The organism is Devosia sp., from assembly GCF_028290625.1.
Taxonomy (GTDB): Bacteria; Pseudomonadota; Alphaproteobacteria; order Rhizobiales; family Devosiaceae; genus Devosia.
Genome location: NZ_JAQGJM010000031.1, coordinates 1 through 55670 on the forward strand (window position 1 = coordinate 1; position 55670 = coordinate 55670).

Annotated in this window: 55 protein-coding genes, 2 tRNA genes and 2 pseudogenes (1 of these 59 running past the window's edge); 24 read left to right on the top strand and 35 right to left on the bottom strand. The window is 63.4% G+C overall.

Going from position 1 to position 55670, the window contains the following annotated elements:
- Nucleotides 1-235, top strand: a pseudogene (locus JWR51_RS16955) (hypothetical protein); the annotation flags it as partial.
- A gap of 167 nt (nt 236-402) precedes the next feature.
- On the opposite strand, the gene JWR51_RS16960 reads toward JWR51_RS16955, so the two are convergent.
- Nucleotides 403-903, bottom strand: coding sequence for a thermonuclease family protein (locus JWR51_RS16960; RefSeq protein ID WP_299750112.1), 501 nt, complete (start codon nt 901-903; stop codon nt 403-405).
- A gap of 80 nt (nt 904-983) precedes the next feature.
- Between JWR51_RS16960 and JWR51_RS16965 the strand changes: the two genes are divergently transcribed.
- Complete coding sequence (locus JWR51_RS16965) at nt 984-1742, top strand: pentapeptide repeat-containing protein (protein ID WP_299750115.1); 759 nt, start codon at nt 984-986, stop codon at nt 1740-1742.
- Nucleotide 1743: 1 nt separating this feature from the next.
- Here the strand turns inward: JWR51_RS16965 and JWR51_RS16970 are convergent, their stop codons facing one another.
- The 5 genes from JWR51_RS16970 to JWR51_RS16990 form a co-directional block, all read right to left on the bottom strand.
- A complete protein-coding gene (locus JWR51_RS16970; protein WP_299750118.1) occupies nt 1744-2499 on the bottom strand; it encodes a hypothetical protein in 756 nt (251 codons plus the stop codon).
- A gap of 5 nt (nt 2500-2504) precedes the next feature.
- Nucleotides 2505-3131 carry a c-type cytochrome gene (locus JWR51_RS16975; RefSeq protein ID WP_299750121.1) on the bottom strand — a complete coding sequence of 209 codons (627 nt, stop codon included), beginning with the start codon at nt 3129-3131 and terminating at the stop codon, nt 2505-2507.
- A 73-nt stretch (nt 3132-3204) separates the two neighbouring features.
- A complete protein-coding gene (locus JWR51_RS16980; protein ID WP_299750124.1) occupies nt 3205-4959 on the bottom strand; it encodes a PQQ-binding-like beta-propeller repeat protein in 1755 nt (584 codons plus the stop codon).
- A gap of 107 nt (nt 4960-5066) precedes the next feature.
- Nucleotides 5067-6047, bottom strand: a complete 981-nt coding sequence (locus JWR51_RS16985; protein ID WP_299750127.1) for a LysR family transcriptional regulator — start codon at nt 6045-6047, stop codon at nt 5067-5069.
- Nucleotides 6048-6195: 148 nt separating this feature from the next.
- A complete protein-coding gene (locus JWR51_RS16990; protein WP_299750350.1) occupies nt 6196-6591 on the bottom strand; it encodes a cytochrome c family protein in 396 nt (131 codons plus the stop codon).
- Nucleotides 6592-6822: 231 nt separating this feature from the next.
- On the opposite strand from JWR51_RS16990, the gene JWR51_RS16995 reads away from it, so the two are divergent.
- The 3 genes from JWR51_RS16995 to JWR51_RS17005 are packed head-to-tail and all read left to right on the top strand — an operon-like array spanning nt 6823 to nt 8835.
- A complete protein-coding gene (locus JWR51_RS16995; protein WP_299750129.1) occupies nt 6823-7602 on the top strand; it encodes a MotA/TolQ/ExbB proton channel family protein in 780 nt (259 codons plus the stop codon).
- Entirely contained in the window at nt 7595-8215 is a 621-nt protein-coding gene (locus JWR51_RS17000; protein WP_299750132.1) for a hypothetical protein, read from the top strand. Before JWR51_RS16995 ends, JWR51_RS17000 begins: the two co-directional genes overlap by 8 nt.
- Nucleotides 8212-8835, top strand: a complete 624-nt coding sequence (locus JWR51_RS17005) for a hypothetical protein (protein ID WP_299750135.1) — start codon at nt 8212-8214, stop codon at nt 8833-8835. Before JWR51_RS17000 ends, JWR51_RS17005 begins: the two co-directional genes overlap by 4 nt.
- A 16-nt stretch (nt 8836-8851) precedes the next feature.
- Here JWR51_RS17005 and JWR51_RS17010 read toward each other — a convergent pair whose 3' ends face one another.
- Nucleotides 8852-9739 (bottom strand): NAD(P)H-binding protein, encoded by an 888-nt coding sequence (locus JWR51_RS17010; RefSeq protein WP_299750138.1) that lies wholly within the window; start codon nt 9737-9739, stop codon nt 8852-8854.
- Nucleotides 9740-9921: 182 nt separating this feature from the next.
- Nucleotides 9922-11418 (bottom strand): glycerol kinase GlpK, encoded by a 1497-nt coding sequence (gene glpK, locus JWR51_RS17015; RefSeq protein ID WP_299750140.1) that lies wholly within the window; start codon nt 11416-11418, stop codon nt 9922-9924.
- Nucleotides 11419-11609: 191 nt separating this feature from the next.
- On the opposite strand from glpK, the gene JWR51_RS17020 reads away from it, so the two are divergent.
- On the top strand, nt 11610-12632 hold the full coding sequence (locus JWR51_RS17020; protein ID WP_299750143.1) for an LLM class flavin-dependent oxidoreductase: 1023 nt from the start codon (nt 11610-11612) through the stop codon (nt 12630-12632).
- Between the two features lie 15 nt (nt 12633-12647).
- Here the strand turns inward: JWR51_RS17020 and tdh are convergent, their stop codons facing one another.
- Entirely contained in the window at nt 12648-13670 is a 1023-nt protein-coding gene (tdh, locus tag JWR51_RS17025; RefSeq protein ID WP_299750145.1) for an L-threonine 3-dehydrogenase, read from the bottom strand.
- Complete coding sequence (locus tag JWR51_RS17030) at nt 13670-14863, bottom strand: glycine C-acetyltransferase (RefSeq protein ID WP_299750147.1); 1194 nt, start codon at nt 14861-14863, stop codon at nt 13670-13672. Before JWR51_RS17030 ends, tdh begins: the two co-directional genes overlap by 1 nt.
- 151 nt (nt 14864-15014) lie before the next feature.
- Between JWR51_RS17030 and JWR51_RS17035 the strand changes: the two genes are divergently transcribed.
- The gene (locus tag JWR51_RS17035; RefSeq protein WP_299750150.1) at nt 15015-15581 is read left to right on the top strand and encodes an XRE family transcriptional regulator; all 567 of its coding nucleotides are present in this window, start codon (nt 15015-15017) and stop codon (nt 15579-15581) included.
- A 3-nt stretch (nt 15582-15584) separates the two neighbouring features.
- Here JWR51_RS17035 and JWR51_RS17040 read toward each other — a convergent pair whose 3' ends face one another.
- The gene (locus JWR51_RS17040) at nt 15585-16190 is read right to left on the bottom strand and encodes a J domain-containing protein (RefSeq protein WP_299750153.1); all 606 of its coding nucleotides are present in this window, start codon (nt 16188-16190) and stop codon (nt 15585-15587) included.
- A 171-nt stretch (nt 16191-16361) separates the two neighbouring features.
- Between JWR51_RS17040 and JWR51_RS17045 the strand changes: the two genes are divergently transcribed.
- Nucleotides 16362-18332, top strand: coding sequence for a TetM/TetW/TetO/TetS family tetracycline resistance ribosomal protection protein (locus JWR51_RS17045; RefSeq protein WP_299750156.1), 1971 nt, complete (start codon nt 16362-16364; stop codon nt 18330-18332).
- Nucleotides 18333-18334: 2 nt separating this feature from the next.
- On the opposite strand, the gene JWR51_RS17050 is transcribed toward JWR51_RS17045, so the two are convergent.
- Nucleotides 18335-18964 carry a glutamine cyclotransferase gene (locus tag JWR51_RS17050; RefSeq protein WP_299750159.1) on the bottom strand — a complete coding sequence of 210 codons (630 nt, stop codon included), beginning with the start codon at nt 18962-18964 and terminating at the stop codon, nt 18335-18337.
- A gap of 42 nt (nt 18965-19006) precedes the next feature.
- On the bottom strand, nt 19007-20224 hold the full coding sequence (locus JWR51_RS17055) for a helix-turn-helix domain-containing protein (RefSeq protein ID WP_299750162.1): 1218 nt from the start codon (nt 20222-20224) through the stop codon (nt 19007-19009).
- Between the two features lie 108 nt (nt 20225-20332).
- On the opposite strand from JWR51_RS17055, the gene JWR51_RS17060 reads away from it, so the two are divergent.
- Nucleotides 20333-20779, top strand: a complete 447-nt coding sequence (locus JWR51_RS17060) for an SRPBCC domain-containing protein (protein ID WP_299750165.1) — start codon at nt 20333-20335, stop codon at nt 20777-20779.
- 212 nt (nt 20780-20991) lie between these two features.
- Here JWR51_RS17060 and JWR51_RS17065 read toward each other — a convergent pair whose 3' ends face one another.
- The gene (locus JWR51_RS17065; protein ID WP_299750167.1) at nt 20992-21747 is read right to left on the bottom strand and encodes a DUF2470 domain-containing protein; all 756 of its coding nucleotides are present in this window, start codon (nt 21745-21747) and stop codon (nt 20992-20994) included.
- An 83-nt stretch (nt 21748-21830) separates the two neighbouring features.
- Complete coding sequence (locus JWR51_RS17070) at nt 21831-22754, bottom strand: MYG1 family protein (protein WP_299750170.1); 924 nt, start codon at nt 22752-22754, stop codon at nt 21831-21833.
- Nucleotides 22755-22929: 175 nt separating this feature from the next.
- On the opposite strand from JWR51_RS17070, the gene nudC reads away from it, so the two are divergent.
- The 8 genes from nudC (at nt 22930) to JWR51_RS17110 (ending at nt 29770) form a co-directional block, all read left to right on the top strand.
- Nucleotides 22930-23889, top strand: coding sequence for an NAD(+) diphosphatase (nudC, locus tag JWR51_RS17075; RefSeq protein WP_299750172.1), 960 nt, complete (start codon nt 22930-22932; stop codon nt 23887-23889).
- A gap of 65 nt (nt 23890-23954) precedes the next feature.
- Nucleotides 23955-24962, top strand: a complete 1008-nt coding sequence (gene fgd / locus JWR51_RS17080) for a glucose-6-phosphate dehydrogenase (coenzyme-F420) (protein WP_299750175.1) — start codon at nt 23955-23957, stop codon at nt 24960-24962.
- 2 nt (nt 24963-24964) lie between these two features.
- On the top strand, nt 24965-25798 hold the full coding sequence (gene cofE / locus JWR51_RS17085; protein ID WP_299750178.1) for a coenzyme F420-0:L-glutamate ligase: 834 nt from the start codon (nt 24965-24967) through the stop codon (nt 25796-25798).
- A 2-nt stretch (nt 25799-25800) separates the two neighbouring features.
- Nucleotides 25801-26742, top strand: coding sequence for a putative F420-0 ABC transporter substrate-binding protein (locus JWR51_RS17090; protein ID WP_299750183.1), 942 nt, complete (start codon nt 25801-25803; stop codon nt 26740-26742).
- Nucleotides 26742-27758 (top strand): iron chelate uptake ABC transporter family permease subunit, encoded by a 1017-nt coding sequence (locus JWR51_RS17095; RefSeq protein ID WP_299750186.1) that lies wholly within the window; start codon nt 26742-26744, stop codon nt 27756-27758. Before JWR51_RS17090 ends, JWR51_RS17095 begins: the two co-directional genes overlap by 1 nt.
- The gene (locus JWR51_RS17100) at nt 27755-28546 is read left to right on the top strand and encodes an ABC transporter ATP-binding protein (RefSeq protein WP_299750189.1); all 792 of its coding nucleotides are present in this window, start codon (nt 27755-27757) and stop codon (nt 28544-28546) included. The genes JWR51_RS17095 and JWR51_RS17100 overlap by 4 nt, the downstream gene beginning before the upstream one ends.
- Before the next feature lie 65 nt (nt 28547-28611).
- The gene (locus JWR51_RS17105) at nt 28612-29613 is read left to right on the top strand and encodes a TIGR03842 family LLM class F420-dependent oxidoreductase (protein WP_299750192.1); all 1002 of its coding nucleotides are present in this window, start codon (nt 28612-28614) and stop codon (nt 29611-29613) included.
- Between the two features lie 28 nt (nt 29614-29641).
- The gene (locus JWR51_RS17110; RefSeq protein ID WP_299750194.1) at nt 29642-29770 is read left to right on the top strand and encodes a hypothetical protein; all 129 of its coding nucleotides are present in this window, start codon (nt 29642-29644) and stop codon (nt 29768-29770) included.
- Here the strand turns inward: JWR51_RS17110 and JWR51_RS17115 are convergent.
- Nucleotides 29767-30504, bottom strand: coding sequence for a tyrosine-protein phosphatase (locus JWR51_RS17115; protein ID WP_299750198.1), 738 nt, complete (start codon nt 30502-30504; stop codon nt 29767-29769). The genes JWR51_RS17110 and JWR51_RS17115 overlap by 4 nt on opposite strands.
- A gap of 307 nt (nt 30505-30811) precedes the next feature.
- Here JWR51_RS17115 and JWR51_RS17120 point away from each other — a divergent pair, with 307 nt between their 5' ends.
- The gene (locus JWR51_RS17120) at nt 30812-31624 is read left to right on the top strand and encodes an inositol monophosphatase family protein (RefSeq protein ID WP_299750201.1); all 813 of its coding nucleotides are present in this window, start codon (nt 30812-30814) and stop codon (nt 31622-31624) included.
- On the opposite strand, the gene JWR51_RS17125 is transcribed toward JWR51_RS17120, so the two are convergent.
- The 6 genes from JWR51_RS17125 to JWR51_RS17150 all read right to left on the bottom strand — a co-directional run bounded on the left by JWR51_RS17125 (nt 31621) and on the right by JWR51_RS17150 (nt 39757).
- Nucleotides 31621-32454 (bottom strand): glycerophosphodiester phosphodiesterase family protein, encoded by an 834-nt coding sequence (locus tag JWR51_RS17125; protein WP_299750204.1) that lies wholly within the window; start codon nt 32452-32454, stop codon nt 31621-31623. The two genes, JWR51_RS17120 and JWR51_RS17125, sit on opposite strands and share 4 nt — an antisense overlap.
- Nucleotides 32447-33496 (bottom strand): ABC transporter ATP-binding protein, encoded by a 1050-nt coding sequence (locus tag JWR51_RS17130; protein ID WP_299750207.1) that lies wholly within the window; start codon nt 33494-33496, stop codon nt 32447-32449. Before JWR51_RS17130 ends, JWR51_RS17125 begins: the two co-directional genes overlap by 8 nt.
- 16 nt (nt 33497-33512) lie before the next feature.
- Nucleotides 33513-34334: a carbohydrate ABC transporter permease gene (locus JWR51_RS17135; RefSeq protein WP_299750210.1), complete on the bottom strand. Its 822-nt coding sequence runs from the start codon at nt 34332-34334 to the stop codon at nt 33513-33515.
- Complete coding sequence (locus tag JWR51_RS17140; RefSeq protein WP_299750213.1) at nt 34334-35209, bottom strand: ABC transporter permease subunit; 876 nt, start codon at nt 35207-35209, stop codon at nt 34334-34336. The genes JWR51_RS17135 and JWR51_RS17140 overlap by 1 nt, the downstream gene beginning before the upstream one ends.
- Nucleotides 35206-36360, bottom strand: coding sequence for an extracellular solute-binding protein (locus JWR51_RS17145; RefSeq protein ID WP_299750216.1), 1155 nt, complete (start codon nt 36358-36360; stop codon nt 35206-35208). Before JWR51_RS17145 ends, JWR51_RS17140 begins: the two co-directional genes overlap by 4 nt.
- Before the next feature lie 280 nt (nt 36361-36640).
- The gene (locus JWR51_RS17150) at nt 36641-39757 is read right to left on the bottom strand and encodes a BTAD domain-containing putative transcriptional regulator (RefSeq protein ID WP_299750218.1); all 3117 of its coding nucleotides are present in this window, start codon (nt 39755-39757) and stop codon (nt 36641-36643) included.
- 296 nt (nt 39758-40053) lie between these two features.
- Here JWR51_RS17150 and JWR51_RS17155 point away from each other — a divergent pair, with 296 nt between their 5' ends.
- A complete protein-coding gene (locus tag JWR51_RS17155; RefSeq protein WP_299750221.1) occupies nt 40054-40314 on the top strand; it encodes a hypothetical protein in 261 nt (86 codons plus the stop codon).
- 80 nt (nt 40315-40394) lie between these two features.
- On the opposite strand, the gene JWR51_RS17160 is transcribed toward JWR51_RS17155, so the two are convergent.
- From JWR51_RS17160 to JWR51_RS17205, 10 genes and pseudogenes are all read right to left on the bottom strand, one after another.
- Nucleotides 40395-40470, bottom strand: a tRNA-Phe gene (locus tag JWR51_RS17160).
- Between the two features lie 369 nt (nt 40471-40839).
- Nucleotides 40840-41037, bottom strand: coding sequence for a DNA gyrase inhibitor YacG (gene yacG, locus JWR51_RS17165; protein ID WP_299750353.1), 198 nt, complete (start codon nt 41035-41037; stop codon nt 40840-40842).
- 11 nt (nt 41038-41048) lie between these two features.
- Entirely contained in the window at nt 41049-41687 is a 639-nt protein-coding gene (locus tag JWR51_RS17170; RefSeq protein ID WP_299750224.1) for a Maf-like protein, read from the bottom strand.
- A 52-nt stretch (nt 41688-41739) separates the two neighbouring features.
- A complete protein-coding gene (locus JWR51_RS17175; RefSeq protein ID WP_299750356.1) occupies nt 41740-42168 on the bottom strand; it encodes an arsenate reductase ArsC in 429 nt (142 codons plus the stop codon).
- 57 nt (nt 42169-42225) lie between these two features.
- Nucleotides 42226-42699, bottom strand: a pseudogene (locus tag JWR51_RS17180) (UPF0262 family protein); the annotation flags it as partial.
- An 8-nt stretch (nt 42700-42707) separates the two neighbouring features.
- A complete protein-coding gene (hisD, locus tag JWR51_RS17185; RefSeq protein WP_299750227.1) occupies nt 42708-44000 on the bottom strand; it encodes a histidinol dehydrogenase in 1293 nt (430 codons plus the stop codon).
- A 16-nt stretch (nt 44001-44016) separates the two neighbouring features.
- Entirely contained in the window at nt 44017-44454 is a 438-nt protein-coding gene (locus JWR51_RS17190; protein ID WP_299750230.1) for a DUF2948 family protein, read from the bottom strand.
- A gap of 1070 nt (nt 44455-45524) precedes the next feature.
- Nucleotides 45525-45908, bottom strand: a complete 384-nt coding sequence (locus tag JWR51_RS17195; RefSeq protein ID WP_299750233.1) for a hypothetical protein — start codon at nt 45906-45908, stop codon at nt 45525-45527.
- A gap of 24 nt (nt 45909-45932) precedes the next feature.
- Nucleotides 45933-47225: a UDP-N-acetylglucosamine 1-carboxyvinyltransferase gene (gene murA / locus JWR51_RS17200; RefSeq protein WP_299750236.1), complete on the bottom strand. Its 1293-nt coding sequence runs from the start codon at nt 47223-47225 to the stop codon at nt 45933-45935.
- A gap of 147 nt (nt 47226-47372) precedes the next feature.
- Nucleotides 47373-47546, bottom strand: a complete 174-nt coding sequence (locus JWR51_RS17205) for a hypothetical protein (RefSeq protein ID WP_299750239.1) — start codon at nt 47544-47546, stop codon at nt 47373-47375.
- Between the two features lie 127 nt (nt 47547-47673).
- Between JWR51_RS17205 and JWR51_RS17210 the strand changes: the two genes are divergently transcribed.
- The 5 genes from JWR51_RS17210 to JWR51_RS17230 all read left to right on the top strand — a co-directional run bounded on the left by JWR51_RS17210 (nt 47674) and on the right by JWR51_RS17230 (nt 52734).
- Nucleotides 47674-47748 (top strand) — tRNA-Thr (locus JWR51_RS17210).
- A gap of 343 nt (nt 47749-48091) precedes the next feature.
- Nucleotides 48092-48376, top strand: coding sequence for a hypothetical protein (locus JWR51_RS17215; protein ID WP_299750242.1), 285 nt, complete (start codon nt 48092-48094; stop codon nt 48374-48376).
- A 5-nt stretch (nt 48377-48381) separates the two neighbouring features.
- Complete coding sequence (locus tag JWR51_RS17220) at nt 48382-49467, top strand: tyrosine-type recombinase/integrase (RefSeq protein WP_299750245.1); 1086 nt, start codon at nt 48382-48384, stop codon at nt 49465-49467.
- A gap of 343 nt (nt 49468-49810) precedes the next feature.
- Nucleotides 49811-50413, top strand: coding sequence for a CHAT domain-containing protein (locus tag JWR51_RS17225; RefSeq protein WP_299750248.1), 603 nt, complete (start codon nt 49811-49813; stop codon nt 50411-50413).
- A gap of 182 nt (nt 50414-50595) precedes the next feature.
- Entirely contained in the window at nt 50596-52734 is a 2139-nt protein-coding gene (locus JWR51_RS17230; protein WP_299750251.1) for a hypothetical protein, read from the top strand.
- A 90-nt stretch (nt 52735-52824) separates the two neighbouring features.
- Here JWR51_RS17230 and JWR51_RS17235 read toward each other — a convergent pair whose 3' ends face one another.
- From JWR51_RS17235 to JWR51_RS17245, 3 genes are all read right to left on the bottom strand, one after another.
- Nucleotides 52825-53181 (bottom strand): hypothetical protein, encoded by a 357-nt coding sequence (locus tag JWR51_RS17235; protein ID WP_299750254.1) that lies wholly within the window; start codon nt 53179-53181, stop codon nt 52825-52827.
- Between the two features lie 62 nt (nt 53182-53243).
- Nucleotides 53244-54698 (bottom strand): S8 family serine peptidase, encoded by a 1455-nt coding sequence (locus tag JWR51_RS17240; protein ID WP_299750257.1) that lies wholly within the window; start codon nt 54696-54698, stop codon nt 53244-53246.
- Between the two features lie 17 nt (nt 54699-54715).
- Nucleotides 54716-55670 carry the 3' portion of a hypothetical protein gene (locus JWR51_RS17245; RefSeq protein WP_299750260.1) on the bottom strand. It continues 503 nt past the right edge of the window, so 955 of the gene's 1458 nt are visible here — the last part of the coding sequence; its start codon lies off the right edge, out of view — the gene reads right to left on this strand; the stop codon is at nt 54716-54718.

Below are 55670 nucleotides of genomic sequence, written 5' to 3' on the forward strand. Positions count from 1 at the left end.
CGCGCATGTGCAAAAAGTGCGCGACCAGAACGGCACATCGATCCTGTGGGCGACCCATCTGGTCGAAGAAGTCGAACACGCCGACCGGATCATCCTGATCAACAAGGGCGATGTTCTGGAAAACGGCACTCCGGCCGAGCTGATGGCCAGGGCGGGCGTCGACACCTTGACCGACGCCTATATCGCGCTGTCGCGGCTGGCGCCGGGGGCGGCGGCACCGGGAGTGCAGAGCTGAGCCTTCACCTCTCCCTTGGGGGGAGAGGTCGACCCTCTTGGGTCGGGTGAGGGGGCCTTTACCTTGTGAGGAGTTTGGGGGAGGCCCCCTCACCCGTCGCTGCGCGCCGACCTCTCCCCCCAGGGAGAGGTGAAGAGCGCCCGATGCCCGTTTCCAGCCATCCGCCCCTACCGAAACCCGCCCGGATTGCGCTTGCGCCAATCCCAGGGCGTGTCGACTTTGGCGCCGGGTTGCCACAGGCCGATAGCGGCGGTGCGGGCTTCCTCTTCGACCGCGGAATAGTCGTCGGCCTGTTCGACAAAGGCCAGCGCCATGCCGCTGCGGATCAATTCGGCGCCGACATCCGTATCGCCGATCTTGCAGACGCCGTAGCGGCGATTGAACGGATCGGGATCGCCGGACAGCGTGCAGGTTACGTCGCCGGCCGAAAGGATAGTGGTCAGAGTGTTTCTGGCCTCGTCCCAGCAGCCCCATTTCTTGGTGCCGACGGTACAGAACTGGCTGCGCTCGGGGGCATCGACGCCGTAGAGAATGACCCGTTGCGTGCCGATCGTGATGATATCGGCATCGACGGCGCGGGCCGGACCGGTCACCACATCGCCGTTCTGCGCCGTTGCGGGCGCTGCCAGCAGCATCACGCACAAGAGCCACGCCAATTTGCGAACCATCACTTCCTCCAATATTGTTGTTTACGACACCGGGCGCTGCTCCGGCCTATAACAGGGCCACAAAAGCCAGGAGAACGACGGTGAAACTTGTTGCCGCGATATTGATTGCTGTCCTTGCGGTGTCGCCTAGCGTGGCTTTTGCCGGTCCCGTCGAAGATCTGCTCAGCGGCGTCCGCAAGGAATGCAAAGGGTGCGATCTGACCAATGCGCGGTTCAAGAAAGCGGACCTGTCGGGCGTCGACTTCACCGGCGCCACCCTGACGGGCGCGACATTTCACCGGGCGATCCTGAAGGGCGCGATCTTCGATGGCGCCAAGGCCGACAGTGCCAATTTCAACCTCGCCGATCTCAGCGGCGCCAGCTTTATCGGCACCGATGTCCGCTACGGGCTGTTCTACGAGGCGCAATTGTCGGGCGCCAAGTTCGATAATGCCAACCTCACCGGCACGCGGATGCAGCATGCCCGCATGACCGGTGCGAGCCTGAAAGGGGCGACGCTCGACGATGCGGTGCTCAAGGAGGCGCGGGTCAACAATGCCGACCTGACCGGCGCGTCCCTGCTGCGCACCAATTTCGAGCAGGCCAGCATTGGCCGCTCCAAATTCGTCGATACGCGGATCGACAATGCCCGCTTCATCAAGGTCAACGGCGCGGGCGTCAGCTTTGCGGGCGCCACCATCACGCTGACCGACTATTTCGACGCCGATATCCGCAACGCGGACTTCACCGGTGCAACGGTGGCGGGCTCCCGCTTCACGCAGGCCAAGGTTGGCAACCTGGCCTTTGCGGGCGCCACCATGATGCACAATTTCATGCAGGGCGGGCAGCAGCAGAAATAGCTCAGGCCGGCGGCTTGACAGGCTCATAGGGCGCCTCCACCACTTCCAGGCGCGTTTGGCTCTGGAAATAGCCCTGGTTGACCTGCTGGGTCTCGGTATTGAGCGCTTCCTGGCCCTTCTTGCGCAGATAGCTGGATTCCAGCCGCATGCGCTGGCCGATCTCCGTATTGTCGGCGGTGCACAGTTCATGTTCGAACTGGTTGCCGACGCGGTTTTCGCCCGGCCGCAGGGGGATATTCTCGCAGGTCTGTTTCCAGCTGCCGTAGCGCCCCTTGAGGTTGCGCGCCAGCGTCACTGCAACGCGCCGTTCGCGCAAGCTCGCCCGTTCGTCGGTCACCACGCGGATGCCGCGCACGATGCCGCCATCGTCCACCAGCACCGACACGATCACCGGATGCGCATAGATCGAGGTGCCGCCCTGCAGCACCTTGTATTCGCTCTCCATGGCCTTGGCGATGTAGTCGATCTCGTCGTCATTGGCGAAATAGATTTCGTGCAGGCCCGATGGCTCGGGCGCGCATTTGGCGAAATTGGCGAAGGTGCCGATCATCTGCGCCGGCGGCCCGCCATTGGTGCCGCAGGCGATGTCGACCACTTCCATATCGGGAATCTGGCTGACCGGTTGGCCGAGCTTGACGTCCCAGATGGAAAAAATGGGCACCAGCGCCGGATCGAACTGCGCCTGCGATGGCGTGGCGCCGGGCAAAGCCACGACGCACGCCATCAATAGCCAAACTATGCCATTGCGCAGGGCCATTGATCTCACTCGAGGTTGGTGCAGGCTTTGCTGGCGCTGGCGCCGAAGAACTCCTGGCACTGTTCCAGCGTCGTGGGGCCCTGCCCCTGAACATGCGTCTGGATATAGGCCACGAGGTTGATGATGTCGGCTGGCCGCAGGCTCTTGCCCTTGCGCGGTGCATTGGCCGCATCGAAATCGGCCATCACCTGATCGAAGCAGATCTCGGGTTTCTTGTAGGCCTGGTTGTTGTGGTAGGGCATCGGCGTGCCCGGAATGCCGCAACTGATCGTGTCGATGAAGGTCTGCGTGTCGAGCTGGCTTTCACGCAGCTTGGCGGCGTCGCCTTCGGAGCGCGGGTTCTTGCCCATGCCGTCGCCGTTCCAGCCATGGCAGGTCAGGCACGCACCGGTGCGGGCGAAAACCTGCTGGCCCTTGGTGATATCGGCGCCTTCGAGGAGGCTCGCGTTCATGAATTCAGTCACGGGATAGCTGGAGAGCGACGCCGGATCGCCCGCCGCGGTGTCCGTCGTTGCCGCCGCAGGTGCGTCAGTGGTGGTGGCGGGGGGTTGAAACGAGAAGGCCGCGACCGGAACGGCAGCGACCAGGATGGCGGCGAGGAACAGTTTGGCGCGTGTGGCGAATGAGGGCATGGAGAATGGTCCTGAGCAATGGAGTTGCCGGGCGCTGGAAGCGCCCGGCATTTCACGGTGTTTATGGCTCCCGTTAAAGGGCGAACACGTAGAGCATGTTGGCCGCAGGCTTGTTGTCGAGCTCTGCATGGCCCATCGCCGTCGAACCCATGCCACCGCCGGCGATAGCAATGAACTGCTTGCCATCGACTGCGAAGGAGATCGGCGGTGCCTGGAACACGTTGCCGACGTTGATCGACCACTTTTGTTCCAGCGTCTTGGCGTCATAGGCGCCAAAGGTGCCGTCGAGTTCGCCGGTCCAGACCAGGCCGGGGGTCGCGAGGATACCCGAGAAGTTCGGATAAGGACGATCGGTCTTCACCGTCTGCTTGCCGGTGGCTACTTCGAAGCCGAAGATCGAGCCGGCCTGCACGCCGCTGCCGGCCGCTGCGCCGCCGGTGAAGATGGCGCCGCTGGCGACGTCTGCCGGTGCGACCGGGTCATTGGTCAGGTTCGAACAGCCTTCGATGCCGGCGCCATACGCGATGCCGGTCGACTTGTCATAGGCCGTGGGCCAGAAATTGATGCCGCCCTGGATGTTCGGGCATGTTTCCGTACCATCGCCACCACGGCGATTGGTGCCATTGGCATATTCCTGCAGCGGCACCGAGCTATTGTATTCCACCGGCTTGCCGGTCTTGGGATCGACACCCTTGGTCCAGTTCAGCTTGGTGACATACTGGCTGGCGTTGATGAACGAGCCGTTGGTGCGGTCCAACGTGTAAAAGATGCCGTTGCGGCCGAAATGGGCCAGAACCTTGCGGTCTTCGCCATTGACCTTGGTGTCCATCAGCAGTTGAACGCCGACTTCGTCATAGTCCATGTAGTCGCCGGGCGTGTACTGGAAGTGCCACTTGAGCGCACCGGTATCGGCATCGAGCGCCAGCGACGAGTTCGAGTAGAGGTTGTCGCCGGGACGGTATTCGGGATCATACATCGGCACCGGGTTGCCCGTGCCCCAGTAGATGGTATTGGAGGCCTCGTCATAGGAGCCGGTGACCCAGGCGGCGGCGCCACCGGTCTTCCAGCAATCGGGGTTACCGGTCTGGTCGCAGAGCCAGGTTTCGCTACCGGGCTGGCCCGGCTCTGGAATGGTATAGAAGCGCCAGACTTCCTCGCCGGTCGCCGCATCGAGCGAGGCGATCCAGCCGCGCGTGGCCCAGTCGCCATAGCTCTGGCCAACGATGATCTTGTCCTTGATCACCAGCGGCGCATTGGTAAAGCCTTCGCCCTGCTCCTTGGCAACCTGCTGGTCCCAGACCACGTCGCCGGTCTCGTCGTCGAACGCCATCACGCGGCCGTCGTTGAGGGCCACGATGACCAGGTTGTTCCACAGCGCCAGGCCGCGGCTGGCGGCCAGAATGCCGCGATTGGGATCCTTGTCGACGCCGGTGTCGCCGACCCAGACGATGTCGCCGCGCTTGCCGCTGGTGACGTCGATCTTGTAGGGCGTTCCCCAGGGATCGGTGATGTAAAGGAAGCCGTCCTTGGCGAGCGGCGTGCCTTCCATGGAGCCAATGCCGAACGAGGTCGGCTCAAGGCCACCTAGCGGAACGGCGAAAGCCAGCTTCAGCCCGGAGACGTTGTCCGGCGTGATTTCCTTGAGTGGCGAGAAGCGGTTGGAATCATAGGTGCGATGCACCATCAGCCAGTTGCCCGCTTCGGCATCGGAGCCGGCCGCAGCCAGGCGCGCGGGTGTCGCATCTTCGGCATAACTCGATATTGCAGGCACAGCCGAAAGCAGCGCTGCTACGGCCAAGCCGAGCAGCATATTTTTGCCTCTTAACATTGGTCTCCCCCTTGGAGTGTTTTTTTGTAGAGGAGGCCATGTGACACTGGGGCTGCCCAAATTTCGCCTATCTACGTCATAGGAGAATCGAAGCACCCGGCCGAGGATTAGCCGACCATCGAAAAGGCGTGCGCTTCGTGGGGCACCATTTCCTTGAGGTACTCGGTCTTGCAGAAATGTTCGATGCCGCGGAAGATTTCAGCATAGGGCCGCAGGCTCATCAGGTGCTTGGGCATGGCCAGCACGATGCTGCGGCTGAAATTGGGAATCGGCAGGATTTGCAGGGCTTCGCGCACATCGGTGGGCAAGTTCGGCAGCAGCGATAGCGGGCAATGCGTGGTGGCGAGCCCTTCGGCGACGATGTCGACGGCCGCCGTATAGGTCATAGCCGAAAAGGTCGGCGTCGCGCCCGGCAGGTTGTGGCGATACCAGTCATCCGACTTGGTGCGCAGCGACACATTGCCATCGATGTTGACGAAGTAGTTGAGCGGCCCGTTCAACTGCTGCGGGCGTTGGCGACTCATGGCGTTCTTGATGTCGGCCAGCGGCACAGAGGCGGGGACCAGCCAAGCCACCGGATCGTCAAACAGCTTGGCGATGGCGAAGGAGCTGCGGTCGTCGGTGATGGCATCTTCGCTGACGATGGCACAATTGAGTTGGTGTAGGCGAAGCTGCTGCACCAGTTCGGTACTGGTCACCGCATATTTGATTTCGAATTTGACGAAGCCCGGCTGCTTGGCGGCGATTCGAGCCGCGGCGGACACGAAGCGTCCGCGCAGTGTCGGGGTGACGCCCATTTGCCAGGTGACGGTATTGAGCAGGAAGCGCCGGCGATGCTCTTCCATCATCCCTTCGATGCGGCCGAGCAGATCACTGCTGGCCTTGAACCAGTATTCGCCGGAAGGCGTCAGGGTGATGGTGCCGGTCCGATTGCGCAGGATCAGTTGCGCATCGAGCTTTTCTTCAAGTTTGGCAAGCTGTTGGGAGATTGAGGGTTGCGACAGACCGATGCGCCGCGAGGCCTTGGTGATCGAGCCGGCGACGACGACCGCCTGGAAAATCTGCAACTGCTTTAGGGTGACATCCATGTTCAATAGTTCCACTGACATGTCAGTAGAACACATTGATGGGCATAACCAAATCACACAATCGTCTAATTGCCGCGCGACAAATTTGCGCATCGCGCCGCTCCATTCAACGGAGGGCGCAACCCGGCGGTTCAGGCGGCCGTGGCCGTTAAGGCGCCACGTAGTCCGGCGAGAAAGTCATCAGATAGGCGACGAGATTGTCGACATCCGTAGGCTCTTTCAGGCCCGGAAAGCTCATCTTGGTGCCGGGCACCTTGACCTTGGGCGCGGTGAGGAAGGCGTGCAGATCCTCGGGTGTCCAGACCAGGCCCGCCGCGCCGGCGTCCTTCATGGCGGTGGAATAGTTGAAATCGGCAATTGAGCCCGCAGGCCGGCCAACGACGGCGTTGAGCTCGGGACCGGCCTTGTTGCGGGCGCCCTCCCCGATCGCGTGACAGCCGGCACAACGCTTGAAGATGGTCTCGCCGGCCGTGGCATCGCCCTGCGCCAACGCGGGGGCGGTGATGCCTGCCAGGGCGACAAAAGTCAGGGCCAGTGTTTTGATCAAGTCGTCCTCGCGCGTCAGTTGCAGATCGGCGTTAGCCAGCGCTCACGCTCCGCACGCCTGTGCGCCAGCTATGGCCAGCCAACACCCTTTCCGGGGTGATAAAAAGCAATAGGAAGCATTGGAAGAGGCTATGACCGCCCTCTCGGCTGGTCGTGCTAGGCAATTGGGACAGAATGGGCGGCCCCCCAAGCAACGGGAACCACGGCCTCAATTGGCTAGGGAGAAAGCATGGCGAATGTGACCAGGGCCTTTATCGGCTCGGCCTCCGAGATTGAAGATTTCGGACCTCTTCTTCGCTTCCTGCTGCTCAACGTGCTGATCGCGCTTGGCTTGTTTGTGCTGTGGTATTTCGGCCTGCTGCAACTGGTACTGGCGACCGACCATACCCGCGTGTCGATCCTGATCTTCGCGATCTTCTGCCTGACCGGGCTGCATTGCCTCTATCAGACCGTGGTGATTTCGCGCGAACTGGTGCGCGCCCGCAAGGCCCGCGATATCGTCGTGGCCGAGAGCGGAAGCGGCCTGCGCATCGACGGCGAGCAGGTGACGACCGGCAATGGCAGCGTGCTCGAGCCCGGCATCATGACCAATCACATCATCAACATCATCCGCAAGCGGCGGCTGCAATCGGAACGCCATGTCGACCAGACGCTGCTGCTGCGCTCGCTGGCCGACAAGCTGCGCGGCCGCGAAAAGCTCGGGCTGTTCGTGTCCGAAGCGCTGTTGCGCCTGGCTTTGCTCGGCACCGCCATCGGCTTCATCCTGATGCTCATTCCAATCTCGGCGCTGACATCGTTCGAAAGCGACACCCTGCGGTCGGCGCTTGGCGGCATGACGGGCGGCATGGCGGTGGCGCTGAACGTCACGGTAGCGGGCATTGCCAGCGCGCTCCTGCTCAAGCTCGAATATTACCTGCTCGACAATTCCATCGGCGAATTGTTCGAAATGATCACCGAGACGACCGAAATCCACGTGGTGTCGGCGCTGGAGCAGGCCGCTCATGCATGAGACGAGCCTGTTCTCGGGGGGCAGCGAGGACGGCACCTTTGTGCCATTCACCGATATCCTGTTCAACGCCCTGCTCGGCTTCGCCGTCATGCTGTTCATCGCCTTCGCGCTGATCCGGCCCGATGCGAAGGCCGGCGACGTCGAGGTCAAGGCCGAGATCCTGGTCACCGTGACCTGGCCGGACAACGATCCGAACGACATCGACACCTACGTGCAGGAGCCGGGCGGCGACGTGGTCTGGTATCACTCCATGCAGAAGGGCTTCGTGACGCTCGACCGCGACGATCGCGGCAATTATCTCGACAAGATCGAGGTCAACGGCGAGACGCTGGCCTTCCCGCTGAACCAGGAAACCGTCACGGTCCGTCGCATCGTGCCGGGCGAATACATCATCAATGTCTACGAATACACCGACGAAACCAGCGCTCCTGTGCCGGTGACCGTCAAGGTGGAAAAGATAAATCCGAAGCTGTCGGTGGTCTATTACGACACCCTGATCCTGACGCGCAAAGGCGACGAACAGACCGCCGTGCGCTTCACGCTCGATGCCGATGGTGAGGTTTCCGACATCAATACCCGCCCCGCCTCCCTGATCCAGGCGGTCCGCAAATGATGATGACCGCGATCGCCGGCACCGTGGGTGCCTATATCGTGCTGGCCGTGCTGCTGCTCAGCCTGAACATCGCCTCGCTATGGCGCTGGTGGATCAAGGCCGGCGCCATCGTGCTGACGGCGCTGGTGTTCATCGGCTCCTATATCGCCATTACGGGCCTCGTGGGCTGGGCGTCCACCAGCACGATGCCCGCGCGGTTCAGCCTGCTGGCGACGCGCATCGTCGAGCCGGACAAGCTGCGCGATACCCCCGGCCACATCTATCTATGGATTGAGGAGATTGACGACAACCAGATCGTCATTAGCCCGCCGCGCGCCTATGAGGTGCCATACGATGTCGAAATGGCCACCGAAGTGGCCTCGGCGCAAAGCCAACTCGAAGGCGGCAGCGACATCATGGGGCAATTCGAGGCCACTGGCACGCAGGATGCCGGCAAACAATCCAGTCCGAACGAGGACGGCTCTGAAGTCACGATGTCGGCCGGCAACGAGCAGGCCAATACCGCCGGCGGTCCGAGTGGCGTGGTCGACAACATTCCCCCCGGCGCCACGATAAGCTTTTCAGACATGCCGGCCGTCAGCCTGCCCGACAAGGGGCCGGTCGTGGTGGTTGGCAATTAGCTGATAGTGGTGTCGCTTAGTTGCGAGCGCCGGTGCGCGGCTCGGCAAAGCAGGCGGCCGTGAGATGTTCGGTCAGGAACTGTTCGACCGAGCGCGGGGCACGGCCGAGAATCTCACTGACGGCTTCGGTGGCATAGGCGGCGCGACCGGCGGCAATCAATCCCTTGAACTGCGCCACTGCCCGCTGCTCAAAGCTGGCATCGGCGGCGGTGATGGCAGGCACCGCAGCATCGGCAACTGCGACGGGACGATGCAGCAGGCGGGCGAGAATGCCGGCGATCTGGCGCAAATCCACGATGGCTGGCCCGGTGAGGATAGCCGGCTTGCCGATGACCTCGTGGGCCAGCAATTGATGCGCCGCCACATCGGCGATGTCGCGCATGTCGATAAAGGCAATCCCGGCGCCGCCATAGCCGGCCGACAGCATCTGCCCGGTCTCGGCCTGGTGGATCAGCTTGGGCAGCGCTACCTGCATCCAGGCATTGGGGCGCAGCGACACATGCTCGATCGGCAGGCCGCGCAGCCGCCACTCCACCGCCGCGTGAGCGTCGCCGGACATCGACACGCCCGGCGGATCGATGGTCCAGTCCGCGCCCGAAATCTTGACGATGCGGCTGGCGCCAGCCGCCACCGCCGCCTCCGCTACCCCGATCTGGTCGATGCTCAAGGTGCCGCTGAGCGGAGACAGCAATAGCAGGCGCTGGATCCCGCGCACTGCCGCGCGGACGCTGACGGGATCGGCGAAGTCGCCGCTGGCCACCTCGACGCTGGCGCCAAACAGCGCTCGTGCGTGACCCGGCCGCCGGGTGAACACCCGCACATGCTGGTTCTTGCCGACGAGGCGGGCGACAATCAATTGGCCGAGCCGGCCGGTGGCCCCAGTGACGAGGATCGGCGCACTCATGCTGCGTGCCGGACGAAAGTGGAAGCGGCGGTCATCTCGGTCTCCTGCAATAGCGCGGTGGTCACTGTCCCCTTTAGTCTATAAAATAAGTAGACATTGTCGATTGCGAAGTTTTGGAGCTTTCCAGACGGGCTTTGCGGATTTGGCCGGTGAACGTCGTGTTTTTTGCGCGGCCGGAAACGTCAGTCGGTGACGTCGGGCAGGGTGCGCCGGACCGCGTCGCGCCAGCCCTTGAGCTTTTTGCCCCGAAGCGCGGGGTCCATGCGGGGGTGGAATTGCCGGTCGCTGAGCCGCCGCGCGGCAAAGCCGGCCGCATCGGGCCAGACGCCAGCCTTCCAGCCCGCCAGCCAGGCTACCCCCAGGGGGGTCATGTCGGCCAGCGGCGCGCGATCGACCGTGGCCTCGGTCACATCGGCCAGGAATTGCAGGGTCCAGTCGGAGGCGATCATATTGCCATCGGCGCGGATGACGATGTCGCCGTCATGCCCCCAGTCCTTGCGCATGGTCTCGATCAGATCGTGGGACTGGTAACCCACGGCCTCCAGTGCCGCCCGCACCAGATCGTGGGGCCTGGCGCCGCGGCTGAGGCCGAACAGGGCGCCCCGTGCGTCAGTTTCGCGCCAATCGGATCCAGCGCCCACAAAGGCGGGAACCAGATAGATCGGCAAGGAAGGGTCGGAGGCCGCGGCCAGCTTCTCAGCCTGGTCCCAGTGCTCGAAGATTTCCAGATCGTCGTGCAGCCATTGCAATGAACCGCCCACCGACACGATCGCGCCTTCAAGCGCATAGGTCGATTTGCCGTCGAGCCGATAGGCGATGGTGGACAGCAGCCGATGGGTGGAGCGCACGATGTCGTTGCCGGTATTGAGCAGGACGAAGCAGTGCTCGTCATAGGTCGATTTCAGCATGCCGGGCGCAAAGCAGGCCTGGCCAATGAGCGCGGCCTGCTGGTTGCCCACAACCCCCAGTATGGGCACGGCCGCGCCCAGCACGCCCGGATCGGTCAGACCAAAATCGTCGGCGCTGTCGAGGACGCGCGGCAGGATATTGGCGGGCACGTCGAACAGGTCCAGCAGTTCGGGGGCCCAGGCGTTGGCCTCGATATCGAACAATATCGTCTGGCTGGCGTTGGTGGCGTCGGTGGCATGCGCCCTGCCCCCGGTCAGCCGGTAAATCAAGAAGCTATCGACGGTGCCGAAGGCCAGTTCTCCCTTAGCGGCCCGGTCGCGGGCCCCCTCGACGCTATCCAGCAGCCATTTTACCTTGGGGGCCGAGAAATAGGCATGGATCAACAGCCCGGTGCGTTGCGCGAGCATGGGCTCGTGGCCTGCGTCCTTGAGCGCGGTGCAGTGCGACGCGGTGCGCTGATCGCGCCAGACCACCGCATTGTGGATCGCACGGCCGGTGGCGCGGTCCCAGATAAGCGTGGTGGCACGCTGGTTGGTAATGCCGATGCCGGCGAGATCGCTCGCAGTGATCCCGGCCTTGCGGAGCGCCGTCTTGCAGGCCCACAGGCACGTTGCCCAAATCTCCTCGGCGACCTGCTCGACCCAGCCGGGCTGGGGATAATGCTGGGTAAGCTCCATCTTGCCCATGCCGACGATGTTCTGCTCGGCGTCGAAAACGAAGGCGAAACTCGCCAACGTGCTCTGATCGATGACCAGAATATATGGCTTCATCAGCCGTCCCCCGTGGATCGAGAGCTATATGCCACATTTTGCCGGAGAGGCAGCGGCAATGCTGAGGGGCAGCCCCAGTTCGACAGCATGGCTACGATATTGCGAACAGTGCGGATACCGGCCGGCCCAATTGATCGAGCCGCTATTGCGTGACACAAACGCCCAAAGCCCCACAGCCCGGTTTGCACGCCATGAAAAATATCGCCTTCCTGTCGTTCGGACACTGGACGCCTTCGCCGCAATCGCAGACCCGCTCGGCTGGCGATGCGCTGTTGCAGTCCATCGACCTGGCGGTCGCGGCCGAGGAATTGGGGGCCGACGGGGCTTACTTCCGCGTGCATCATTTCGCGCGCCAGCTTGCGTCGCCGTTTCCGCTGCTGGCGGCGGTCGGCGCCAAGACAAAGCGCATCGAGATCGGCACCGCGGTCATCGACATGCGCTACGAAAATCCCATGTACATGGTCGAGGATGCCGGCGCCGCCGACCTTATCGCCGGCGGCCGCCTGCAATTGGGCATCAGCCGTGGCTCGCCGGAGCAGGTGATCGATGGCTGGAAATATTTCGGCTATGCCCCGCCCGAAGGGCAGACGGAAGCCGACATGGCGCGCGGCCATGCCGAAGTGTTTCTCGACCTGCTCAAGGGCGAGGGTTTTGCCCAGCCCAATCCGCGCCCGATGTTCCCCAATCCGCCCGGCCTGTTGCGGCTGGAGCCGCACTCGCCGGGCCTCGACGAACGCATCTGGTGGGGCGCAGCCACCGACGCCACCGCCGTGTGGGCGGCAAAGCTGGGAATGAACCTGCAGAGTTCGACGCTCAAATTCGATGAGAGCGGCAAGCCGTTCCATATCCAGCAGGCCGAGCAAATCCGCGCCTATCGCGCCGCCTGGAAGGAAGCTGGGCACACCCGCGAGCCACGCGTGTCGGTCAGCCGCTCGATCTTCGCGCTGGTCAATGACATGGACCGCGCCTATTTCGGCAATGGCCGGAACGAAGAGGACCAGTTCGGCTATATCGAGCCGGAAAAGCGCGCCGTCTTCGGTCGCGGCTATACGGGCGAGCCCGATGTGCTGATCCGCGAACTCGCCAAGGATGAGGCCATCGCGGAAGCGGATACCTTGCTACTGACGGTCCCCAACCAGCTCGGCGTCGACTATAATGCCCATGTCATCGAGGCCATCCTGACGCACGTTGCACCGGGACTGGGATGGCGCTGAGCCGAGGCTAGAGCCTCACCATTCGAGGACGATCTTGCCCTTTTCCCCACCGGCGGCGAGTTCGAAGGCCTTGGCATAGTCGGCGGCGGGCATGCGGCGGGTGATGACCTTGCGGACATCGAGACCCGATTCCAGCATCGCCATCATCTTGTGCCAGGTCTCGAACATTTCGCGGCCATAGATGCCGCGCAGCGTGATCATGCGGAAGACGATCTTGCCGAGGTCGAAAATGAACGGCCGGGAGGGCACGCCGAGCAGCGCGATGCGGCCGCCCATCACCATATGGTCGATCATCTGATCCAGCGCTGCGGGCGCGCCACTCATTTCCAGCCCGACATCGAAACCCTCCTTCATGCCGAGCCGGTCCATGACCGAACGCAGGTCTTCGCTGGCAACGTTGACCGGCACGACATCGGCAACCTCGGCGGCCAGCGCCAGTCGCTCCGGGTTCACGTCGGTGATGACCACATGGCGGGCGCCGACATGGCGCGCGACGGCCGCGCCCATGATGCCGATCGGGCCGGCGCCGGTGACCAGCACGTCCTCGCCGACAATGTTGAAAGCGAGGGCGGTGTGCACGGCATTGCCAAGCGGATCGAGGATGGCGCCCATTTCGTCATCGATGGAATCTGGCAGCGGAATGATGTTGAAGGCTGGGATTTTGACGAATTCGGCAAAGGCGCCCGGCAGGTTGACGCCGATGCCCTTGGTGTTGGGATCGAGGTGGAACTTGCCGGCACGGCTGGCGCGGCTATTCATACCGACGACATGGCCCTCGCCGGAGACGCGCTGGCCGATGCGAAGGTTTCTGACCTCCGCACCGATGGCGGCGATTTCGCCAGCATATTCGTGGCCGGTTATCATTGGCACCGGAACGGTCTTCTGGGCCCATTCGTCCCAGTTGTAGATGTGGATATCGGTGCCGCAAATGCCGGTTTTGTGCACTTTGACCAGCACATCCTCGGGGCCGATTTCGGGGACCGGACGATCCTCCATCCAGATGCCGCGTTCGGCTTTGGCCTTGACCAGTGCGCGCATCAAATGATCCCCAATTGCTTGCCGGCCTCGGTGAAGGCGCCGATGGCGAAATCCACGTCCGCATCCTCCAGCGCCGCCGACATCTGAGTGCGGATGCGCGCTTTGCCCTTGGGCACGACGGGGAAAAAGAAGCCCGCCACATAGACGCCGCGCCTGTCGAGTTCCGCCGCAAGATCCTGCGCCAGCTTGGCTTCTCCCAGCATGACCGGGATGATGGGCGTCTCGCCCGCGAGCAGCTCAAAGCCCGCATCGGTGAGCCCGGCGCGGAACTTTCGCGTGTGCCGCATAAGCTTTTCGCGCCGATCGTCGGCCGCTTCGGCGATGGCAATCGCCTTAAGCGAGCCAGCAGCGACGGAGGGCGCGAGGGCGTTGGAGAACAGATAGGGGCGAGCGCGCTGGCGCAGCAGGTCGATGATGGGCTGGCTGGCGGCGATAAAGCCGCCCATCGCGCCGCCCAGCGTCTTGCCCAGCGTGCCCGTGACAATATCAACGCGGTCGCCAACGCCGGTGAGCGCCGGGGTGCCGCGACCCTGCGGGCCCAGATGGCCAGTGGCGTGGCAATCGTCGACGGCCACCATGGCGCCGTAGCGGTCGGCCAGCGCGCAGATTTCGGAGAGGTTGGCGATGTGGCCGTCCATGGAAAAGACGCCGTCGGTGACAATGAGCTTGAACCGCACGCCGTCGCTGACGGCTTGTTTCAACTGGGTTTCCAGATCGTCCATGTCGCTGGTGGCGAAGCGGTAGCGCTTGGCCTTGCTGAGGCGCACGCCATCGATGATGGAGGCGTGGTTGAGACTATCAGAAATGATCGCGTCTTCGGCGTCGAGCAGGGTTTCGAACAGGCCCCCATTGGCATCGAAGCAGGCGGCGAACAGGATGGCGTCATCCTTGCCGAGATAGCGGGCCACTGCCTGTTCCAGCTCGCGATGCAGATCGAGCGTGCCGCAGATGAACCGTACCGATGCCATGCCGAAGCCATAGCGCTGCAGCGCATCCGACGCGGCCGCAATGATGTCCGGATGGTCGGCGAGGCCGAGGTAATTGTTGGCGCAGAGGTTGACCAGTTGGCGTCCGCCCGCCAGCGAAATCCGGCCGCCCTGCGGACCGGTGATCTGGCGTTCGCGCTTGGTCAGGCCCGCCGACTCGATGTCGGCAAGGATGGTCTGGATATGCGTGGTGAAATCTGGCTGCATGGGACAACACTCTGATATCAAGGAAATTCCATTATAACGGAAAATATGTCAAGCTATAACGGAATGACGCTTGCGGACCTATGCTGCGCTTGGCAGGCTAGCGGCGCCAGACCATAAGTGCAGCCGAACGAGACCGAATGTGGAAGTGATTATGGCGTCCGAGGCACCCGATATCGGCCCGGTGATCCAGCGCGAGCGCAAGGCACGGCATCTGACGCTGGAGCGGCTGGCGTCCTTGTCGGGCGTGTCTAAATCCATGCTGTCGCAAATCGAGCGCGGCGAATCCAACCCGACCTTTGCAGTGCTGTGGGGGCTGACCCAGGCGCTCAAGATCGACATGGCCGACCTGATCGCCGGCGGGGTGGCACATCGGCAAAGCAATCCGGTGGATCTGGTCTCAGTACCGCTAACGCCAGAGATCAAAAGCCCTGACGGACAATGGCGGCTGCGCATCCTGAGCCCGCCCGCCATGGCCGGGCGGGTGGAGTGGTACGAGCTGGACATGGCCCCCAAAGGCCGATTGCAAAGTGCCCCGCATGCCGCCGGGACCTACGAGCACCTGACGGCGCAGACCGAAGGCCTCACAGTGCGGACAGCGCTGGGCGAGCAAACCCTGCGTCTAGGCGAAACGGCGCGCTATCGCGCCGATGTCGAGCACGAGATCAGCAACGGCGGACCGGCAGAAGCGCGGGCGTTGATGGTCGTGGTCTACGAATAGTCGCTATTCCAGCTCCAACGCCGAGAACAGCTCGACATCCGAATCGTAATTGGCGAGTTCCGTCGCGGCGGTTTCGAACAGCGCTAGGCGGCGCTTGGCGGCGGTATGGTCCTTGACCTTGGCGGTCACCTGTTCGTTCAGCCGCTGCACGAACAGATTGGGGTGCTCGTCCTGCCGCTTGATGCGGCCGCGCAGGCCGGTGAGCGCGGCAATTTCCGCATCGAGCTTCTGGCAGCGTTCAGTAGCCTGTGCGGATTGACCGGTCAGCGCCACTGCCATCTGCTTGATGAAATCGACCCGATCGAGCGGCAGTCCGAGCTCCAGGGCGGTGCTGACGGCGGTGTCGAACATGTCGGCCAGGATGATCACCACCTCTTGCCGATAGGAGCGCGCGCCCTCCTCATCGACGAGGCCGGTTTCATCGAATAGCCGTCGCGCCTCGGGATCGGCGAGCACGCCAAACGCCTTGACCACGACGATGAACGCGCTGGGCGCACCGCCGCGATCCGGGTGCGTCAGCCGGGCGTTTTGGCGATAGGCCGACTTGATGGCGTCAGGAGTGGCCGATCGCGGCACGCCCAGGATGGTATAGGGGTCGAATGCTTGCATGGCGCCAATTTACGGTGGTGTTGGTGTGACGGCAACAGGGGCGACGGCGGCTTGCACCCCCGCCAGCGCTGTGATGTAGTTCCGGCGTTCACCCGTTCGCAAGAGGATTAGAAATGGCACGCTTCAGTTCATCAAGAAACCCGATCCGAAATCTTGAGAAACTGATGGTCCATGCGAACCTTGAACCTGGGCATTGTGGCCCATGTCGATGCGGGTAAAACCAGCCTGACTGAACGGCTGCTCTTTGCGGCCGGCGTCATCGACAAAATCGGCAGCGTCGATGACGGCAATACTCAAACCGATACCATGGCGCTCGAACGCCAACGCGGCATCACCATCAAGGCGGCCGTGGTGTCGTTCGCCGTCGGCGACGTCACCGTCAACCTGATCGACACGCCCGGCCACCCCGACTTCATCGCCGAGGTCGAACGCGTGCTGAACGTGCTTGATGGCGCGATCCTGGTGGTCTCGGCCGTCGAGGGCGTGCAGGCACAGACTCGCGTATTGATGCGCGCGCTGCAGCGGCTGAAGATTCCGACGCTGATTTTCGTCAACAAGATCGACCGCCGCGGCGCGCAATGCGATGGCGTGCTAGAGGCGATCAAGGCGCGGCTGACGTCGGCCGTTTTGGCCACGGGCGAGGCCGTCAACGAGGGCGAGCGGGACGCGGACTTCCGGCCGTTCGGCACGGACGAGGGTGCGTTCCGCACGGCCTTGATCGAGCGCTTGAGCGAAGGTGACGACGCCCTGCTAGCCGACTACGTCACCGATCCGGCCGGTGTGGACGCCACCCGCCTGCACGACACATTGCGCGCCCAAAGCCGTGCTTCAATGGTGCATCCGGTGTTCTTCGGCTCGGCGGTGACCGGCGCCGGGATCGAGCCCTTGATGGCCGCGATTTCCCGGTTGCTGCCCGCTGAAACCGGCGATGACGACGGCCCTGTCTCCGCCTCGGTGTTCAAAATCGAGCGCGGTTGGGCCGGCGACAAGATCGCTTATGGGCGAGTGTTTTCCGGCACTATCCACCTGCGCGACAAGGTGCCGGTGAACGGCGAAGAGGCCCGCATCACCGCCATCCATGTGTTCGAGCGCGGCAAGAGTCATGTGGCGACGACGGTGGGCGCCGGGCGCATCGCCAAGCTGTCGGGCCTGGGCGATGTCCGGATCGGCGACGTCATCGGCATGCCGCCGCCGCGGCAGGTGGCGCACCATTTCGCGCCGCCGACGCTGGAGACGAGCGTGCTGCCCGTGCGCGCCGCCGACCGTGCGGCGCTATGGTTGGCCTTGAGCCAGTTGGCCGAGCAGGACCCGCTGATCAACCTGCGCAAGAATGACGAAGAACAGCAGGTCTTCGTCTCGCTCTATGGCGAGGTGCAGAAGCAGGTGATCCAGCAGACGCTGCTGGCTGAATTCGGCATCGATATCGCGTTCCAGGAATCCACCGTCATCTGCGTCGAGCGCCTGGCCGGAACGGGCGCAGCGGCGGAATATCTGTTCAAGGACCCCAATCCCTTTCTGGCCACGGTCGGGCTGCGGCTCGATCCGATGCCGGCCAGTTCTGGTGTCACCTTTGCGCTGGAGGTCGACCCCGGCCAAATGCCGGCCGGCTTCTATCGGGCGGTGGAAGAGGCGGTGCGCGAGACGCTGCAACAGGGGATATGTGGCTGGCGCGTGGTGGATTGCCACGTCGCTATGACCGATGTGCGGCACGCCTCCCCGATGAGCTCGGCCGGCGATTTCCGGAACCTGACGCCGCTGGTTCTGGCGGAGGCCTTGCGTGGAGCCGGAACGCTGGTGTGCGAACCGATCCAGCGCTTTCACCTGGAAGTGCCGACCGCAACGCTAGGCGCGATCCTGCGGATACTCGGCCGCGCCGGGGCGGTGACGGAAAGCACTGAGATCGAGGCCAGCACGGCGCGCCTCGAAGGTGAAATCCAGGCGGCCCAAGTCCACGGCGTTCAGCAGCAATTGCCCGGCCTGACCAGTGGCGAGGGCATTTTCGACGCCAATTTCGACCATTACCGCCCGGTGAGCGGCGATATCCCTGCCCGGCCGCGCTCCGGCCCCAACCCCTTCGATCGGCAAGTCTATCTGCACCGCGTCCAGCGCAGACTGGCCGTATCCTCCGATGAGGGAGATTGAGGTCAGGGCCGGCGGACGACCCTGACCGTGCCGCCATCGCCGCTGCCGCAAAAGAAACGGTCGACGCCGTTGGATTCAAGGCCGGACATGCCGACGCCAGCCGGCATAGCGAGGCGCTCCATCACCGTGCCGTCGACGGGATCGATGCGCCGCAACTCGCTTTCGTCATTTTCCCAAGTGCCGTGCCAAAGCTCGTCACCGAGCCAGGAGACGCCAGTGACGAAGCGGTTGGACTGGATGGTGCGGAGAATCTCGCCGGTTTGCGGATCGATCTGGTGGATCTGGCGGTCGCGATATTCCCCCACCCAGAGCGTTCCTTCCGCCCAGGCGAGACCCGAATCGCCGCCATTGCCGGGGGCCGGGATGGTGCTGAGCACCTTTCCGGTCTTTGGGTCGATCTTCTGGATGCGGTCTTCGGCGAGCTGGAACAAGTGTTCGCCATCGAAGGCAGTGCCCGCATGGGCGGGGACATTGAGCGACCGCGTGATCATGCCGCTCGCCGGATCAAGGGCGTTGAGCCGGTCGCCCGAGGCGAACCAGATCTGGCGGCCGTCGAAGGTGAGGCCATGCACATTGTCGACCCCCGGAAAGGGTCCGTATTCACGCAGGATTTCGGCTGGCATTGCTTTCATGAGGGTCCTCGCAGGCTTGACGGTGTTCAACTGCGCACCAGCCTAACTGCTGGGCAGCGGACCCGGGAGTAACAAGGTTGTCGGGAAGCCGAGCAGTGGCGGCGTCATCCAGCGCCGCGCCCGGCCCTGCCCGAACGACTGCACCTTGGCGGCGCCGGCGAGCTGCTCCAACGCCCGCTGCACGGTGCGCGGGCTGGCGTCGAGCGCGATGGCCAAGGCCGAACTCGACCAGGATTCGCCATCGGCGAGGAAGGCCAGCACTGTGGCATGCGGTTCGTCCATCGGCGGTGCCAGCACGATGACTTCACTTGACCGTGGCGTTAGCGCAAAGCCCTGGCTGGTGGCGGTGATATCGGCCAGTCCTTGCAATTCGGCGCGCAGCCGGCCGATTTCGACCCGCAGTCGGGCGCGGTGGGACTCGTCGGCGTGCTTGGCCCCGAAGGCGCGAGCGAGCAGCGTGGCGCGCGACACATCGCCCGACCAGGCTTCCCCGAGCGTTCTGGCCAACGCGAAGAGGACCGGACGGGTGGCGAGCGGAACGATCGTATCGCCCTGACGCACCACATTGCGGCAAGCGTCGATGACGAGGGCGCCAGAAGCGAAGATCGTCTCGACCTCGTCAAGCAGGATCGGACGTTCCTCGTGACGGAAAATGAGTCGCGCCGCAGGTATGTCGAGGGCCGCCACGGCGCCGTCGACCTCAGCAGTCAAAGCGGGAATATCGGCTGCATGCGCCGCCTGCCCGGCCCGCGCCAACGCATCTCGCGCCGCCTTGATCCTGACGCGGCGGATGGCAATACCGGCAGACACCAGTTCATGGGCAACGCGCGCGGCGGGCGGCAACGGCGTGGGATCGAGGCTGGCAAGCAGGCGCTCGGCCTCGTCGAGCCGGCCGATCAGCAGCAGGCGCCGGGTTTCGAGATAGCCGGCATGGGTGGCGTTCACCCGATCGCCATGCGCGTCGAGCGTGGCGCGGGCCCGCTCAAGCGCCTTTTGCGGCCAAGTGAGATCACGCGACACCAGCGCGATTTCGGCTTCGGCGACGACACAACGGGCCCGGGCCATGGCCTCCTTGGGACCGAAAGCGCGTGCGGCGCTTTTGAGCAGCGCCTTGGCCCGGGGCAGATCGCCGAGCTGCGCCATGGCGATGCCGCGCAGCGCCAAGGCCGGCGCATCGTCGCGCAGCGCTACCCGGTTGAGGGCGCCGAGCGGATCACCCGAAGCCAGCGCACGCGCCGCGGCCGTGATCAGGGAGTCCATGCAAATCCCGTCACACTTGTCACTCCCACCCCTCGGCTCCGCGGGCCTAGCCTAATGCATGACCACATCAGGTGGTCGCGATAAATGCAAACCAGATGGAGCAATACAATGCCCGATATCCTGCACCGCGTCGGTATCAAGTCATCCTCCGTGGCCACCGTCTACAGTGCCTTGGCCACCATCGATGGCCTATCCGGCTGGTGGACCAGCGATACCACCGGGGAGAGCAAGACCGATGGCGTGATCGCCTTCCGTTTTGGGCCAGCCGGTGGTTTCGACATGAAAGTCCTCGAACTCGTGCCCAACAAGCGCGTGTCGTGGCTGGTGGTCGATGGACCGGCCGAATGGATCGGCACCAAAATCCACTTCGATCTCAAGCAGGAGGACGACTACGCCATCGTGCTGTTCAAGCACGAAGGCTGGAAGGAGCCGGTCGAGTTCATGCACCACTGCAGCACCAAGTGGGCGACCTTCCTGCTGAGCCTCAAGGCGCTGCTCGAAACCGGCAAGGGTGCGCCCCATCCCGATGACGTGATGATCGACAACTGGAAATAGCGCCCGGACCGGCCGCCTCGCCAACCTAACTCATGGAGATAGAACGATGATTCCCACCAGTGACCTGATCAAGGACATCTACCGCACCACATGGCTGGACCCCGACCCTCCCGCCGTCATCGCCCGCCGGGACAGAAACCGGGCCAGGCTGACGGCAGTCGCGGCCCTGCTGCGGCGCGTTGCGCACGCCCTCATGGCGCAGCAAACGACCGCTAGTCTCCCAGTGCCTGGCGCGCTGCGCGGGCCATCTGTACGAGCGTGATGTGCATATCTTCGGGCACGGCGAGCGGCGCGTCGAAGAAGATGCGCCGTGTGTCGTCGCCCAAAATGATGTCGAAGCCCTCGGCGTCGATGCCGGCCAGCTCCCAGTTGTCGGCGGGTGCCTTGGCATAGTGCCGGGCGTAGCGATCGACCGCGTCGAAGTGGTCTTCGTTCATATGCTCGACGGCGTGCGCCTCGGCGGCAGCCAGAGCCGGGTCGCTGCTGGACAGCAGATCGCCAGCACCAAGCGCATAGGCGCGGCCAAACCCGCCATTGAGGCTGGCCGATTGCGGCTCCAGCCGCACGAAGCGGAAATCACTCAGTTCGGCATAAAGCTTGGCCTTGGGCTGGTGGCTGAGATAGCGCGCCGTGATGCGGGCATGGTCAGGATGGTCGGGGCCGATCGTCGTGGCCAGCGCCGCAATGCTGATACGCGGATGCGCGAGCGGATCACCCTTGCCCGGATCGCCCAATAGCAGCGCGCAGCGTGGGTCGCCAGCCAGAGCGGCCGTATGGGCCGCGAGCCCCGAAATCAGCAACACCGGCGCACCATCAAAATCCGTCGACACCCCCACCCGGCTGACCAGCGGCGCGCCATTGGCCGGATCGAGGCACGACAATGCCCCATGCCGCGCCGTGCGCAGCAGGGTCTTGGCCAGGCGGACAGCATCGGCATCGGTGGGTTGCAGAACGGAGGTTTCGGGCATGTCGGGCTTTCGATAAGGACGCGCCGGCAATAGAGCGCAGGAAAACCTGAATTACAGATCATGTTATTGCGCCGCCCAGCCCCCTAGGCGCCGTTGGCGACGGCCTCCTTGACCGCCAGTTCCGCCATGGCGAGGGTCGCTTCCCGCGTCTTCGCGGCGGCGATGAAGCGGCCATTATGGCAGAAGCTGGCGCCCACGACGCCACAGGCCGCCTCCAGTTCGCCATTGGTCAGGCCCGCCCAGGCGGCCGGCAAATCTGCGCGGACTTCGAATCCTTCGTCACCGCGGCGGATCGTGGTCAGGCACCAATCTTTGTCGCGCGGATGCACGACGAATAGCAGCTGATCGGCACCCGCCTTGATGATGGCGGGGCGGAATGGCATGCCCATGGGAAGCTCCAGAATGCGCCCCTGCCCTGCCGCCTCGATGGCTCGGTAGACCAGGCCCTCGGCCCGCAATTTCGCCGCGCTACGGGAGACGGCGGCCTCGACAAAACTGCGCGCAATCGCCAGCGCGGCGTGAAACGCGCGATCGTCGGCCCCAGGGTCGGTGTCGTCGAATGCGGGCTTGAGGGTTTCCAGCAGCGTCGGCAACGTCAGCCCGGCCAGCGGCCCCGTGGGGCTAAGCGCGCCATTATCGGTCAGGTCGATCGGCACCACGAAGCTGGCGTCGAACGCGGCGTAGACGGCCTCGATATGAGCGGCCGGCACGTCCGAGACGGCGAGGTAGTCGCGGCCATAATGGTTCCAGATCAGCCCGAACGAACTATAGGGCTGGCCATCCGCGCGCAGCGGAGCGCCGCGCTGGTGGTGATCGAAAATCTGCGCTGCGGCATCATATTGGCCGCCCACGTCGTAGATAACACGATCCGGGCCGGGCGTGATCCACTCGGGCGCCCGGCTGCGCACAATGCGCGCCTGCGGGAACAGCCGGGTCAGGATGACGCTGGAGAGCAATTCATCGGCATGGAAGCCACCCGAATGGGTGACGAGGAAATCTGGGCTCATGCCGAATACGCCTTGTTGATCGCGGAATGTCCGCTTGCGGTGGCATCAGATAGCCATTGCGCGCGTCGCGGTCCAGCTTTGACGCAGAACGCCGCAATGTCACTCACCTGTTCCTCGACTTCCGGCGGCCCGACGGGTAGCACTGAGCCCCGAGCGTGACAGGCAGGTGGACACCGTGGATTACAATTACGCATTTCGGCCAGGCGCGCTGGATCGGGCAGCGCAACTGCGGACAACGGACGCGGCGCGCCAGGATGGGCGAGCCCGCAGCTACGTATTCTGGCATGGCAAGCTGCTGGTCGATGCGGACAATCACCCCCGCCTCGTGCCGCTCGATCATGCGGCTCTGACCGACTGCCGCGAGAGCCCGGTATTCCTGGGCCTGACGCCAGATGGCCCCCGCTTTGCCGCCGATCTCGCCCTATGGCAGCCCATCGAGGACGCCGAGACGATCGGCCAGTTCACCGATGCCAGCCAGCAATTTCATCCTGGCTTTGCCGATGCGCGCCTCGTGGAAATCCGCGGCGTGATGGCGGATCTGTCGCTGCTCGATGGCGAATGCGTCGCAGTCGGCCGGGCGCTTCATAGCTGGCATAACAGCCACCGCTTCTGCGCCAATTGCGGCGCACCCAGCGTGCCGGAACTGTCCGGCTGGCAGCGCGGCTGCCCGGCCTGCGCTACCCACCATTTCCCCCGCACCGATCCGGTGGTGATCATGGCGATCACGCGCGGCGACAAGCTACTACTCGGCCGCGGCGCGAGCTGGCCCGAGCGGATGTATTCGCTGCTGGCCGGCTTTGTCGAACCCGGCGAGAGCATCGAGGCCGCGGTGCGGCGCGAGACCTTCGAAGAGGCCAGCATCAGGGTGGGCAAAGTCGATTATGTCACCGCCCAGCCCTGGCCGTTTCCGATGTCGCTGATGTTCGGCTGCTGGGGCGAGGCGCTGGACGAGGACATCGCGGTCGATCGTGCCGAGCTGTCCGACGCGCGCTGGGTCAGCCGAGATGAGGTCAAAACCATCCTGCAGGGATTGCATCGCAACATCTCCGCGCCACGCCTTGGCGCAATTGCCGCCTCTCTGATCGCCGCCTGGGCCGACGAGAAACTCCAGGACGCGAGCACGTGGAAACGTTGAGGCGCTTGACTAAAGTCTAATTTTGACCAAACGATCAAATCTGTGGATCGTCGGGGAGGTTGGCCATGCGCTTCGGGTACAAAGCATCAGCGGAACAGTTCGCTCCCAGCGCGCTGCTTGGTTTTGCCGTCGAGGCTGAGCAAGCGGGGTTCGATTCCGTTTTCGTCAGCGACCATTTCCAGCCCTGGAAGCATACCGATGGCCATGCGCCCTTCGCGCCGGCCTGGATGGCGGCCGTGCTGGCGCGGACCGAACGGGTGGTGCTTGGCACATCGGTGCTGACGCCGACATTCCGGCTGCACCCGTCCGTGGTGGCGCACGCCTTTGGCACGCTGGGCGCCATGTTTCCGGGCCGCGTGATCCTTGGCGTCGGCACCGGGGAATCGCTCAATGAAGTGCCGGCGACCGGCATGGAATGGCCCGAACTCAAGGAGCGCTCGGCGCGCCTGCGCGAGGCGGTCAAACTGATCCGCCTGCTGTGGACAGAAGACCGCGTCACCTTCGAAGGCGAATATTACAAGACCGTCAGCGCCACCATCTACGACAAGCCGGCCGAACCTGTGCCGATCTACATCGCCGCCGGCGGGCCGCTCAATGCCAAATATGCCGGCCGCGCGGGGGATGGTTTTATCTGTACCTCCGGCAAGGGCGCCGAGCTCTACCTCGAGCAATTGCTACCCAATGTGGAGATAGGCCGGGGCGAGTCCGAGTTGGCCGGCAAACCCTTCGAGCGCATGATCGAGGTCAAGGTGTCGTTCGATACCGATGCCGAACGCGCCCTCGACGACACGCGCCACTGGGCCGCTCTCTCGCTGTCGGCCGAGGAAAAGCACTCGGTGCAGGACCCCGCCGAAATGGAGCGGCTGGCCGAGCAATTGCCTATCGAGCGCGTGGCCAAGCGCTGGATCGTCTCCAGCGATCCCGATGAGCACGTCGCCGCCATCAAGACCTATATCGACTACGGCTTCGATCACTTGGTGTTCCACGCCCCCGGCCCCGATCAGAGCCGATTCCTGGCGCTCTACGCCAAGGAAATCCTGCCGCGATTGCGCAAGCTGACAGCGAGTTCGTAGCCATGACACTGCCGCGATTTTCCGCCTGGGCCGTGCCCGGCATTCCCGAGGTGCATAACGGCGACGACCTCGTCGCGCTGATCTGCGATGCGGTGGACGCCCAGACCGCCGAAGACGCGGACCTTGCCCTCGCCGATGGCGATATTCTCGTCGTCGCCAGCAAGATCGTCGCCAAGGCCGAGGGCCGGCTAGTGCCCGCCACGGACCGTGAAAAAGCCATCACCGAAGATACCGTCCGCGTCGTGGCCGAGCGCGTCCATGCCGGGGGGATCACCCGGATCGTGGAAACCCGGCAGGGATTAATCATGGCCGCCGCGGGCATCGATATGTCCAACGTCCCGGACGGCTTTGCCCTGCGCCTGCCCGAGGACCCCGACAAGTCCGCCTTGGCGCTGTGCGCGGCGCTGCGCGAGCGCCTGGGCATAACGCTGGGCATTATCATCACCGACACCTTCGGTCGCCCCTGGCGCGTAGGCCAGACCGATGTCGCCATCGGCGCTGCCGGCGTGCAATTGTCCGAAGACATGCGTGGCGGCACTGATGCGAATGGGCGGCCGCTGCATGCCACCATCGCGGTGGTTGCCGATGAAATCGCCGGGGCCGCCGATCTGGTCAAGGGCAAGGCGGGCGGATTGCCGGTCGCCGTAGTGCGCGGGCTGGGACGCCTGGTTTGCGGGCTCGATGCGCCCGGTGCGCGCTCGCTGGTGCGCTCGCTCGAGGAAGACATGTTCCGCTTCGGCTCGGCCGAGGCCTATCAGCTTGGTTATGACACGGCGCGGGCGGACCTTGAGGGCGGCGCCGCCGCCACGCCGCAATCGGCCAGACAGGGAAATTGATCATGCGTCTGCTCGCGCTCGCACTCATCGGCGCCTTGACCGCCAGTCCGGTCCTCGCCGCCACCACCTATCCGCTGACGCTGCAGAATTGCGGCATGGCTGTCACGTTCGACAAGGCCCCGGCGCATGTCGTCGCCATCAAGTCGACAGCCACCGAATTGCTGCTGTCGCTCGGCCTGGGTGATCGCATCGTCGGGGTGGGTTTTCAGGATGGGCCATTGCCCACCGAATTTGCCGCCGCAGGTGCCAATCTCAAGGTGCTGTCTGACAAGCTGCCCTCGCAAGAGATCGTGCTCGGCACCGAGCCGGACTTCATCTATGGCGGTTGGGAAAGCAATTTCGCCGCCGACGGCGCCGGCGAACGACCAACGCTGGCTGGCCTGGGCGTTGCCAGCTATGTGGCTCCTGCCGCGTGCCGCTCGGTCAAACCGCCCAAGCTGAGCTTCGACGCGATCTTCGGCGAATTCGAGGAGATGGGCACCATTTTCGACGCCGAGGACGCGGCGACGGCCCTGGTAGCCACCCAGAAGACCAGCCTCGCCGCCCTGGCGCCGGACCCGCGCGGCCTGACCGCCGTCTGGTATTCCTCCGGCACCAAGGCGCCCTATGTGGGCGCAGGCAATAATGCGCCGGCCATGATGATGGACGCGCTCGGCCTCAAGAACATTTTCGCCGATGTGGATGACGGCTGGATTTCGGCCAGTTGGGAGGCGGTCGTCGATGCCAATCCCGACGTGATCGTGCTGGTCGACGCCGCCTGGAATTCGGCCGCGCAGAAGAAGAAGCTGCTGGCCGAAAATCCAATCACCAGCCAGCTCGATGCGGTGATCAACCAGCGCTACCTGGTCATTCCCTTCCCCGCGTCCGAGGCCGGCGTGCGCAATGTGCCGGCGACCATCGACATGGCAGCCCAACTGACGGCGCTGCAATTCCCAACCCCCTGATGACGCCAAGACCGGTATATGTGATGGCCTATGCCGGTCTTTGGGCCCTGCTGCTGGCCAGCGCCGCAGTGGCCATGACGTTGGGCCCGGCTCATATCTCGGTCGGCGAGGTTTGGGGCACGCTGCTGCACCATCTGGGCCTGTTGGCCGATAGTCCGGTGTCGCGCCTGCGCGACGCCATCGTGTGGGAATTGCGGCTGCCGCGCGTGCTCGCCGCCTTGGGCGTCGGCGCTGGTCTGGCGCTAGCTGGCACTGTCATGCAGGTGCTCACCCGCAATCCGCTGGCCGATCCCTATCTGCTGGGCCTGTCCTCGGGTGCGGCTTTTGGCGCAGTGGTATTCCTCTTGGCCGGGGCGGCTTTGCTGATGCCGCTGGGGGCATTTCTCGGCAGCCTTGCCGCACTAGGCCTCGCGCTGGCGATCGCGCGGCTGCTGGGCGGCGCGACTCCATCGCGGGCAATCCTTGCCGGTATCTGCATCGCTGCACTCGCCTCCGCGGGCACATCGCTACTGATCTTCTGGTCGGCCACCGGCGACTCTTACCGCGAAATCCTGAGCTGGCTCATCGGCTCGCTCAGCGGCTCAAACTGGAGCGATGTCCTGCTGGTCGGCTTGGGCCTCGTCCTCTGCGCCCCCATCATCCTGCTTTCCGGACGCGGGCTTGATGCCTTCGCCTTTGGCGATGCGGCGGCGGCGAGCCTGGGCATCGATATTGTCCGCCTGCGCTGGACGCTGCTCGCCGCCACCGCCCTGCTGACCGGCGTCATGGTGGCCGTCGGCGGAGCCATCGGCTTTGTCGGCCTCGTCGTGCCCCACGCCGTGCGGCTGGCTGTCGGCTCGCGCCACCGTGTGCTGCTGCCCATGTCTATGCTGGTTGGCGCGGTTTTCATGCTGTGGACGGACACCGCCGCGCGCAGCCTGTTCGATCCGCGCGAATTGCCGGTCGGCATTGTCACCGCGCTGGTCGGCGCGCCGGTGTTCCTGCTCATCTTGCTGCGCTATCGGCGGGTCACATGAGCGGGCTGGTCGTCGAAGGCGTCACGGTCAAGGCCGGGGAACGGAGCATCCTGGATGGCGCCGGTTTCACGGCGCCCGCCGGTGCCGTCACCGGCCTGATCGGCCCCAATGGCGCCGGCAAGTCCACCTTGATCGGCGCCGTCATGGGCCTGCGCCGGCTCCTCGGCGGCACGATTGCATTCGATGACGCTAGCCTGCCCACCATGCCGCCCGCTGAACGCGCCCGGCTCTGCGCCCATGTCGAACAATTCGCCACCACGACCGAGCGGCTGACCGTGGGCGATGTCGTGGGGCTGGGGCGCGTGCCTTTCCAATCCGCGTGGCAGACCGCACCGTCGGCGCACGACGAGGCAGTGGTCACCTCGGCGCTCGCTGCCATGGGCATGTCCGCCTTTGCCGGCCGGCTCTATCACCTACTGTCGGGTGGCGAGCAGCAACGCGTGCAGATCGCCCGCGCACTGGCGCAGGAGCCCCGCCTGTTGTTGCTGGACGAACCCACCAGCCATCTCGATATCCGGGCGCAACTTTTGGTGCTGGATGTGCTGCGCCAGCAGGCCCAGGCGGGCTGCTCCGTGGTGCTGGCCATGCACGACCTGAACCTCGCCGCGCGCTATTGCGACCATCTCGTGGCGCTCAACGCCGGCAAGGTGGTTGCCGAAGGCAGACCAGCCGATGTGCTTGATCCCGATCTGTTGTTGCGCGTCTACGGCGTCGCGGCCACGATCGTGCAGGTGCCGGGCAAGCCCTATCCATTGGTGATCTACGATTCTGCGCCGAATTCCGATTGACAACGGCGCGCCGTCAGCCAAAATTTGATCGTCTGGTCAAATTTGGCTGCAGGGAGCGGGCAACCATGGAATTCGGAATCACCTTCAAGGGTTTCGTCGATGCCGAGCGGGCGCGCTATCTGGTGCGGGCGGCCGAATATGCCGGCTTCAGCTATTGCTGGTTCTATGATTCCCACATCCTCTGGCGCGATTGCTACGCCGCCATCGCCATGTGCATGGAACACACAGAGAATATGCGCTTCGGCCCGCTGGTGACCAATCCCGACGTGCGCGACTGGTCCGTAGCGGCCTCGATTTTCGGCTCGCTCTCCAAGCAGAGCGGCGGCCGCTTCGACCTGGCAGTCGGCCGCGGCGATAGCTCGATGCGCGTTATGGGCAAAAAGCCCGCGACCCTGGCCCGCGTTGCCGATTTCATCGCCAAGACCAAGGCCATGGTGCGTGGCGAAGAGGTTAGCTACGGCGAAATCCCCGCCGCCGTGAAATTCCCCTGGGCCGTCGGCCACGAGATCCCGAGCTGGATCGCCGCCTATGGTCCGCTGGCGCTCAAGACCGCCGGCGAGCATGCCGATGGCGTAGTGCTGCAGCTTGCCGATCCGGGGCTGTGCAAATGGTTCATCGACCAGTGCGTCGATGCGGGCAAGGCGGCCGGCAAGGACATGTCCGGCTTCCGCTCGATGGCGGCCGCCCCGGCCTATTTCGGCGACAAGAAGAAGGCCATCGAGGCGGTCAAATGGTTCCCCGCCATGGTGGGCAACCACGTGGCCGACATCGTGGAAAAGTACGGCACCGACTCGGACCAGGTGCCCAAGAGCCTGACCGCCTATGTCGAAAAGCGCCGCGGCTACGACTATTCCAAGCACGGCCAGGCGGACAACCCCTTCCTCGATTTCATCACTGACGACATCGTAGAAAGCTTCTGCGTGCTGGGTGAACCCGAGGACCACATCGCCAAGGTGCGCGAACTGGAGGCGGCGGGCGTCACCCAATTCAACATCTATCTCGATAGCGGCGAAGAGGAAGACATCATCGCCAGGTATGGCCGCGAAGTCATCCCGGCTTTCCGCTAGAAAACGACGCGGCGCTCTGCTCTTGCTGATGGCCAGTTTCGTGCGCGGCGCCATCCGCAATACGCTCAAACGCCGCCGCACTGATCCGGACCCGTTCACCGAGCTGGAACGCGCCCGAATTGGGTCCATGTGTTGGCAGGCGATCGCCGCGCGCTAGTGACATAGCCGGGCGACAAAGCGGTCGATCTCGGCGATGCCGAGGCCGGAGGCGTGGCAGTAATTGGCGATGCCGCCATGCTGGTTCCGCAGGTGGGCGAGCATTGCCTGCATGGTCGTGGCGTCACTGGCGAGGACGAGATCAAGATGCGCCATGTCGACGGCGCGTTCTCGAGCCGCCAGGCGGAGCCGATCCAGCATCGGAGCGGCGAGTGTCGCCGTCAGCGCGTAATCGGTGATGATGTCGTCCTCCGCGACATCGGCCAGCAGCAACAACAACGCCGCGACGATGCCGGTGCGATCCTTGCCGACGGTGCAATGGAACAGCACCATGCCCTCGGGCGCGCCGGCGATGGCACCGAGCACTTGCGCGATACGGTCACCGCAGCGGTCAAGCGCATCGCGATAACGCGCCGCCATATCGAACGGGGTATCGGCGATGGCGATAGGCGACAGCGCATCGAACAGGGCGATGTTGCGATAGACGACGCTCGCGTCGTCGGCGAAGGGATTGGGTGCGCTGGCGAGTTCGCCGGGCCCGCGCAGGTCGATGACCAGCGACAGCCCCTCCGCCAGCAATTGATCGCGGCCGACCTGGGAGAGATGGAACAGGGAATCGCCCCGCAGCACCCGGCGCCATTGGGTGATGCCGCCATGGGTTCGGGCATAGCCGCCCAGATCGCGCACATTGTGCGTATTGGGCAGCGTCAGGTGACGGGCATAGTCGTGCTGCATCGCTGGTCTCTTCGAATACAAGAAAGTTTTCGGGGCGCCGCAGCGGATTAGTCCTGAGGCATCGGCCCCTGGGCCGTTTCCTGCGCCGAGGTCAGCACCTGGGTCACGTCCCCATCGCCAAACACGGCTTCGGTCGCTTTCGGACATCTGGACCTCCGCTGGTGGAGTGTAAATATCAGCGCAGCACCAAGGCCATGTGACGGCGGGGCTGAGCCTCTGGGCTGCCGCATTTCTCCGGGAAACCAGTGGCACCGCATTTCAGGTGTCATCGTTGAGCGGTTAAGATGGCGACCCCGGAGATTCGCTTATGTCGATACAATACGACGCCGTTCTCGCCGACATCACACAGCTTGCCCGCCAGGCGGGTGCGCTGACGCTTGAATATTTCAAGCAGTTCCGCGACCTTGAAATCGGCATCAAGGGGCCTGCCGATTTCGTGTCCGAGGCGGACAAGGAATCCGAACTGCTGATCCGCAAATTCCTGTTCGAGCGCTATCCCGACTGGAGTTTTACCGGCGAGGAGTTCGCTCCAGTCACCGGCAGGGATCCGGAGCATCGCTGGCTGGTCGACCCGATCGATGGCACGACCAACTTCATCAATGGCATGCACTATACCATCTCGATCGCGCTGCGACGCGGCAATGAAACGGTGTGCGGCGTGCTGTACAATCCGCCCGCCGACGAGATGTTTACCGTCATCAAGGGGCAAGGCGCCTTCCTGAACGGTGAGCGGCTACAAGTCAGCCAGCAGACCGATATCGGCCTGATGACCGTTGGCACCGGGCTGCCGACGCCGAACCTGCAGCTTTATCCGGGCTCTTACGATCGCCTCGATGCCATCCGGGCGCCGATCGGCGCGGTGCGCATCGTCGGCAGCGCCGCCAATTCCTGCGCCTATGTGGCGATGGGCCGGCTCACCGGCTATTACGAGGAAACCGGCTTCGTCGATACGGCCGTGGGTATCCTCCTGGTCGAGGAAGCCGGCGGCGTGGTGACGGATTGGTGGGGCCGCGGGCCGGAAGTCTATGAAAAGACCGGCACGCTGATCGTCGCCAATAAGGCGACGCATGCCTTCCTGCTGGAGCAGCTCAAGGACGTGCCGCGCAAGGACCCGGCCTAAGCCAGCGCCGCCGCCAGTCCTTCGGGATCGTCGGTGGTGATCTGATCGACCTTGAGCGCCAGCAGGCGCTCAACACGGCTGACGCTTTCAGGGTCGGAGCGTTGGATGGTGTAAGCGTCGATGCGCCGACCGTGGGCCTGGAAAGCCGCAATGATGTCAAAGCCCGCATCGTCGGCGCCGAGCACCAGCTGCCAGGCCAGATAGATCATCTCGGCATTGGGGGACGCAGCCACAGCATCGGCGACGAAGCCGGCGAAATCCTGGCTTTTGGCTAGGTTGTCCAGTGCATCGCCATGGCAGGGGTCGTAGCCGATGCGCACGCCCGGCGCGGCCGTGGTCAGTAAGCGAACCGCCTCGGCATCGCCCGATGAGAGGATCATATTGGTGGCGACTGGCGCGACACTGAGGGCAAAATTGTCGAGTGCGCGCTGGTCCAGCGCTGCGGCGTCCTCTTTGTAGTCCAGTTGCAGCAGGGCGTCGGGATGCACCGTCTCGTTTGCCAGTAGCGCCGCCAAATCCTCCAGCAGCATAATCGGCTCATCGATCGGCGCGCCGTCGTTGTCACGAAGGCGCAGCGCCCGTAGTTCGGCGGCGGTCTTGGAGAGCACCGCACCCGTGCCCGTGCTTTCGCGTCCCAGGTTCATGTCGTGCAACACGGCAAAGCCGCGTTCGCCATGGATGACGAGGTCGACCTCGACGCTGGCGCCCAGGCGCATGCCCTCTACGATGCGCGAGCCGGTAAAGACCGAGTCGCTGGCGCGCCGACGGCCGCGATGCCACTTGAAGAACGTACGGTGGCCGTTGCGGGTCACTGAAATCGCATCAGCCATGATTGTCGAGGCTCCGGAAAATGGCGACGTTGTCGCGATAGGCGGCAAAGGCGCGCGGTTTGAGATTGATGGCCTGGCCGGCGGTCCAGGCCCGCGCCTCGCCCACCATAGCCTTGAGCCGTACGCCATCGGGTAGGTCGATATCGACGATGGCATGGGTGCCGTAATCGGTGACACGATGGATTTTGGCCATTCCGACGCCGGACGCGGGCACGATATGCAGCGCCTCGGGCCGCACCGCCAGCGTTGCCTGCCCATCGGCCGCCGTCAGCGGCACGGTGAAGCCGGTGTGGGTGAAAACGTTGTTGGCGATCGTGCCGTCCACCAGGTTCATGCTGCCGATAAAGCCGGCCACGAACGGGCTCGCCGGTTCGCGATAGACCACGTCCGGACGGTCGGCCTGTTCGGTATGGCCATCGCGCATGACGACAATCCGGTCGGCGAGGGCCAATGCCTCATCCTGTCCGTGGGTCACGAACAGCGTCGTGATCTTGAGGCGCTGCTGGATATCGCGCACTTCCTCGCGCAGACGTTCGCGCAAATGCTGGTCAAGGCTGGCGAAGGGCTCATCGAGCAACAGGATCTTGGGCTCCAGCACCAGCGAGCGGGCGAGCGCCACGCGTTGCTGCTGACCGCCGGAGAGCTGGGTGGTGGCGCGCGAACCGTAGCCGCTCAGACCCACCAGTTCGAGTACGGCCTCGACCTTTTGCCTGATCTCGGCTTTAGGCAGATGGCGCAGCTTGAGGCCGAAGGCCAGGTTGTTGAAGACGTTCATATGCGTCCACAGCGCGTGGCTCTGGAACACCATGCCGGTGGGGCGCCGTTCGGGAGGAACGCGGGTCACGTCGTCGCCATCAATGGTGATCAGTCCACCGCTCGGCGTTTCGAAACCGCCGATCATGCGCAGGAGGGTCGACTTGCCAGAGCCCGAGGGGCCGAGCAGGCAGACCAGTTCGCCATCGGCGACGGTCAGGCTGAAATCGTCCACCGCCATGGTGGTGGAAAATTTCTTGGTGACGCCCTGGATATCAAGCATGGCCATACGCCAAAAGACCTTTCTAGCCGCCGAAGCCGCGGGCAAACGAGCCCGAGCTGATGATGCGCCGCGCGAACAACAGCGCGGCAAAGGAGGGCACCCACAGGATCACCGACAGTACGGCGCCGTATTGGATGACCGGCTGGTTGTTGATGAAGGAGATCATCAGCACCGGCAGTGTGCGAATCTGCGGCGCGCCGATCAGCCAGGCGCCCTCGGTTTCGTAGAAGGTGCCGACAAAGCTCAGCAGCACTGCCGCGGCGATGGTCGGGCCGGCCTGGGGCAAGGTGATCGACCAGAATACGCGGAATGGTTTCGCCCCGACATCGCGGGCGGCCTCTTCCATGCGCCGGTCCACTGACTGGAAAGCGGCCACAGGAATCCAGATCATGAACAGCAGCGTGCCCACGAGCTGGATCAGCACCACGCCCCAGAAAGTGGCGATCAGATTGAGTTGCAGGAAAATGCCGGCGATGGCGACCAGGAGGCCGAATTTGGGAAAGGCGTGCCCGGCGAGGAAGGAGAAGAACAGCAGGTTGCGGGCCGGAAATTCCATGCGGGCGAAGGCATAGGCCGCCGGCAGGCAGATGACGCAGGAGAGCAGCGTCACCGTGACCGAGAGGCTGAGGCTGGTGGTGATCGAGCTCCAAACATCGGCGCGAGCCAAGGTCTGTTGCCAGAATTTCAGCCCGAATTCCTGCGGGATCACCGAGGGATAGCGCCACACATTGGTGAAGGCCCAGGTGCCCACCACCAGCAGCGGGAAGATGATGACGATGGTCAACACCGCCGCAAAGCCGATGCCGGTCCAGTCGGTGCGCTTTTCAATCAGGGCACGGGCCATCAGGGCGCTCGATTCTTGGCGACGGAATAGACGTAGAACAGCCCGAACACGATGCAGAAGCCGAACGCAATCACCGCCTGGGTGATGGCCGTCGTCGGATCGTTGAGATCGCGGAAGGTGCGTTGCATGAACGGCCCCATCATTTCCGGCGCCGCCGGACCCAGCACATAGGGCAGCGTGAAGGCCGAAAAGATGCCGAGCACGGTGAACGACACCGCCACCAGCAGAGAATTGGAAATGCGCGGCAGGATGATGTGCCACAGCACCGCGATCCGCCCGGCGCCGACATCGCGGGCAGCCTCGATCGACTGGTTGGAAACGTTGCCCAGCCCCGACAGCAGGATCAGCACGGTCAGGGGGATATTGTCCCACACCAGCCCCAGAACAGGGCCCCAAGGAGTCAAATAGGGTGAGCGAATGTGGGGCAAATGCACCGCATTAAGCAGCAGATCGACAGTCCCATTTGGCCCCAGTACGCGGATGAACGCATAGCTCAGAATGATCGAAGGCACGAACATCGGAAAGATCGCCAGGCCCTGCACATAGGCGGCGATGCGATTGGTCGCGAAGCGCAGGTAAAGCGCAATCGGCAGGCAAATCAGCAGCAGAATCAGCGCGGTAACTGCGGTGGTCCACAGCGTCACCATCAGGTTGTTGATGCTGTATTGGTCGGAAAAGAAGAACTGGTAGGTCTCGAGCGAAAAGCGCCTTTCGCCTGCCGTATCAGGCAGCCAAACGGTACGGATGATCGCCGAAATGATCGGCCAGATGATCAGCCAACAGACCAGCAGGACCGGAGCGGCGACAAGCAGGAGGCCAGTCGGCCTCCTGCTTGATTTCGTTCCGACGATATCGTTCGCCGGCAAAGCGGTCATGCGGCGGTGCGGTCCACATTTGGTGCCACGGCGCGGTACCAGCCGTCATTGATGGCCTTTTCCCAATTGCCGCCCGGGAAGACGGGGATCGAGTTCGGCACGATGTCCTTGAACTTCTCGCGCAGGTCGGCGGCGATAAAGTCCCACGACACGCCAGGATAGCCGCCGAGTTCGGTCAGCACGGCGGACTGGATTTCCTCGGTCAGCAGGAAATCGGCCAGCTTGAGCGCTGCATCCTTGTTCACGCCGTTGGAAAACACGCCGATCTTAGTGAAACCGCCCGGCATGCCGAGGTCGGTCAACTGGACGAGACCCGTGGTTTCGGGCAGCACGCCCTGGCTGATCGCCGACAGGGCCTGATCGGACCAGGCGGGGATCATGGTGACGGCCGACTGGCTGAGCAGTTGGACCGACTGGGTATTGCCCGACGTATAGGCGCCATTGTCGAACAGCGAGCCCGACAGGTCCTTGAGGATGTCCCAGGCGGGGTTCAGCGAGGCGTCGGCCAGTTCCTGGGTGTAGTTTTCGACGGTGAACTTGGACGGGTCCTTGCCGGTCGCTTCGTAAATGGCGCGACGGACGAAATTGCCGCCCGAGCCGCCCTTGTCGGGACGGTTGTAGATGAACTGGCCGGGATTGGCCTTGATCCAGGCGATCAGGTCAGGCCAGGTCTTGGGCACATTGGCCGGATCGAGCTTAGTGGTGTCATAGGCCAGCAGAACCTGCGAACCGCGATATGGCAGGCTGGTGGGGATATCCAGCGCCAGCGGATTGATCTTGGAATAGTTGGACAGGCCCGCGGCCGCGAAATCGACCCAGAGGCCGGCCTCGATGCCGCCATTGGGCAGGCGCGTGTCGAAGCCTTCGGCAACGTCGGACTGCGGATCGGCGCCGGTCGGCAGCGCAGCGAGTGCGCGCTCGGCAATGGCCTGCACGCCGGCGCTATCGCCGCCGTCGACCAGATTGAGGGCGATACCGGCATTGGCGGCTTCGAACTTCGGCTTGACCACATTGGTCCAGAAATCGATGACGTTCTGGTCGGACGTGAAGTACACGTCGATCTTGCCGGCCTCAGCGAAAGCCAGACGGGGCAGCAAGGCAAGGCCGGCGGCGGTGCCGGCAGCCGAAATCATGAATGAGCGACGTTTCATAACTGTTCTCCAGGTCCTGCGGGATATCCGCGGTGTTAAAGTCCGAAGTCGGTCGATGACTGATCTGCTTCCGCAGACGACCGCTGAAGGCGCAGGAAGCCTGCGGGCATTATGAGATGTGTATGACAGGCCGATGACCGCATCTGCGGTCGATAAGACGTGCTGGGCTCCCCTTCGGCTCTTCGCGAGCTCTACGGCAAGCCTGCATATTTTCGGCCGGCATTCCAGCGTGTTTTCGTCGCGACTATTCAAATCATTTGGTTCAGCGCCCGGCGACCGGCTATGATTCGAATGCGTTCCGAAGGTCGGCGAGATTGTCGGCAGGGGCGGGCCGGCGCACCTGGCCAGCGGCGCTGGCCGCTTCCGCCGCCTGCTGCTCACTCCAGCCGGCGCCCTCCTCCATCAATTTGTCCAGGCGATCGGGCGAAAGGCGCCTGGAGAGCTCCGCGGTCAAGCGCCGGTTGGTAATCTGCTCGGTCAGCTCACGGCTCGCGGTGCCCTTGGCATAAAACGCACTCACGAAACCGTGCAACCGAGCGGCCAGCTCGGGATCGCCACTTAATGCCACCACCAGCGCCATATCTTCTCCGGCACGAACGATTGCGGCGGGCCAACCCAGCGCCCTCGCCTCCCGCAGGCTCTCGTAAGCTGCCTCGCGGGCCTGCTCGACGCTGCCGGCGGCCAGCAGGTAAGCGGCCAGGTTGCCCAAGGCGAGGGTTGCCTGGCGGCGGTTGTGATCGCGACCGTCCAACAAGCGCCGGATGTCGTCGATGGCGTTTTCGACATCACCGGCGCCGAAATCCAGTTCGGCCAGCGCAATCTGCGCGCTCGCGGCGCCGTGGGAGTCGCCCACGCTGCGGCAAACCGCCATGGACCTGCCGATCAACGTGCGCGCAGTGGCGAAGTCGCCCCCCAGATAGGCAGCCACGCCCCTGGACCGCAGGCAATTGGCAAGCGGCTTGGTTGGCCCAAGAGGTTCGAGTACCGTCAGGGCATCCCTGAGGTAGGGGATCGATTTTCCAATCGTCTCCACGGTGAGCAGCGCCGCGCCGGCCCGCGCAAGTGCCTCCCCCAAGTCGAGAGGGCGGCCGGCGGAGCGGAAAAGCTGGACTGCCTGATCGGCAAACGAAAACCCCGAATGGTCGCCATGGGCGCTGTTGGAGGTCCTGGCAAGACAGAGGCGCGCTGCCACCACCGGGGGCGTATTTTCGTCCTGATGGAGCATCGCCGTTTCGCTCCAGCGCCCGCGCTCCCGGAACAGCGAGAGCTCATCCCAAAGCCGGATGCTATGGCTGGCCAGTTCCACGCCGAGAACCGCGTTTCCATCTGACCCGAAGGCCCATTCGAGCGAGGCGCGTAGATTGTCCAGTTCGGGCTCGTATCGCACCAGCCAGGTAACCGTCGGCATTGTCGGCCAGCTCTCGCCGGCCTCGATCAAGCGGCGAATGAGGTGTTCGGCAAGCTGGCGCTGCCGACCCGGCTCGCCCAGTTCGCGCTGCTTGTCCATCGCGTATCGGCGTGTTGTCTCCAGGAGCCTGTAGCGCGGCTCGGCTTCCGACAGATCCGCAGTCAGCAGGGACTTCTCAACCAGCGATGACAGTAGGTCAAAAACCGCATGCTCGGGCGTCGGATCGCCACCCGCCACCTGTGTCGCCGATGCCAAAGTGCAGCCGCCAGCGAACACGGAAAGCCGGCGCAACAGCACCTGCTCTTGCGGGCTGAGCAGGTTGTAGCTCCAGTCGAGCATGGTGCGGAGGGTCTGATGATGGGGGAGAGCCGACCGGGCGCCGCCGCGCAGGGTGAGAAAAGACTCGCTGAGATTGGCGGCCAGCCACTCGGGCCGCATCATCCGGAGGCGGCCCACTGCCAGCTCGATAGCCAGCGGGATGCCATCGACCTGTTTGCAAATGCTGGCGACGGCTGGCGCCGTCACCTCATCGAGAGCGAAATCCTCGATCACGGCCGCGGCGCGGTTCACGAACAGCTCAACGGCGCTGTAGGCGATTGCCGCGCTGGGTGTCATTACCTCGGTGTCGGTGGGGAATGTCAGGCTGGGGACGCGATAAAGGCTCTCGCCGGCCACCGAAAGGCTCTCGCGGCTAGTCACCAGGATCGAGACGGACGGACACGTCCGCAACAGCGCCTCCGCAAGTCGCGCCGAGGCGGTCACCAGATGCTCGCAATTATCGAAAATGACCAGCGCCTGCTTTTGATGCAGGTAGGCGATAGCGCTTTCGAGAGCCGGCCGATCGCCGGCAACGGGCACGCCCAAGGCACTGCACAGGGCTTCCCCAATCAGCAGGGGATCGGCGATCGAGGCAAGCTCGACCAGCCATACACCGTCCACATAAGCGCCAATGAGGCGAAAACCCACCTCCATGGCTATGCGCGTCTTGCCTGCCCCACCAGGACCGGTCAGCGTAACCAGGCGATATCGGCGCAAGCGGGCAAGCACTTCGCTGGTTTCGCTATCCCGCCCGACGAGGGACGTCATCTGCCGCGGGAGATTGTGCGTCCGATCCGTCCGGCCAAGGAATTGATCCTGCAGCATGGTCGGGAAATTGCGCGGCTCGTTTTGCGCTGGCGCCGAGGCCATCCGCATCAGCGCCTTGGTCTCGGGTGCCGGCTCCACCCCCAGATCCCGTGCCAGAATGTCCCGGCAACGCTGGTATTGCCGAAGCGCCATGGCGCGATTGTCCGCCGCCAGATAGGCCCGCATCAGTGCACGGTGCCCCTCCTCGGCGAGCGGATCGATGGCAATCAACCGCGATGCAACAGGCTCGGCATCCCCATGCCGTCCGGCCCGCGCGTAGGCGCCAAGCAGCCACTCAAAGCGCTTCGTCGCAATCCCCCGAAGTTCGGCACGCCGTCCGTGGACCCACTCCTCGGCGACAGGGTCGCGCAGGCTCATTGCCTCCAGAAACTCCCCACCATATTCGGCGACCGCGCGCCCCAGGTCTTCAGCGGCACTATCGACCCCAAGACGCAGCAGGAAGGCGACATCCGACTGCACCGCATCGGCGGCAAATGCCACCTTCTCCCGATCGACCCGGAGGATTTCTCCCGTGTGGTCATCCAGCGTCCGCCGAATGACGGCCAGGGTCTGCCGAAGGCTTTGATGGGCCTGTTCCTCGCTGCGCTCGCTCCACAGCAAGGCCGCGATCTCCTCCCGACTGCCCCTTTGCCCGGGCCGCAGCGCCAGCCAAGCCAGCAGCAAACGGGCTCTTTTAAGCTCGAACACGACCGGTCGGCCATCGCGCAGTCGCGCTTCGAACGGTCCCAGGAGCCTGAGATAGAGTTGCGGCGAAGCCATCGACTGCGTTCGGCTCCTTGTTGCTGATTGTGAAGCTAGCAGAAAAAAAATCACGAGCAAATCACGACGCAAACCTGCGGGCATCACGCAGCCATGACGTGCGGACCGTATCGTCGATGAACCAATCGTGGCGTCGGACCTCCAGACGCCTACCTATCGTGGAAGCGGCGCCCCCCGCCGCAGGACAAGCGCCGCTTCCATGAGCATTTCTGATGGCCGTGGACGCTGCGCTCTTCTTGTCTCGGTGATAACTGCTCCAAGGCTATCCAGGGGCTCCGAAGACGGCAAAAGGGGCCCCCAGAACAAGTCGAACTCGTGCAACCAGCGGCCTGACTAGAATGGGCAACAAGCAGATAGATCGTTCGCATCCGAGGATTTGAATGGCCAATCTCTTCTATACTTTCTTTGTCGCGCGGTACGTCGGTGCTGATGGCGGAATCGCTTTCGATAAACCGATCAGAACCATTGCCGCCCATCCCATCGCGGCAGCCGAACGCGTTCTGCGGACCCGCCTCTACCTATTGGGCGACCCGCAGAACATCTTCGCGGAGGTTTCATACACAGACCCCGACGGCCAGGAAGAGCGCGTGCTCCTTTATTGTGCGTCGCTGAACGAGGCTCCAACGGCGCTCAGACGGTAGTGAGCAAGCGCCTGTTTGGCGTTTGGTGATGATGCCCGCCGGTCAGGCAAACTACATACCACTGATTTTAAATGAAATTGTGGTGCCCGGGACCGGAATCGAACCAGTGACACGCGGATTTTCAATCCGCTGCTCTACCAACTGAGCTACCCGGGCAATGGGCTGAGAGAACCAGCCCTGCGAAACGCTTGCGCCTTATAGGAGATCAGTTTTGCCGGTGCAAGGGCGAAAGCGGGTTGTGGAAAAGGACTTTAACGCGGGCCATCGGACGAAGGGCATCGGGGCTGTTTGGGGGGCGCTAGAGCCTGTCGCAATCTTTCAGATTCGCTCCATACGCTTTAGATTTCTGTTTTCGCGCATGTCTTTTACCTGGTACCGGCGCTCACTTTCGGCAGACATGCACCATCCTCTCCTGGAAGCGCGCAAATATCATGGCACCGGTCACCTCAATCGGTGTCGATTATGCGGGAGCGTCAGGGCATGGGGATAAGCCACCGAAGTCGCCTCACGCTGCGCAGAGGCTCGTCAGATATTATCATCTTCCGGATCGTGCGAGGGCACGGCGGACGTGTCGTCCTCATCAGGGTCCTTGCCGATATCGCCGGGGATGACGTAGGAGCCGGTCAGCCAGCGGTTGAGGTCCACGTCGGCGCAGCGAGCCGAGCAGAAGGGGCGGAATTTATCGACGGCCGGCTTGCCGCAAATGGGACAGGGCTTGGCCATGGTGTTGGTCATCAGACACCCGACAGCGATGACTGGTTGAGCCAGTTAAAATGCACCGGATAGCCTTCCCCGGCAAGCAGGGTGGCGGTTTCGGTCAGGGGCAGGCCGACGACCGCCGAGTAGGAGCCCGAGAGCTTGACCACGAAGGCGCCCGCAATGCCCTGGATGGCGTAGCCGCCGGCCTTGTCGCGCCATTCGGCGCTGGCCAGATAGGCTTCCATCTCCTTGGTGGAGAGGCGCTTGAAGCGGATGCGAGTTTCGACCAGGCGCTGGCGCTTGGCGCCGGAGGGGGTCAGCAGCGTCATGGCGGTGAAAACGCGGTGAGAGCGGCCTGACAGGAGGCGGAGGCAGGCGGAGGCTTCCTCCATGGTCTCGGCCTTGGGCAGGATGCGGCGGCCGACGGCGACGACAGTGTCGGCGGCCAGCACCAGCGCATTGGCGCCATAGCCGGCGGAGCGAGCCTTGTGCTGGGCCGTCAGGGCCTTGAGATCGGCCAGGCGCTGGGCCAGCTTGCGTGGCAGTTCGGCCTTTTCGGGGGTCTCGTCAACATGGGCGGGCACCAAATGTTCGGGCTCGATGCCGATCTGGTTGAGCAGCGCCAGGCGGCGCGGGGAGGCAGAGGCCAGAATCAGATCGGGACGGCTGGCCATCAATATTGCTCACATGCGGGGAAAGGAGGCGTGGGATACTGGCTAGACCAAATCAGGGGTTTTGTGAACTGCCTGTGACCAGGGCCTCCAGCCGCTCGCGGACACGTTTGCGCAGGTTGTCGCGCAGGTCGCGATAGGCGGCCAGGACCACGTCGCGGGGGCCTTCGACTAGCGACGGATCGGGCACGTGCCAGTGTTCGAGAGCGCCGGTTTCGAGCCCCTTGCGCGCCACGGCGTCGGGGGCGTCGTCGGACAGGGTGATGACCAGGTCGAAATGGGAGGCGACGAGTTCGTCCATGGTGTGGGGGGTGTGGACAGACATGTCGATGCCGCTCTCTTCCATCACCTCGTGAACAAAACTATCGGCCTTGCCGCCATTGACGCCGACCGAGCGGGCGATGACGCGGCCGGGGAACAATTGGCGGGCCAGGGCCGCGGCAATGGGCGAGCGGACCGAATTCATCGAGCAAACGAACAGCACGGTGGGGAGCTGGCTTTTGCTTTCGTCGATGCGGCTGGCATAGGGTTGAACCGCGCAGATCAGGGTGAACAGGCGGCGGGCGGTGTTGAGGTCGATTTCGAGCTTGTTGAACAGCCGCGTGCGCAGCAATTCGGCGGCGTCGTTATGCAGGCCGCGGCGGGCCATATCGACGGTTTCTATCTGGAAAGGCTGGGCCGAGCGGATCGCCTCGTAATAGGCGTCGCGAATGCGGAAATAGTCGCGGATCAGGCGGCGGAACGGGGTCAGCGACAAATAGTGCGCGGCGATGGGCTGGAAATTGTCGGGATTGCGCACGTCGAGGACGATGTAATTGCCGACGATGGAGACGTGGAGGGCAAAGGGTCCCACCGCGGTGACGCGGGCGGGGCGGAAGCTGTTGTCTTCGAGCAGGTCATAGATGGCGATGCGCCATTCATGCACCACGTCGGGGTTGATCGAGGTGATGGTATTGGGATCGAGCGTTACGGTGACGAGGCGGTCGGTGCTGGCGGCCTCGTGCTCGTTTTGCATCGAAATGCTCAATGGTTGAGCCGGATGGAAATGGAGCGGCCATGGCCATCGAGCGCTTCGACCTCGGAGAGGATCACCGCGGCCTCGGCAAGCGCCGACAACGAGGTCGGATCGCAGCCGAGGATGGAGGTGCGCTTCATGAAATCGAGCACGCCGAGGCCCGAGGCAAAGCGGGCAGAGCCAGCAGTCGGCAGGACGTGATTGGAGCCGCCCACATAGTCGCCAATGGCCTCGGGCGTGTGGTGGCCGAGGAAAATGGCGCCAGCATTGCGGATACGCGGCACCAGCGCCTGGGGATTGTCGATCGCCAGTTCGACATGTTCGGAGGCGAGGCGGTTGGCGAGGGTCACAGCCTCATCGAGCGAGGGGACGGTGATGACGGCGCCATACTTGTCCCAGCCTTCGCGAGCGAGGGCCTCCTTGGGCAGGATGGCCAGTTGCCGAGCGACTTCGGCGATCACCGCCGAGGCGAGGCCCTTTTCGGTAGTGATGAGAATGGAGCGGGCCCCTGCCCCGTGTTCGGTCTGGGCGATGAGATCGGCCGCGACCCAGGCCGGATTGGCCGAGCCATCGGCGATGACGAGGACTTCGGAGGGGCCAGCGATCATATCGATGCCGACCTGGCCGAAAACCTGGCGCTTGGCGGCGGCGACGAAGGCGTTGCCGGGGCCGACGATCTTGTCGACAGCTTTGATGGTGGCGGTGCCATAGGCAAGGGCGGCGACGGCCTGGGCGCCGCCGGTGCGGTAAATTTCGGTGACGCCGGCAATCTTGGCGGCGGCCAGAATGGAGGAGCTAAGCTGGCCATTGGGCGTGGGCACGACCATGGCGATGCGCTCGACGCCCGCGACCTTGGCGGGCACGGCGTTCATCAGCACCGAGGACGGATAGGAAGCGAGACCGCCGGGCACGTAGATGCCGACGGCTTCCACTGCGGTCCAGCGATTGCCCAGGGTGACGCCGAGATGATCCTGGTAGATGTGATCTTCGGGCTTTTGCTTCTCGTGGTGGGCGCGGATGCGGTCATGGGCGAATTGCAGGGCGCCGACGACCTCTGAGGTAACGCGGGCAGCGCCGCGCTCGATCTCCTCTTCGGTAAACCGGAGGGTCTGGGCGGTGACGCCGGCCTTGTCGAAGGTATTGGTGTATTCGACCACCGCATCGTCGCCGCGCTTGCGGACCTCGGCGATGATAGTCGCCACGATATCGCCAACCTCTTGGGAGGATTCGCGTTTGCTGCCGAGCAGGTCGACGAACTCCGCTTCGAAATTGGCGGCCTGGCTATCGAGGCGAATGGGCATAAGGAGCGGGACCTTTTTAGTCGATGGCGTGAGTGGGGGTATTGCTGGCGCCCCAGGTGGCACCCAGATCGGCAAGGCGCGCTTCGAGGCATTCGACGCCCAGGCGCACGGTGCCGCCGCCGGCAAATTGCAGCTCGATGATACCGGCAGGCCCGTCAATCGGCTGGAACACGATGGCGAGCAGTTCGAGTACGCCGTCGCTGGAATTGGGATCAAAACCGGCGGTGACTACGGACTGGACGGCATCGAAATGCAGCGCCGCGCGCTTGCGCTGGCCCTTGTCGCGGCGGCCCTGCTTGCCGCTTTCCCAGTCGAAACGGTTCATCAGCAGGGCGAAGCGCCGATCGCCGCGGGCATAGCCCATATCGGCGACACGCACGACGGCATCCTGCACATGGGCAGAGATGACATCGAGGTCTTCGGTATCGAGCGCCAGGAGCTTCAGGTCAGTCATGGAGTATCGGCCCTTTGCATGGAGACGAAGCGTATCTGGTCACGCCCCGTCCGATCTACAAGTTTGTCGGCACGGGGGCAATGCGGGGGTGGATTTTGGGCATGAGAAATCGCCGCGCGGGTGGGGCCGGGCGGTGCCATTCGAGCGTAGCTCTCATGGCCTTCTCTCCTCAAATCGATCCACTGGATCGAATTGCCCGCTATTGCGGGACGGTTCGAAGACTGCGGCATGCGGCGAGACGTGCCTCATGGGTTTGTTTAGTAAGCGAGACAGCGTCTCGCCGCATGCGATGGGGTTTCTGGCCGCCCGAACGTGGCCATCCTTTGAGTTGGGATGACGAACGTCGCGCTGGCCCAGGGATCGCGCGACCGCATTCCCCTCCCACCAAACTCCCCACGGCCGTTCGTCGCGAACCCGCAGCCATTGTGGAGATATCGGGGTGGAGTATGCGGGAGGAATTGGGGGTGGGGATAAGATGGGCAGGATCGTGCCACGCCCTCGTGGTTCGAGGCTCGCAAGGGCTCGCACCTCAACAAGAGGGCTACTGATGGAATTGCGGCGTTTCATCGGGTATCGCTGTCTCAATAGATTTCTTTGCCCGAGTAGTCCTCATGGTGGGAGCGCAGCGAGCCTCGAACCATCAGGACGTGGCAGGATCGGTGGCTTTCGCGGTGACCTTGCGGCTGGGGCGCTACCTCAGGATGGGCCCCGGCCTGCGCCGGGGTGACACCGTGGGTGGGGCGGCGTTGTGCCAAGCAAGGCGAGAGGCGAGATAGTTTCGTGCGAAACGATACCCCCACCCGGCCTCCCCCTGGCAGGGGGAGGAGGACGCGCCACTCTTGGAGCGCGATCCAGTTTAACTCACCGGTAGACTCCTCCCCCTCGAGGGGGAGGTTGGGTGGGGGTGATGAGAGCCACGATGTCGCACTATGCGGCGACCTGGCGGCTGGGGCGATATCTCGGGATGGGTACCGGCCTGCGCCGGTATGACACCGAGTGGGTGGAGGCATTGTGCCATAGACAAGGCGGTGCGGTGGGAGAGCCGATAGTTTCGGGCTGGAAAGCCAAGACTACGGCGCCGGATTGAACAGCGTTCCGGCCTCTGCGCCCATCAGCAGATAAAACGCCAGACCGGGCAGGAACACAATGGCGACAATCCAGGTGGGCACCACGCCGCGCGGGTGGACCCGGGCGAACCAGCGCGCGATCGGCAGGGCGATACGGCCCATGATGATACCGGCCACAATCGCCAGCGCCAGATAAACCAGGACGGACCAAGTCAGGCCCAGCCGCGTGGCGGCGCTGCTGTCACCGATGATCGTAACGAGCAGCCAGATGGCCGGCGCGATGGTGGTCAGCACCACCGCTGCCAGCAGCACGGGACGGGGCACCGTCCAGGTCAACAGGATCGGGATCAGGTAGAACCCGAAAACGATCAACGGCAAAACGAACATCGGCGCCCCCTGCCCGGTTCGATATCAGCCGGCGACGCGTTCGATCTCGGCGCCGCAGCGGCTCAGCTTGTCTTCCAACCGTTCAAAGCCGCGATCGAGATGATAGATCCGGTTGACGACGGTTTCGCCGTGCGCCGCAAGGCCGGCAATGACCAGCGACACCGAGGCGCGCAGATCGGTCGCCATGACCTGGGCGCCCTTGAGCGTCGGCTTGCCGGTGACGGTGGCAACCTGGCCCTCGACACGGATATCGGCGCCGAAGCGTGCGAGTTCGGCCACGTGCATGTAGCGGTTTTCGAAGATGGTTTCGCGAATGCTGGACACGCCGGACGACATGGTCATCAGCGCCATGAACTGGGCCTGCAGATCGGTGGGGAAACCGGGGAATGGATCGGTTTCGACATCGACCGGCTGAATGCCATTGCCATTGCGACGTACGCGCAGGCCATCGGCCTCCTGGGTCAGGTCCACCCCGGTGCGGGCCAAGATATCAAGCGCCGACTGCAAGTGCTCGGCGCGAGCGCCGCGCAGCAGCACATCGCCACCCGTCATCGCGGTGGCCATGGCAAAGGTGCCGGTTTCGATCCGGTCGGGAATCACGTCGACGGTGGCGCCATGCAGCCGCTCGACGCCCTCGATGGTCAGAATGCGGGTGCCGATGCCGGAAATCTTGGCCCCCATGGCGACGAGGCACTCGGCGACATTGGTGATTTCAGGTTCCATGGCGACGTTCTCAAGTACCGTCACGCCGCGTGCCAGCGTGGCGGCCATCAGAAGCGTATGCGTCGCGCCGACCGAAACCTTGGGGAAAACGATATGCGCGCCGATCAGGCCGCCCTTGGGCGCCTTGGCGACGACATAACCTTCATCGATCTCGATGGTGGCACCCAATTCCTTGAGGCCATAGAGAAACAGATCGACCGGACGCGTGCCGATGGCGCAACCGCCGGGCAGCGAGACACGCGCTTCGTGGGCGCGGGCCAGTAGCGGGCCGATGACCCAGAAGCTGGCACGCATCACCGAGACGAGCTCGTAGGGCGCCGTGGTATCGACGATGTCGGCGGCATGGAAGGTCATACGCTGGCCGGCGCCATCGTCCTCGCCGCGACGGCGCCCGTGCACCGCAATATCGACGCCGTGGTTTTCCAGAATCCGCTCGAGCTGCTTGACGTCGGCCAGGCGTGGCACGTTCTGCAGGATCAGCGGCTCGTCGGTGAGCAACGAGGCGATCATCAGTGGGAGTGCGGCATTCTTGGCGCCGGAGATGGGGATTTCGCCCCGGAGCTCATTGCCGCCAACCAAACGAATGCGATCCATTATCGGTATCCTGAAATGATGGGCGTTCTGCCCAAATCTTGACTGGCGCGCCGGGCGCCGGTGAAAGCCGGTCTTGGTATCCGAGTCATGCCCGAAGGGCAATCGAAGCAGTGAAAGGCGATCCCGGACAGTTCGCCCGAAAATAGTTTACGATGTCTTGCCAGGGTCCAGATCCTGGCCGATCTCCAGGTCCGGCGCGGCGGGCGCCTGGGCATCGGCATCCGCGCGGGCCCGGGCCTGGCCTTTGCGACGTTTCAGGTTTTCGCGGAGCTTTGCGGCTAATCTTAGCTCGCGCAGCTTGGCCTCATCGGATTTGGACATGGGCATTGCATCCAGATTGACTGGCACGGGGGTTTAAGCGCTTTTTGGCCTTGCGTCGAGATAAGGCCTATGGCAGTAGAGCCCACGTCGCCGCGCCCGATCGAACCGATCCCCCAGCGCGCCAGATGCTGCCGTAGCTCAGTGGTAGAGCACCCCCTTGGTAAGGGGGAGGCCGACAGTTCAATCCTGTCCGGCAGCACCATTTCAACACATTGATATCGTTGAGACTCTTGATTTCTCAGGGGTTATGTACATTTTCACGTTACAAATCACGTTACAAAATGGTCGGCGCTTTGGCTCGAAAAATACCCTACTTGCTGTTTCGCGATGGACGCTACTATGCACGTCGGACGGTACCGCTGGCACTTCGGCGATGCATCGGCACCAACGAACTACGAGGGCCTCTTGGAGCCGATCGAAAGGTAGCATTAGAGAAGCTGCCCGGCGGGCTAGTGACGATCAACGCTAAACTTGACCATGCCAGGCGCGCCCTTGCCGCTGAGCGTAGTGCGGAAACGACTCTGGCAGTTGCTCGAGCTGCACCCATGACGGCGTCTGAACTCGCACGAATTCACTACAACGATCAGTTGGCCTTGGACGATGCGTTGCGCGATTCCGGCCCGAACTGGGCTTCGGTCGGGATCGACGATTCCTATGTCGCTGATCTGCGCGCCCTTTCATCGGGTGCCTTGCAGGACGACCAGATAGAAACCGTTCTCGGTAGCTTCCTCAAGCGGTATGCACTGCGGGGAAATCTCAGTGCAGATCGCGGAATGCCGGAATGGCGAAAGGCGGCGCGCGCCATCGCGGAGGCGGAGCTCCAGGTCTAGCTCGCATGTATGATCGCGACGAAGGCGTCCCGGCGCATGATCTCATCCACCCGCCCCATCTCGCTCCGGTGGTGGAAGATGTCGTCAAAGAGTCGTTCGTCGAACCATTATCGCTCCGTCACTTGCTAGAGCAGCACCTCAGGCAGTTGGAAGCGCACGGTGGCGGGCTATCCGCCCGAAAAGCATGGACGCGCGTCTTCGAGGATCTACTGCAGTTTCTGAAGAGCTCGCGAGGGCTGAAGGGGTCGGTCATCCAACACGCGGATGACACCCGTCGGTTGACCACAGAGGAGGTCATCGCTTGGCGTGACGCAAGGCTCCAGACCCTTAGCCCGAAAACCGTAAAGGACGTCTGGCTAGCCTCGCTCAAGGCAGTTCTTTCTGACGCGGTCTCCGATCGGATGCTGACGACCAACGTGGCCAAAGGCGTCAGGGTGCGGATGTATGCCGCGCCTGTTCTGCGTGAGAAGGGCTTCACGGACGCCGAGGCGCTGGCAGTCCTTAAACGGTGCCTGAAGTACCAGTCACTGAGCCGCGAAAACCCGGCAAATCGCGAATCTGAGCATGTCACCGCGGCGAAACGGTGGGGGCCTTGGCTCTGCGCCTTCACCGGCGCCCGCGTTGCTGAAATCCTGCAGTTGCGCAAAGCTGACGTGCGAACGGTCGATGGGATCCACTACCTGCACATCACGCCGGAGGCAGGTAGCGTGAAGAGCAAGAAGTATCGCGACGTGCCGCTCCACCAACAGTTGATAGATATCAACTTTCTTGAGTTCGTCGACCAATCAGCCGAGGGGCCGCTATTTCATTCGCAAGACGCAGATCCAAAAAAACTGCCCGCGCAAGCTGTATCGGCGCGAGTAGGCAAATGGCTTCAGGCCGAGAAACTTGTCCCGGAAGGGGTGCAGCCCAATCATGGCTGGCGACACCGCTTCAAGACACTATCTCGCGAAGCTGGGCTGGATCCTCACATTGTCGACAGCATCCAGGGGCACACGGGGAGGACCGCATCCGATGGATATGGCGATGTAACCCTCCGCGCTAAGAAGGCCGCAGTCGACAAGCTAGCTGCGTATAAGATTTACGACTGAGCCATCGTCCGCTTGGCGCTCCATTCCGGTCATTCACGACGACTAGTCGATCGCCCGAAAGCCGACATTTCAGCCATCGCGTCCAAATTCTGGACGATCTTCGATACGTGACCCCGCTGCCTCGTCGCCGGTGCCCACAGCCCTCGAACGCGGCCGGATGATGCCCTAAGCCGAGAACACGTCCATCGTTAGACTGACTAGCCGCTACGCTACGCTCTGGAAACAACTCTGGCGCCCCGACGCGCCGCGTACCTTTTACTGCAGGCCTAGGTGGACAAAACTGATTAAATGGTGTGAGCTCAACTTGGGAAGATCTGTAGGGGCCGTTCAAATTAGCAAGATATTGTTTCTCGCTGCCAACCCGTCTGAAGAAACCAGGCTTCGGCTCGGACGGGAAGCAACAGAAATAAAGGATGCTATTCGGGGCAAGCATGGGCTCGCCAAGATTGGCTTTGAGCAGGACCACGCGATTCGGCTCAACTCGATCATTCGGATTGTCCACGGCGAGATGCCAACCATCGTCCACTTCAGTGGGCATGGCTCCAGTGAGGGCCAACTCATTTTCGAGGATGAAAATGGCAATGCCGCCCCCGCGCGCGCCGAGCCGATCGCGAACCTATTCAAGTTTGCCGGAGGCAGCACGCGCCTAGTGGTGCTGAATGCTTGCTATAGTGCGCTGCAGGCCGAAGCAATAATTGAGCATGTTGACGCGGTCATCGGCATGAACGACGCCATCGGCGACGCTCCGGCCATCGCCTTTGCCCGGACGCTTTACGAGTTGTTGGCACAAGGTGCCAACCTCAGGCAGGCATTCGAACTGGCCAGGGTTTCGATCGACATCCAGAACCTGCCTGACGCTAACAAGCCGCAACTCTTGGAGCGGATCAAAGGCTCAGCGTCTTCCACTTATTTGCTCTCCAATGAGGAGCGGCCGCCCCCTCGATAGCCCCCGCCCCGACTGCGCCGGGGGGCGGGGGCGGCGTTGGCCTGCGGCCCGCCCAGCCGCTGTATATGCCCGCATATCCCCTAGCGCGCAACTTCGTCGGGCGCGAGGCTGAGCGGCGTCGGCTTAGCGATTGGTGGCAGTCGCCGACGAAGACCATCCTCGCTATTACGGAGTTAGGGGGGATGGGAAAAAGTTCGCTTGCTTGGTCGTGGCTTCACGGGGATCTACGCGGCACCGATGTCAGCATCGGGTCCGCCATCCCGACGGACGAACGCCCAAAAGGTATCTTGTGGTACTCATTTTACGAGTCCAAAGCCAGCATTTCGGCGTTTTTCCATACCGCGCTACACTATTTCCTTGGCGTAGGCAAAGAGCCCACGGACGTCATCTCATCCCTTGTTACGGCGATGCAGCAACAGCGTGGACTGGTCGTGCTCGACGGTCTTGAACGGCAACTCTTGGGGTTCTCTGGCCTTGATCAACCTCACCGGCGCGAAGAAGAGGACTCGATCAGGTATTTCTCAGACCCTCGTCTTCGGGAGCTCCTGCGGACGATTGCGTCCGTGCCGGGTGGCGGAACCAAGATACTGATCACTTCACGTTTGATGCCAATAGAACTTGAGGGGTTAAACGGAGTTGATGAGCTTCAGATTCCCGGCCTTTCCGAAGACGAGGCGACCGAGTTCCTGGAAAGGGAAACTCAAGGCCTTAATAAAACCTTCATTGCCGACGTGGCTCGCACCTACTGTTCGCATCCCCTTGCCCTTCGTCTTGCTGCCGGGCTTCTGGCCGATCCGGGGTACGACAACGCGGCTCTGCTCGCGGGATCCGAGCCGAAGATAGTCGATGAGCTCGTCCAACGGGAGCACCACGTGTTGGAACAGGCATACGAAGCACTCAGTGGGCCAGAGCAAACGTTTCTTGGTATCATCTCGGCCTTTCGCGGAGCGACCTCGTTTGACGCTGCTAAGGCGGTGCTGGGCACCAAAAGTTTGGACTACTTCTGGGCACAAGTAGACAGACTAGTCGATCGCGGGCTGCTTTGGGTGAACAAACACCAGCAGGAGTTTGACCTGCACCCAATCGTCAGGCTCTACTGCTATTCGCGGCTAATAGACAAAACTGCCGTCGCCGACCGTATTAGTGGCGTTTTCGAGTCGATCCCGCGACCTCAAACTATCAGGACGCGAGAGCAGGCCGAACCTTTGTTGGAAATCACTTATCAATACGCGCGGGCCGGACGATACGATGATGCATGCCGGCTATTCGACGACGCGATTTGGATGGACCTCGGCGTAAAGCTGGACGAAAATAGATTGATACTTGACCTGATAGCCCTGTTTTTTCCGGAAGGATGGGCGGGGGAGTGTGCCGTGCTTGATCAGGACCTTGGCGAGGGGCTCGTGCAGAAGACGGCTCAGGTTTTGGCAAGTACGGGCCGATATAGTGATGTTGTGGCCTTGCTCGGCAAGGGAAGCCCGTCACGGCGAGAAGGCAATGCTCAGGTTGGCCAATTTTTTGGCCGGGCACTCTTCGAAACCGGCCTTTGCGCAGCAGGGATCGACGAGATGTATCGCGCATTGAACCTCACGGAGGATGAACACCGAAAGGGACATATGCACGATGCAATCGCGCTTGTTTTCTCAACTATCCATTGTACTACACAAGCCCGCTACCACGCCCGGGAGATGAAAGGCTGCTACAAGCGTTCGAGGCGTTTGGATGCCCGTCACCGGTTTGAGGTAATTTTCCGCAAAATCAACGTACTGAGCTCGTCGCGCAAGGCGGAGCGTCTCGTCCAGACCCTAGAAGACGCAGCGAAGGAACTTGGATGGGACGCCACTACCAAATTACTTGTGCAGACCAAGGCGGAGCTGCTTATCCGACGGCTTGAAGCCGCGAAAGGGAAGCACAGCCGGGTGAAACAATTCATGACGGGTGTCGACGGGGTCGCGGACGTCGACGAGGCGGACAGGCTTATCAGCGAGTTACTGGGGGAAGCGCGGAACACCGGCGACACGCCGCTGGAAGGTTTGCTGCTTCGGCTATCGGCCCGGCTGACAGTCTACAGCGATCTCGAACGCGCTGCCGCCGCCGCCAACGAGTCTTTGCGGATTGCGCGGCGGCTGGACAGCGTCTTCACCAAGATTAGCGCTCTTCGCGTCCTGTCGGACGTGGAGGTAAAGATAGGCGAATTCCGCCACGGCCTAGCCCATCTTCGTGAGGCCCGAGCACTCGTTCCTAAAGACGCTATTTGCGAGCCGCTACGAAGCGAGATTGCGACAGAATTGCACAACCTAGAGCGCGCCGCACCCCTATAAGGCAGCGGGCACGGGCGCAGCGGGCCGTTCTGCGACCTTCTCTGGCAGAAAAAAGTGGAAGAGAGGTCGAAAAATCTAGTCGCTGCCGGGCTAGAGCGCCTTACGGCCCTGCGGCTTGGGCAGGATATCGTCGATCTGGTTGGGCAGGACGGTCTTGACCGCGGGGCTGTTCTGGATCGCTGCAATGACCTCGGGGTCGCCGCTCACCGATGCCGACATCGCAGAGGTCCGAACCTTGCCCAGCGTCACCGACCCGGGCCGGCCAAGGCTCTCCTCGGCTGCTTGGATGACGTAGCTCGCGGTGTCGTTGAGCGATTCCGCTGCGACGCCTTCTTCAAAGAAAATCTGGGCGCCGACGGGATCGCCTCCCTGCCCCTGCCTCGCGAGCTCCGCCGCGACGGACTCGTTGGAAAATTCGACGCTTGCTGCGACTTTTTTGTGGGTCATGTCCATGCCTCCGGCAACGCGCTAAATATGGGCGCACCGTGCCGAAATTGCGAGCATCTTGTTTAGGCGGGGCGCGGTCTTGCCTTCTTCGCCGGCTGACGGGTCGCAGCCTTCCTGGCAGCCGTGACGTCCTCCACCGGCATGGCAGGGTTCTGTAACGGCTTTCTGCGGCGAGGCCGAGCAACTTCGGCGCTCGCGGTAGCCGCTGCTTTGGGCAACGGAAGCCCCGTGAGATGCTGATAGGCTCGAGGCCCGTTCGGCAGGCCCCGATTGGCCCGCGGGGCCTTCATCTTCCCCAGCTTGCATGAGGCAATGATTGCCGCCTCGAGTTCATCCACCGTCGCCTGCGGTCGCGCCTGCAGCAGCACGGCGGCCAGCCCCGCTACGTGCGGCGTCGCCATCGAGCTCCCATCCATCTCGGCGTAAGCGCGTCCCGGAATGCATGACAGCACGGCCACCCCTGGGGCGACGAGATCGGGCACCAGTGGAGCGTCTGGGCGGCTGAACGTCTGGCTGGACGAAAAGCTCGCCACCGCCCCCGCGATATCCATTGCCCCGACCGACAGCACCGTGCTGTAGTTGCCGGGCGATCGCGAGGTCAGCGGCCCCTCATTGCCCACCGCGATGATCGGCAGCACGCCAGCCGCGCGGAGCGCGTTGATGATTTGCTCGAAGGCCGGGGTGTATCCCCTGAGGCCCAACGACATCGAAAGGATGCGGCAGCCGCGAGCGATAATCCAGTCCATACCGGAGAGGATGCGATCGATTACCTGCCCGCCTTCGATCACCAGCGCCGACGCCAGCTGTGCTCCGGGCGCTACGCCGAAGCTACCCTTGGCGCCCGGCCTTGCCGCAATCGTTCCGGCGGTGTGTGTCCCGTGCTCTCCGCTGTCATAGGGCAAGGCACCCACCACCTCGTCGCCGGCCATGTCGAACTCGGCGAACGCGGCGATAGCGCCTTTGAGCGCAGGGTGCTTACCGTCCACGCCGGTGTCGAGGTGACCGACAAGGACGCCCTTGCCGTCAAAGCCCGCCGCCCAAAGCTTGTCGACTTCCAGCGTCACGATGCCCCAGCTTACCGTCTTGGCCGCCTTTGGCGTCACGGCACGCGTCGCGACCGGCCTGATAAGGCTGAGCTCGGGCGCCTTCTCGACCCTAGACACCGCGGGATCGCGGTCGAGGGCGGACGCGCCCACCCGGTTCACATAGCCAATTGCTAGACCGAGATGCGGATAGACCCGCATCCGGCGATCGGCCGCCGACTGCGACCGACGAAAGTCCTTGCTAGCGGAGGAACGAGCGGTGACCGCAAGGCTCTCGGCCTGCGTCTCTGCCGGGATCACGAAGTGGTTCTCTAGGCCCGCGGCGGCGGTGTGGGTCGGCGTTCGCGCCGCCCGCATGCTAACCAGCGGCCCTCCCGCCGCCACGGCCTCCGCTACCACCGGTGGCGCCAGCGTCACGATAACCTTGGCATAGCCTTGGACATTGATGGCTTCGTCGATCTCACTGCTGAGCATGGGCCCCTCCCGGTTGATTATGATGACTGCGGCACCGGTACCGAAAGTGCGGTACCGACGGTGCTCATGGTCGCCTGCCCCGCCTGGGTCGCCGTGACGGGCAGCCCGAAACCCCAGAAAAGGCAGAACAGAAAATCGGTCCAAAGCCCGAATCCGGCATTGGAAAAAACCACGACGTAGCTGCCCAGCGCAGTCGCCAGCAGCCCGAATACGATCCAGAACACGATGCTGGTCCGCTTCACGTCGAGCGCCAGGTCGGCCAGCGTTGGCACCGGGGTGTCGGTCACGGATGCGGCCACCGAAAACGCCCCTATTTCGACGTCGATGACCGCCTTCGCATCGTCAAGCGACTTGGCCATGGCGCTTTGCATATCGATCGTCGCCGCCGCCGCGCCAATAGCTGGCGCGTTTTCGCCAGTGTTGAACGCGACCAAAGGCTCAAGGCCAGCATCGAGAATGAACTCTATGATGCTGCAGCGCTCAACCCGGGCGGCTAGCGCCGTCTTGTACTCGTCGGCCCATGCTTCCCCCCCTGCGCCCGGCACCGGAAAGTTCGCCGGTAGCAGTCGGTTCCGATCGAATTCCTCGATCATCGACCGTCCCGTGAGAACGGCGAGTTGAGTGCGCGTGGTTTGCACATGGGCGCTGATTGGGGCAGGCAGCTTTGCCAGCCTCGCCGCGAGCGCGCTGGCACGATCGCTCAGCGCGATCAGCGGACGCAGCAGCTCACTGCGATTGATCCGGTTCTGCGCCCAGGTCGATGTCAACCAGGCGGCGATAACCCCAAGGAGCACCACCAGTACCCCAAGGGATTGCAACACCAGTGAGGTGCCATACACCGTGAAGGCTATAGTCTGCCCGGCGGGATCCTGATCGGACCCAATCGTGATGGACCCCGTATACTTGCCGACCAGCGGCTTCGCCGGCTTCAGCTTGAGGCCATTCGCCGAGTTGGCGTCGAACGCCAGCTCG

Bases quoted from the DNA above. Each gene is read 5' to 3' on its own strand.
- JWR51_RS16985 (WP_299750127.1), bottom strand. From the start codon at position 6,047: ATGGATGTCACCCTAAAGCAGTTGCAGATTTTCCAGGCGGTCGTCGTC.
- JWR51_RS17000 (WP_299750132.1), top strand. From the start codon at position 7,595: ATGCATGAGACGAGCCTGTTCTCGGGGGGCAGCGAGGACGGCACCTTT.
- JWR51_RS17110 (WP_299750194.1), top strand. From the start codon at position 29,642: ATGGCCAGTTTCGTGCGCGGCGCCATCCGCAATACGCTCAAACGCCGC.
- JWR51_RS17155 (WP_299750221.1), top strand. From the start codon at position 40,054: ATGGCCAATCTCTTCTATACTTTCTTTGTCGCGCGGTACGTCGGTGCT.
- JWR51_RS17005 (WP_299750135.1), top strand. From the start codon at position 8,212: ATGATGATGACCGCGATCGCCGGCACCGTGGGTGCCTATATCGTGCTG.
- JWR51_RS17130 (WP_299750207.1), bottom strand. From the start codon at position 33,496: ATGGCCATGCTTGATATCCAGGGCGTCACCAAGAAATTTTCCACCACC.
- JWR51_RS17235 (WP_299750254.1), bottom strand. From the start codon at position 53,181: ATGACCCACAAAAAAGTCGCAGCAAGCGTCGAATTTTCCAACGAGTCC.
- JWR51_RS17050 (WP_299750159.1), bottom strand. From the start codon at position 18,964: ATGAAAGCAATGCCAGCCGAAATCCTGCGTGAATACGGACCCTTTCCG.
- JWR51_RS16970 (WP_299750118.1), bottom strand. From the start codon at position 2,499: ATGGCCCTGCGCAATGGCATAGTTTGGCTATTGATGGCGTGCGTCGTG.
- JWR51_RS16960 (WP_299750112.1), bottom strand. From the start codon at position 903: ATGGTTCGCAAATTGGCGTGGCTCTTGTGCGTGATGCTGCTGGCAGCG.
- JWR51_RS17030 (WP_299750147.1), bottom strand. From the start codon at position 14,863: ATGCAGCCAGATTTCACCACGCATATCCAGACCATCCTTGCCGACATC.
- JWR51_RS17190 (WP_299750230.1), bottom strand. From the start codon at position 44,454: ATGACTGACCTGAAGCTCCTGGCGCTCGATACCGAAGACCTCGATGTC.
- JWR51_RS16980 (WP_299750124.1), bottom strand. From the start codon at position 4,959: ATGTTAAGAGGCAAAAATATGCTGCTCGGCTTGGCCGTAGCAGCGCTG.
- tdh (WP_299750145.1), bottom strand. From the start codon at position 13,670: ATGCGCGCACTGGTCAAGGCCAAAGCCGAACGCGGCATCTGGATGGAG.
- JWR51_RS17105 (WP_299750192.1), top strand. From the start codon at position 28,612: ATGGAATTCGGAATCACCTTCAAGGGTTTCGTCGATGCCGAGCGGGCG.
- JWR51_RS17145 (WP_299750216.1), bottom strand. From the start codon at position 36,360: ATGAAACGTCGCTCATTCATGATTTCGGCTGCCGGCACCGCCGCCGGC.
- murA (WP_299750236.1), bottom strand. From the start codon at position 47,225: ATGGATCGCATTCGTTTGGTTGGCGGCAATGAGCTCCGGGGCGAAATC.
- JWR51_RS17020 (WP_299750143.1), top strand. From the start codon at position 11,610: ATGAAAAATATCGCCTTCCTGTCGTTCGGACACTGGACGCCTTCGCCG.
- JWR51_RS17150 (WP_299750218.1), bottom strand. From the start codon at position 39,757: ATGCCCGCAGGTTTGCGTCGTGATTTGCTCGTGATTTTTTTTCTGCTA.
- glpK (WP_299750140.1), bottom strand. From the start codon at position 11,418: ATGAAGCCATATATTCTGGTCATCGATCAGAGCACGTTGGCGAGTTTC.
- JWR51_RS17045 (WP_299750156.1), top strand. From the start codon at position 16,362: ATGCGAACCTTGAACCTGGGCATTGTGGCCCATGTCGATGCGGGTAAA.
- JWR51_RS17125 (WP_299750204.1), bottom strand. From the start codon at position 32,454: ATGGCTGATGCGATTTCAGTGACCCGCAACGGCCACCGTACGTTCTTC.
- JWR51_RS17010 (WP_299750138.1), bottom strand. From the start codon at position 9,739: ATGAGTGCGCCGATCCTCGTCACTGGGGCCACCGGCCGGCTCGGCCAA.
- JWR51_RS17170 (WP_299750224.1), bottom strand. From the start codon at position 41,687: ATGGCCAGCCGTCCCGATCTGATTCTGGCCTCTGCCTCCCCGCGCCGC.
- JWR51_RS17070 (WP_299750170.1), bottom strand. From the start codon at position 22,754: ATGAGCCCAGATTTCCTCGTCACCCATTCGGGTGGCTTCCATGCCGAT.
- JWR51_RS17195 (WP_299750233.1), bottom strand. From the start codon at position 45,908: ATGTTCGTTTTGCCGTTGATCGTTTTCGGGTTCTACCTGATCCCGATC.
- cofE (WP_299750178.1), top strand. From the start codon at position 24,965: ATGACACTGCCGCGATTTTCCGCCTGGGCCGTGCCCGGCATTCCCGAG.
- JWR51_RS17205 (WP_299750239.1), bottom strand. From the start codon at position 47,546: ATGTCCAAATCCGATGAGGCCAAGCTGCGCGAGCTAAGATTAGCCGCA.
- JWR51_RS17095 (WP_299750186.1), top strand. From the start codon at position 26,742: ATGACGCCAAGACCGGTATATGTGATGGCCTATGCCGGTCTTTGGGCC.
- JWR51_RS17040 (WP_299750153.1), bottom strand. From the start codon at position 16,190: ATGCAAGCATTCGACCCCTATACCATCCTGGGCGTGCCGCGATCGGCC.
- JWR51_RS17065 (WP_299750167.1), bottom strand. From the start codon at position 21,747: ATGCCCGAAACCTCCGTTCTGCAACCCACCGATGCCGATGCTGTCCGC.
- JWR51_RS17230 (WP_299750251.1), top strand. From the start codon at position 50,596: ATGGGAAAAAGTTCGCTTGCTTGGTCGTGGCTTCACGGGGATCTACGC.
- JWR51_RS17090 (WP_299750183.1), top strand. From the start codon at position 25,801: ATGCGTCTGCTCGCGCTCGCACTCATCGGCGCCTTGACCGCCAGTCCG.
- JWR51_RS17135 (WP_299750210.1), bottom strand. From the start codon at position 34,334: ATGGCCCGTGCCCTGATTGAAAAGCGCACCGACTGGACCGGCATCGGC.
- JWR51_RS16995 (WP_299750129.1), top strand. From the start codon at position 6,823: ATGGCGAATGTGACCAGGGCCTTTATCGGCTCGGCCTCCGAGATTGAA.
- hisD (WP_299750227.1), bottom strand. From the start codon at position 44,000: ATGCCCATTCGCCTCGATAGCCAGGCCGCCAATTTCGAAGCGGAGTTC.
- JWR51_RS17055 (WP_299750162.1), bottom strand. From the start codon at position 20,224: ATGGACTCCCTGATCACGGCCGCGGCGCGTGCGCTGGCTTCGGGTGAT.
- JWR51_RS17240 (WP_299750257.1), bottom strand. From the start codon at position 54,698: ATGCTCAGCAGTGAGATCGACGAAGCCATCAATGTCCAAGGCTATGCC.
- JWR51_RS17120 (WP_299750201.1), top strand. From the start codon at position 30,812: ATGTCGATACAATACGACGCCGTTCTCGCCGACATCACACAGCTTGCC.
- JWR51_RS16975 (WP_299750121.1), bottom strand. From the start codon at position 3,131: ATGCCCTCATTCGCCACACGCGCCAAACTGTTCCTCGCCGCCATCCTG.
- yacG (WP_299750353.1), bottom strand. From the start codon at position 41,037: ATGGCCAAGCCCTGTCCCATTTGCGGCAAGCCGGCCGTCGATAAATTC.
- JWR51_RS17100 (WP_299750189.1), top strand. From the start codon at position 27,755: ATGAGCGGGCTGGTCGTCGAAGGCGTCACGGTCAAGGCCGGGGAACGG.
- JWR51_RS17060 (WP_299750165.1), top strand. From the start codon at position 20,333: ATGCCCGATATCCTGCACCGCGTCGGTATCAAGTCATCCTCCGTGGCC.
- fgd (WP_299750175.1), top strand. From the start codon at position 23,955: ATGCGCTTCGGGTACAAAGCATCAGCGGAACAGTTCGCTCCCAGCGCG.
- JWR51_RS17140 (WP_299750213.1), bottom strand. From the start codon at position 35,209: ATGACCGCTTTGCCGGCGAACGATATCGTCGGAACGAAATCAAGCAGG.
- JWR51_RS17215 (WP_299750242.1), top strand. From the start codon at position 48,092: ATGACGGCGTCTGAACTCGCACGAATTCACTACAACGATCAGTTGGCC.
- JWR51_RS17035 (WP_299750150.1), top strand. From the start codon at position 15,015: ATGGCGTCCGAGGCACCCGATATCGGCCCGGTGATCCAGCGCGAGCGC.
- JWR51_RS17220 (WP_299750245.1), top strand. From the start codon at position 48,382: ATGTATGATCGCGACGAAGGCGTCCCGGCGCATGATCTCATCCACCCG.
- JWR51_RS17115 (WP_299750198.1), bottom strand. From the start codon at position 30,504: ATGCAGCACGACTATGCCCGTCACCTGACGCTGCCCAATACGCACAAT.